The organism is Streptomyces marokkonensis (assembly GCF_039539045.1).
Classification (GTDB): Bacteria; Actinomycetota; Actinomycetes; order Streptomycetales; family Streptomycetaceae; genus Streptomyces; species Streptomyces marokkonensis.
Window position 1 is genome coordinate 1 of sequence record NZ_BAABCQ010000025.1, and the last position, 40,590, is coordinate 40,590.

37 protein-coding genes and 1 pseudogene are annotated in these 40,590 nt (G+C 72.2%); 20 read left to right on the plus strand and 18 right to left on the minus strand.

Features of this window, described 5'->3' with window-relative positions:
- Nucleotides 1-166: 166 nt before the first annotated feature.
- The 3 genes from ABEA26_RS08950 to ABEA26_RS08960 all read left to right on the plus strand — a co-directional run bounded on the left by ABEA26_RS08950 (nucleotide 167) and on the right by ABEA26_RS08960 (nucleotide 2,275).
- Nucleotides 167-547 carry an STAS domain-containing protein gene (locus ABEA26_RS08950; protein ID WP_345590818.1) on the plus strand — a complete coding sequence of 127 codons (381 nt, stop codon included), beginning with the start codon at nucleotides 167-169 and terminating at the stop codon, nucleotides 545-547.
- Between the two features lie 192 nt (nucleotides 548-739).
- The gene (locus ABEA26_RS08955; RefSeq protein ID WP_345590819.1) at nucleotides 740-1,252 is read left to right on the plus strand and encodes an EF-hand domain-containing protein; all 513 of its coding nucleotides are present in this window, start codon (nucleotides 740-742) and stop codon (nucleotides 1,250-1,252) included.
- A gap of 546 nt (nucleotides 1,253-1,798) precedes the next feature.
- Complete coding sequence (locus ABEA26_RS08960) at nucleotides 1,799-2,275, plus strand: ATP-binding protein (RefSeq protein ID WP_345590909.1); 477 nt, start codon at nucleotides 1,799-1,801, stop codon at nucleotides 2,273-2,275.
- A 392-nt stretch (nucleotides 2,276-2,667) separates the two neighbouring features.
- Here ABEA26_RS08960 and ABEA26_RS08965 read toward each other — a convergent pair whose 3' ends face one another.
- Entirely contained in the window at nucleotides 2,668-3,720 is a 1,053-nt protein-coding gene (locus tag ABEA26_RS08965; RefSeq protein ID WP_345590821.1) for a GlxA family transcriptional regulator, read from the minus strand.
- Nucleotides 3,721-3,791: 71 nt separating this feature from the next.
- Between ABEA26_RS08965 and ABEA26_RS08970 the strand changes: the two genes are divergently transcribed.
- Nucleotides 3,792-5,144, plus strand: coding sequence for an MFS transporter (locus tag ABEA26_RS08970; protein ID WP_345590823.1), 1,353 nt, complete (start codon nucleotides 3,792-3,794; stop codon nucleotides 5,142-5,144).
- A 34-nt stretch (nucleotides 5,145-5,178) separates the two neighbouring features.
- Here ABEA26_RS08970 and ABEA26_RS08975 read toward each other — a convergent pair whose 3' ends face one another.
- A complete protein-coding gene (locus tag ABEA26_RS08975) occupies nucleotides 5,179-6,381 on the minus strand; it encodes a flavin-containing monooxygenase (protein ID WP_345590826.1) in 1,203 nt (400 codons plus the stop codon).
- Nucleotides 6,382-6,494: 113 nt separating this feature from the next.
- Between ABEA26_RS08975 and ABEA26_RS08980 the strand changes: the two genes are divergently transcribed.
- A complete protein-coding gene (locus tag ABEA26_RS08980) occupies nucleotides 6,495-7,106 on the plus strand; it encodes a GNAT family N-acetyltransferase (protein ID WP_345590828.1) in 612 nt (203 codons plus the stop codon).
- Nucleotides 7,107-7,223: 117 nt separating this feature from the next.
- On the opposite strand, the gene ABEA26_RS08985 is transcribed toward ABEA26_RS08980, so the two are convergent.
- A complete protein-coding gene (locus ABEA26_RS08985; RefSeq protein ID WP_345590830.1) occupies nucleotides 7,224-7,892 on the minus strand; it encodes a pyridoxine/pyridoxamine 5'-phosphate oxidase in 669 nt (222 codons plus the stop codon).
- A 27-nt stretch (nucleotides 7,893-7,919) separates the two neighbouring features.
- Nucleotides 7,920-8,345: a pyridoxamine 5'-phosphate oxidase family protein gene (locus ABEA26_RS08990; protein ID WP_345590832.1), complete on the minus strand. Its 426-nt coding sequence runs from the start codon at nucleotides 8,343-8,345 to the stop codon at nucleotides 7,920-7,922.
- A 133-nt stretch (nucleotides 8,346-8,478) separates the two neighbouring features.
- On the opposite strand from ABEA26_RS08990, the gene ABEA26_RS08995 reads away from it, so the two are divergent.
- Nucleotides 8,479-8,676: a hypothetical protein gene (locus tag ABEA26_RS08995; protein ID WP_345590834.1), complete on the plus strand. Its 198-nt coding sequence runs from the start codon at nucleotides 8,479-8,481 to the stop codon at nucleotides 8,674-8,676.
- A 51-nt stretch (nucleotides 8,677-8,727) separates the two neighbouring features.
- On the opposite strand, the gene ABEA26_RS09000 is transcribed toward ABEA26_RS08995, so the two are convergent.
- Nucleotides 8,728-9,363 carry a TetR family transcriptional regulator gene (locus ABEA26_RS09000; protein WP_345590910.1) on the minus strand — a complete coding sequence of 212 codons (636 nt, stop codon included), beginning with the start codon at nucleotides 9,361-9,363 and terminating at the stop codon, nucleotides 8,728-8,730.
- Nucleotides 9,364-9,497: 134 nt separating this feature from the next.
- On the opposite strand from ABEA26_RS09000, the pseudogene ABEA26_RS36285 reads away from it, so the two are divergent.
- Nucleotides 9,498-9,775, plus strand: a pseudogene (locus ABEA26_RS36285) (VOC family protein); the annotation flags it as partial.
- A gap of 208 nt (nucleotides 9,776-9,983) precedes the next feature.
- Nucleotides 9,984-12,431 carry a protein serine/threonine kinase AfsK gene (afsK, locus tag ABEA26_RS09010; protein WP_345590836.1) on the plus strand — a complete coding sequence of 816 codons (2,448 nt, stop codon included), beginning with the start codon at nucleotides 9,984-9,986 and terminating at the stop codon, nucleotides 12,429-12,431.
- A 135-nt stretch (nucleotides 12,432-12,566) separates the two neighbouring features.
- On the opposite strand, the gene afsS is transcribed toward afsK, so the two are convergent.
- The 3 genes from afsS to ABEA26_RS09025 form a co-directional block, all read right to left on the minus strand.
- Complete coding sequence (gene afsS / locus ABEA26_RS09015; RefSeq protein WP_345590839.1) at nucleotides 12,567-12,752, minus strand: regulatory protein AfsS; 186 nt, start codon at nucleotides 12,750-12,752, stop codon at nucleotides 12,567-12,569.
- A 219-nt stretch (nucleotides 12,753-12,971) separates the two neighbouring features.
- Nucleotides 12,972-16,001, minus strand: coding sequence for an SARP-family global regulator AfsR (gene afsR / locus ABEA26_RS09020; RefSeq protein WP_345590840.1), 3,030 nt, complete (start codon nucleotides 15,999-16,001; stop codon nucleotides 12,972-12,974).
- Nucleotides 16,002-16,091: 90 nt separating this feature from the next.
- Complete coding sequence (locus tag ABEA26_RS09025) at nucleotides 16,092-16,517, minus strand: nitroreductase family deazaflavin-dependent oxidoreductase (protein WP_425587802.1); 426 nt, start codon at nucleotides 16,515-16,517, stop codon at nucleotides 16,092-16,094.
- A gap of 94 nt (nucleotides 16,518-16,611) precedes the next feature.
- On the opposite strand from ABEA26_RS09025, the gene ABEA26_RS09030 reads away from it, so the two are divergent.
- A complete protein-coding gene (locus ABEA26_RS09030; RefSeq protein WP_345590842.1) occupies nucleotides 16,612-17,442 on the plus strand; it encodes an endonuclease/exonuclease/phosphatase family protein in 831 nt (276 codons plus the stop codon).
- Here the strand turns inward: ABEA26_RS09030 and ABEA26_RS09035 are convergent.
- The gene (locus ABEA26_RS09035) at nucleotides 17,414-18,946 is read right to left on the minus strand and encodes a CehA/McbA family metallohydrolase (protein WP_345590844.1); all 1,533 of its coding nucleotides are present in this window, start codon (nucleotides 18,944-18,946) and stop codon (nucleotides 17,414-17,416) included. The two genes, ABEA26_RS09030 and ABEA26_RS09035, sit on opposite strands and share 29 nt — an antisense overlap.
- Before the next feature lie 332 nt (nucleotides 18,947-19,278).
- Between ABEA26_RS09035 and ABEA26_RS09040 the strand changes: the two genes are divergently transcribed.
- Both ABEA26_RS09040 and ABEA26_RS09045 read left to right on the plus strand, forming a co-directional pair.
- Nucleotides 19,279-21,888, plus strand: coding sequence for a bifunctional FO biosynthesis protein CofGH (locus ABEA26_RS09040; protein ID WP_345590846.1), 2,610 nt, complete (start codon nucleotides 19,279-19,281; stop codon nucleotides 21,886-21,888).
- Nucleotides 21,889-21,981: 93 nt separating this feature from the next.
- A complete protein-coding gene (locus ABEA26_RS09045) occupies nucleotides 21,982-22,545 on the plus strand; it encodes a hypothetical protein (RefSeq protein ID WP_345590847.1) in 564 nt (187 codons plus the stop codon).
- Here ABEA26_RS09045 and ABEA26_RS09050 read toward each other — a convergent pair.
- From ABEA26_RS09050 to ABEA26_RS09060, 3 genes are read right to left on the minus strand one after another with little or no spacing between them, the layout of a single operon-like run.
- On the minus strand, nucleotides 22,529-23,035 hold the full coding sequence (locus tag ABEA26_RS09050; RefSeq protein WP_345590849.1) for a DUF2165 domain-containing protein: 507 nt from the start codon (nucleotides 23,033-23,035) through the stop codon (nucleotides 22,529-22,531). The two genes, ABEA26_RS09045 and ABEA26_RS09050, sit on opposite strands and share 17 nt — an antisense overlap.
- Before the next feature lie 45 nt (nucleotides 23,036-23,080).
- Nucleotides 23,081-23,275: a DUF397 domain-containing protein gene (locus ABEA26_RS09055; RefSeq protein WP_345590851.1), complete on the minus strand. Its 195-nt coding sequence runs from the start codon at nucleotides 23,273-23,275 to the stop codon at nucleotides 23,081-23,083.
- Nucleotides 23,272-24,084 (minus strand): helix-turn-helix domain-containing protein, encoded by an 813-nt coding sequence (locus tag ABEA26_RS09060; protein ID WP_345590853.1) that lies wholly within the window; start codon nucleotides 24,082-24,084, stop codon nucleotides 23,272-23,274. Before ABEA26_RS09060 ends, ABEA26_RS09055 begins: the two co-directional genes overlap by 4 nt.
- Nucleotides 24,085-24,248: 164 nt before the next feature.
- Between ABEA26_RS09060 and ABEA26_RS09065 the strand changes: the two genes are divergently transcribed.
- The 3 genes from ABEA26_RS09065 (at nucleotide 24,249) to ABEA26_RS09075 (ending at nucleotide 25,955) form a co-directional block, all read left to right on the plus strand.
- Nucleotides 24,249-24,632 carry an ATP-binding protein gene (locus ABEA26_RS09065; RefSeq protein ID WP_345590913.1) on the plus strand — a complete coding sequence of 128 codons (384 nt, stop codon included), beginning with the start codon at nucleotides 24,249-24,251 and terminating at the stop codon, nucleotides 24,630-24,632.
- Between the two features lie 227 nt (nucleotides 24,633-24,859).
- The gene (locus tag ABEA26_RS09070) at nucleotides 24,860-25,642 is read left to right on the plus strand and encodes a helix-turn-helix domain-containing protein (protein ID WP_345590855.1); all 783 of its coding nucleotides are present in this window, start codon (nucleotides 24,860-24,862) and stop codon (nucleotides 25,640-25,642) included.
- 19 nt (nucleotides 25,643-25,661) lie between these two features.
- The gene (locus tag ABEA26_RS09075) at nucleotides 25,662-25,955 is read left to right on the plus strand and encodes a hypothetical protein (protein WP_345590857.1); all 294 of its coding nucleotides are present in this window, start codon (nucleotides 25,662-25,664) and stop codon (nucleotides 25,953-25,955) included.
- 92 nt (nucleotides 25,956-26,047) lie between these two features.
- Here ABEA26_RS09075 and ABEA26_RS09080 read toward each other — a convergent pair whose 3' ends face one another.
- Nucleotides 26,048-26,419 carry a DoxX family protein gene (locus ABEA26_RS09080; RefSeq protein ID WP_345590858.1) on the minus strand — a complete coding sequence of 124 codons (372 nt, stop codon included), beginning with the start codon at nucleotides 26,417-26,419 and terminating at the stop codon, nucleotides 26,048-26,050.
- 117 nt (nucleotides 26,420-26,536) lie between these two features.
- Between ABEA26_RS09080 and ABEA26_RS09085 the strand changes: the two genes are divergently transcribed.
- The 3 genes from ABEA26_RS09085 to ABEA26_RS09095 all read left to right on the plus strand — a co-directional run bounded on the left by ABEA26_RS09085 (nucleotide 26,537) and on the right by ABEA26_RS09095 (nucleotide 29,480).
- Nucleotides 26,537-27,433 (plus strand): LysR family transcriptional regulator, encoded by an 897-nt coding sequence (locus tag ABEA26_RS09085; RefSeq protein WP_345590860.1) that lies wholly within the window; start codon nucleotides 26,537-26,539, stop codon nucleotides 27,431-27,433.
- Between the two features lie 104 nt (nucleotides 27,434-27,537).
- On the plus strand, nucleotides 27,538-28,653 hold the full coding sequence (locus ABEA26_RS09090) for an ADP-ribosylglycohydrolase family protein (protein WP_345590862.1): 1,116 nt from the start codon (nucleotides 27,538-27,540) through the stop codon (nucleotides 28,651-28,653).
- A 101-nt stretch (nucleotides 28,654-28,754) separates the two neighbouring features.
- Entirely contained in the window at nucleotides 28,755-29,480 is a 726-nt protein-coding gene (locus ABEA26_RS09095; protein ID WP_345590864.1) for a protein kinase family protein, read from the plus strand.
- A gap of 40 nt (nucleotides 29,481-29,520) precedes the next feature.
- Here the strand turns inward: ABEA26_RS09095 and ABEA26_RS09100 are convergent, their stop codons facing one another.
- The 3 genes from ABEA26_RS09100 to ABEA26_RS09110 form a co-directional block, all read right to left on the minus strand.
- Nucleotides 29,521-31,104, minus strand: a complete 1,584-nt coding sequence (locus ABEA26_RS09100) for a sodium:solute symporter family protein (RefSeq protein ID WP_345590866.1) — start codon at nucleotides 31,102-31,104, stop codon at nucleotides 29,521-29,523.
- 258 nt (nucleotides 31,105-31,362) lie between these two features.
- Nucleotides 31,363-33,321: an MFS transporter gene (locus ABEA26_RS09105; RefSeq protein WP_345590868.1), complete on the minus strand. Its 1,959-nt coding sequence runs from the start codon at nucleotides 33,319-33,321 to the stop codon at nucleotides 31,363-31,365.
- A 221-nt stretch (nucleotides 33,322-33,542) separates the two neighbouring features.
- Nucleotides 33,543-36,128, minus strand: coding sequence for a D-alanyl-D-alanine carboxypeptidase (locus ABEA26_RS09110; protein WP_425587803.1), 2,586 nt, complete (start codon nucleotides 36,126-36,128; stop codon nucleotides 33,543-33,545).
- Nucleotides 36,129-36,307: 179 nt separating this feature from the next.
- Between ABEA26_RS09110 and ABEA26_RS09115 the strand changes: the two genes are divergently transcribed.
- The 3 genes from ABEA26_RS09115 (at nucleotide 36,308) to ABEA26_RS09125 (ending at nucleotide 38,638) form a co-directional block, all read left to right on the plus strand.
- Nucleotides 36,308-37,063 (plus strand): GOLPH3/VPS74 family protein, encoded by a 756-nt coding sequence (locus ABEA26_RS09115; RefSeq protein ID WP_345590872.1) that lies wholly within the window; start codon nucleotides 36,308-36,310, stop codon nucleotides 37,061-37,063.
- Between the two features lie 316 nt (nucleotides 37,064-37,379).
- Entirely contained in the window at nucleotides 37,380-38,237 is an 858-nt protein-coding gene (locus tag ABEA26_RS09120) for a helix-turn-helix domain-containing protein (RefSeq protein ID WP_345590874.1), read from the plus strand.
- Between the two features lie 209 nt (nucleotides 38,238-38,446).
- The gene (locus ABEA26_RS09125; RefSeq protein WP_210963792.1) at nucleotides 38,447-38,638 is read left to right on the plus strand and encodes a DUF397 domain-containing protein; all 192 of its coding nucleotides are present in this window, start codon (nucleotides 38,447-38,449) and stop codon (nucleotides 38,636-38,638) included.
- A 104-nt stretch (nucleotides 38,639-38,742) separates the two neighbouring features.
- Here ABEA26_RS09125 and ABEA26_RS09130 read toward each other — a convergent pair whose 3' ends face one another.
- Both ABEA26_RS09130 and ABEA26_RS09135 read right to left on the minus strand, forming a co-directional pair.
- A complete protein-coding gene (locus ABEA26_RS09130; RefSeq protein ID WP_425587804.1) occupies nucleotides 38,743-39,621 on the minus strand; it encodes a MerR family transcriptional regulator in 879 nt (292 codons plus the stop codon).
- 84 nt (nucleotides 39,622-39,705) lie between these two features.
- Nucleotides 39,706-40,227: a glutathione peroxidase gene (locus tag ABEA26_RS09135; protein WP_345590880.1), complete on the minus strand. Its 522-nt coding sequence runs from the start codon at nucleotides 40,225-40,227 to the stop codon at nucleotides 39,706-39,708.
- Between the last annotated feature and the right edge of the window lie 363 nt (nucleotides 40,228-40,590).

Genomic DNA, 40,590 nt, shown 5'->3' on the forward strand with positions numbered 1-40,590 from the left:
GTTTTTGATCGAACAGGATCGAAACCGTCTGAAACAAGCCTCTTCTGGCCGAACCCCGTTTCCGGCCGGGCGTTTGCGGGAACGGCCGGTGGGCAGGCGCGCGCCCAAGAAGCGTAAGCGTGGCTTCCGTTTCGGGTGATTCCGGACGTACCGACGAATGAAAGGCGTGGTGGTGGCGTTCAACGTGACCGGCGGCGAGCAGGGTCAGTGGGCCGTGCTCCAGGTGTCGGGCGAACTGGACCTGGTGACGTCACCGGTGCTGCGGCAGCGCGTGCACGACGAGGTGGCCGAGGGGCGGCACAGTCTTGTCCTGGATCTCTCCGAGGTCCTCTTCTGTGACTCCAGCGGGGTCGGTGTGCTCATCGCCTCCCGGCGGCTCATCCGCTCCTGCCAGGGCCGGCTGCGGCTGATACTGCCGGCCCAGGGAGCCGTCGACGGCTCCCACGTCAACCGCGTCCTCGGCGCGCTCGGCGTGCGCCGGCTCTTCGACGTCCACCCCGATCTGGCCTCGGCGACCGGCGACGAGCCGCGCCCCCTCTCCGCGTAGGCCCCTCTCCGCGTAGGCCCGCCTCCGCGCAGGCCTCTCCCCGGGAGGCGCCTCTCCATGAGACATCTCTCCGTGAGGCCTCTCTCCGAGCAGACCTCTCCGCGTGGATCCCGCCCGAGGCCGCGTCCCACGTCGTACGCTCCGAGCGAGACGCAGAGCACCGACACCGACGTGAGGCGGCCGGAGAAAACAATGGTCAACAGCGAGTACGAGCGCAGGATCGCCGCGCGGTTCGCCACCTTCGACCAGGACGGCAACGGCTACATCGACCGCGCGGACTTCAACGGAGCGGCCAAGGCGCTGCTCGCCGAGTTCGGCACCACCGCCCGCTCCGAAAAGGGACAGGCCCTGTACGGCGGCGCGGAGGCGCTCTGGCAGGGCATGGCGGGTATCGCCGACCGGGACGGCGATCAGCGCATCACCCGTGAGGAGTTCGTCACCGCGGCGGTCAAGCGACTGCGCGACAACCCGGACCGGTTCGCCGAGATCGCCCGCCCCTTCCTGCACGCGATCCTGGACGTCGCCGACACCGACGGTGACGGCGACGCCACCGTGGAGGACGCCGCGCGCGTGCTCACCGTGCTCGGTGTGCCCGGCGACACCGCCCGGGCGGTCGCCGCCGCGCTCGACGCGGACGGCGACGGCAAGGTGGGGGAGGCGGAGATCGTCCCCGCCTTCGCCCGCTACTTCACCGTGCCCGAGTAGCGGATCCCGATCGCGGGGGACGGGACGGCAGCCACCGGCTTCCCGACCGGTTGCGGCCGCCACCGGTTTCCCGCACGAATGACGCGGATCGTGGCAGAGCGATGTCACGGAGCGTTGATATCGGGTTGTGTCCGCCGCGTGACTCGTCACAGCCCGGAGTCGGTGCCACACTCCGGTACCTTGTGTGGGATGCGAGTGGTCCTGAGCGCCGACCGGGCCGGAGTTGCCCCTGGGGCGGTTCCGGGACCGGCGGTGTGCGCCTTGCCCCGCAGGGCGGAACGGCCGCCGGCCGCCGCCTGTTCGACGGCCCGGATCGGGCGTCGCACAGTATGCCGCACGGGTACTCCTTCGCGCTGGAATATGCCCGAAGCGCTTGTTGGCGTGACTGTAGGTCAACCATGCTGTGCCACGAGGGATTCACGTTCCGTGATCCCCGACCCGGCCGTTGTTCTGGCCATGCAGAGAATGGCTACGATCGTGGCCCTCATGAGGCGCGAGCCTTTGTGTCCGCCGGTTCGGATGGTGTGAGCGGTGCAGGTGCTTCAAGTGCAACTGGAGGTCCGGCCCGACCCCTCGGAAGTGGGGCGTGCGAGGCGGTGGGCGCGCTCGCGGCTCGCCGGGGCGGGTATACGGGCCGACGAACCACTCGCCGAGACGCTGGTCCTGCTCGTCTCGGAACTCGTCACCAACGCCGTGGTGCACACGGGCCGTTCGGCCGTGCTACGGCTGATGCTGCCGGGGACGGTGGCCGAGGAGGCCGAGGAGGCCACCGTCCGTCTCGAGGTGGACGACGCCAGCGACCGGTCCCCGGAGCCCCGCTGTGTGAACGGCGAGGCCACGGGTGGCCGGGGTCTCGCCCTCGTCGACGGCCTCGCCGACCGCTGGGGCTGGAGCCGGGAAGGTACCGGCAAGCGCATCTGGTGCGAACTGGACCGCTGCAGCGAGCGCGAGGGCGCCGGGCCGGCCTGTGGGAGCGGTGGTGGCACGGTGGCGTACGAGGGGTTCGCGTACGAAGTGGTGTAGCGGTGTGGCGGGGTAGCGGTGTGGCGGCAGGCGCGGGATGCGCCGGGTGCATGCGGCCCCGCTGTCTCCCGGGCTGACGCGGCAGTGCGCCGGGGTGTGCTTCCGTGCGCGTCCCGCGCAAATGGGATGTAAGTGATGAACTCCCCTTCTCCGGTTGACGGGTCGTGACCGCTTCCTCACGCTTGTAGGCAACGATTCGCCGCGAGGGGACGACGAGGGTTCGGTGACGGAGCCCTCGGCGAGCGTGGGTCGTGATTCGGCGGCGGTTCCTCGGGGGCGACGGGAGCCGGGCGGGAGCGCCGGAGTCGGGTGGCGGCGCGCGGTGCCATGTTCGGGGCGGACGGCGCCGCGCGCCGTTCCGACGAGTCGGGGAAGCGTGCCAAGGCTTCCCCTCATTGTCCACAGGCTGTGGACAACTCCGTCCGGAAGGTCCGCCGGTACGCGGTCGGAGTGACCCCGAGCGTCGCCATCAGGTGCTGCCGCATCGACTGGGCCGTGCCGAAGCCGGCCTCGCGTGCCACCTGGTCGACGGACAGGGCGGTGGACTCCAGCAGGTGCCGCGCCCGCTCGACGCGCTGACCGGTGAGCCACTGGCCCGGACTGACGCCGGCCTCCTCGCGGAAGCGGCGGGTGAAGGTGCGGACGGACATCGACTCCTGGGCGGCCATGTCCCGCAACTGGATCGGCTCCTGGAGGCGGCCGAGCGCCCAGGCGCGGGCGTTGGTGGTGGACGACTGCTGTGGATCCGGCACCGGCCGCTCGATGTACTGCGCCTGACCGCCGTCGCGGTGCGGCGGCACGACGGTGCGGCGGGCCACGTCGTTGGCGACGGCGGTGCCGTGGTCCCGGCGCACGATGTGCACGCACAGGTCGATCCCGGCCGCCACCCCGGCCGAGGTGAGCACGTCGCCGTCGTCGACGAACAGCACGTCCGGGTCGACCCGCACCTTCGGGAACAGCCGCTGGAAGTGCTCGGCGGAGGCCCAGTGTGTGGTCGCCGGCCGGCCGTCGAGGCACCCGGCGGCGGCCAGGACGTATCCGCCGGTGCAGATCGCGACGAGCCGGGCGCCGGGCCGGACGAGCGCGAGCGCGGTGGCCAACTCCTCGGTCAGCACACCCTCCTCGTACACCGGGCCCAACTCGTAGGAACTCGGCACGACGACTGTGTCGGCGGTCGCCAGTGCCTCGGGGCCGTTCTCGACCAGGACCGCGAAGTCCGCGTCGGTGTCGACCGGGCCGGGCGGGCGGACCGAGCAGGTGACGACCTCGTACAGCGGGCGCAACTGTTCGTCCCGGGCGCGTCCGAAGATCCGTTGCGGGATGCCCAGTTCGAAGGGGAGCAGGCCGTCGAGCGCGAGAACGACGACGCGGTGCGGCTGGTGCGGCTGGTGCGACGGGTGCGACCGGGGTGGCCGGGGTGCGCGATGCGTGCGGTCGGGCGTCATGGCCCGATCCTAGCGAACCATGTCTTTCGGGCCACTCGATCGGACGGCGCCCGCATCGGAAGCTCAGTGACATGACCCAGCCCACCGACGCCGCCGATGCCGACGCAGCAGAACCAGCGACTCCGCCACTCCGGCCGGATCCCGTCCGCCCGCGCCGCCGCGCCCGGGTGCCCCGCGCCCGGTTGCACCGCGCCTGGTGGGTCGTCGCCGTCACCTTCGTGACGATCATCGGCGCCGCCGCCTTCCGCTCCCTGCCCGGCATCCTCGTCGACCCTCTCCATGAGGACTTCGGCTGGTCGCGCGGCACGATCGGCGCCGCCGTCTCCGTCAACCTCGCGCTCTACGGTCTGACCGCCCCCTTCGCTGCGGCGCTGATGGACCGCTTCGGCATCCGGCGCGTGGTGGCCACGGCCCTGGTCGTGATCGCGCTCGGCTCGGGCCTGACGGTGTGGATGGAGTCCGCCTGGCAACTGATCCTCTGCTGGGGCCTGTTGGTCGGTATCGGCTCCGGCTCGATGGCGCTGGCCTTCGCCGCCACCGTCACCAACCGCTGGTTCACCGAGCGGCGCGGCCTGGTCACCGGCGTCCTCACCGCCGCCGCGGCCTCCGGACAGCTGATCTTCCTGCCGCTGCTGTCCTGGATCGTGGAGACGTACGACTGGCGCCCCGCGGCCGTCACCGTCGCCCTGGCCGCCCTCGCCGTCGTCCCCTTCGTCTGGCTCCTCCTCCGCGACCACCCGGCGGACGTGGGTCAGAAGCCCTACGGCGCCAAGGAGTTCGTGCCCAAGCCGGCTCCCGTGCCCGGTGCCGCCCGCCGCGCGCTCACGATGCTTCGCTCCGCCGTCCGCAGCGGCCCGTTCTGGCTGCTGGCCGGCACCTTCGCCATCTGCGGCGCCTCCACCAACGGCCTGATCCAGACCCACTTCATCCCCGCCGCCCACGACCACGGCATGCCGCTGACGACAGCCGCCTCGATGCTCGCCGTCATCGGTGTGTTCGACGTGGTCGGCACGATCGCCTCCGGCTGGTTCACCGACCGCTTCGAACCGCGCCGCCTGCTCGCCGTCTACTACGCCCTGCGCGGCGTCTCCCTCCTCTTCCTCCCCATGCTGCTCGCCCCCAGCATCCACCCGCCGATGATCTTCTTCATCGTCTTCTACGGCCTCGACTGGGTCGCCACCGTCCCGCCCACCCTCGCCCTGTGCCGCGAGCACTACGGCGACGACAGCGCGATCGTCTTCGGCTGGGTCCTCGCCTCCCACCAGGTCGGCGCCGCCCTCGTCGCCTTCCTCGGCGGCGCCGCCCGCGACACCTTCGGTTCCTACGAGGTGGTCTGGTACGCCTCCGGGGCGCTCTGCGCGGCGGCGGCCCTGATGGCCCTGGTGATCCGCCGCCGCCCGACTACGGCACTCGGCGCGTCCTGAGCCTCGCCTCGGCCTCGGTGTCGCCCACCCGCCCTCACCCCGCAAGCCGCGAGACCCGGCCCCCGTCCCTTTTCGCAACGGCTCCGGCGATGCGTACAGCGTCCCGCGCCAGCTCGCGGAGCATGCCGCTGACGGGGTTGGTGAAGCCGGTGAAGTACAGGCCGGGGGCGTTCTTCGGGGTGCGGGCGCCCCGCACGACCGGTCTGCCGCGGGCGTCGAGCACGCCGAGGTGGCCGACCAGCCCCTCCAGACCGCGGAGATAGCCGGTGGCGGCGAGCACTGTGTCCGGTGCGACGCGGGTGCCGTCGGTGAGCCGTACCTTGCCGTCCTCGAAGCCTTCCACGGCGGCGACGACCTCCACCCGGCCGCCGCGCACCGCGTCGGTCAGACCGACGTCCTGCACCGGGATGGCGCCCTCGGTGACCCGGGTGAGGAGCCCGGTGTCCGGGCGGGGCAGCCCGTGCGCCGACAGGTCGGGCGTGCTGATCCTGGCCAGCGGCCGGGCAAGCCGGTCGACGAGGCCGGCCGGCAGCCGCCGTACGAGGACGCCGTTGTACTGGGCGGGCCAGCCGGCCGTCGAGCGGCGCACGATGTGCGGCGCGGTGCGCACGGACAGCCACACCCTCGCGGCCCCGCCCTCCACCAGGTCCACGGCGATCTCCGCGCCGGTGTTGCCGACGCCGACGACCAGGACGTCCCGGCCGGCGTACGGAGCCGCGTTCCGGTACTCGGCGGCATGCCGCAACTCGCCGGTGTACGAGTCCCGGCCGGGCCAGTCCGGCACGCGCGGGGTGTGACTGTGACCGGTGGCGACCACGACCGCGGCGCCGGTCAGCTCGCGCCCCCCGGAGGCGTGCAGCAGCCAGCCGTCCCCGTCGGGGGCGCGCTCGACGCGGAAGACCTCGACGCCGGTGACGATCTCCAGCCTGTGGTGCTCGGCATACTTCTCCAGATACCGCACCACGTCGTCCCTGGCCACCCACCGCCCGAAGCGGCGCGGCATGGGCAGTCCCGGCAGGGACGACAGACGGCGCGTGGTGTGCAGGCGAAGGCGGTCGTAGTGACGCCGCCAGGAGGAACCGACGTGGTCGGCCCGCTCCAGGACGACGGCCCGTATGCCGCGTTTCCTGAGTGCGTGGGCGGCGGCGAGGCCGCCGGGACCGGCGCCGATGACGTACACGGGGCGGTCCGCGGGGTGGGCGGGCTGCGGTTCAGCGGACGCTGTGGAGTCGGCCATGCCGCGAGCGTAATCACGACCTTGCTTGATGGGTCTCGGTCAAGACGGAAATCGGTTGCGGATCGGTCACGACCGCCTGCAGGCAACGTCTCCCGGTCGGATTGAATGGCCCGATGGCCCACACACGCACGCACACCTTCGCCCCCTCCCACACCGAACCGCAGGGACACGGCCTCCGTCTCCGGTCCTGGGACGCCGGTTGTGACGCCGATGCGCAGACGTGGCTCCGCGGCCACCTCGACCCCGAGTTCCAGCGCTGGAACACGCCGCTGAAGCTGTGGACGGACCTCGGCGGGGCGCGTAAGGCGCTGCGCGCACGGGCGCTGGACGCCGAGGAGGGCAGGTCCGCGTCGTTCCGGATCACGGACGCGGAGAGCGGTACGGCGCTGGGTCACATCGGCGTCAACGAGATCAACCGGCCGCTGAAGCTGGCACGAGTCGGCTACTGGGTGCTTCCCGAGGCCCGCGGCCGGGGGGTCGCCACCCGCGCCCTGCTCCTCGCGTCGCGCTGGGCCTTCGCGGACCTCGGCCTGTACCGCCTGGAACTGGGCCACGCGGTGGAGCACGAGGCCTCCTGCCGGATCGCCGAACGCTGCGGCTACGTCCACGAGGGCACGTTGCGCGGGGCGATGTTCGAGGCCGGCCGGCACGACGCGTTCCGGGACGCGCACCTGCACGCGCGGCTGGCGACGGACGAGGAGCCGGCGGTGACCGGCGGGCGGTGACCGGCGGGGCGGCGACCGGCGGGGCGGCGACCGCCGCTCGTGACTGCCGTCAGGGGTCCGCCGCTCATGACTGCCGTCAAGGGCCCACCGCTCAGGTCCGCCGCTCAGGTCCGCCGCTCACGGCCACAGCGACCGCGTGCCCCAGCCGCCGTCCGCCGCCCGCCGGTAGGCCAGCCGTACGTGGCGGCGGCGGGCGTCCCCCTGGAAGAACTCCACCTCGTCGGGGGCCAGCCGGTACAGCGTCCATGAGGGGACGGGGGTCTCCGGCTCCCTCCCGGCCCGTTCCCAGGCCTCTTCGGACGCCCGGGCCAGCTCGTCCGGCGAGTCCAGATCCGCGCTCTGCCGGCCGGTGAGGGCGGCGGCCAGGGCACCGGTCGACCGCGCGTGCAGGTCGGCCTGCGCCTCCTCGGCCGGGGCGACGGCGACCGGGCCGCGCAGGCGCACCTGGCGGCCCAGCACCGGCCAGTAGAAGACGAGCGCGGCGTACGGGCGGGCGGCGAGGTGGCGGCCCTTGCGGCTGTCGGCGTGCGTGGCGAAGGACCAGCCGTCGGTGTCCGCACCGTGCAGCATCACGATGCGGACGTCCGGCAGGCCCTGGGCGTCCGACGTCGCCAGTGACACCGTGTGCGGCTCGCTCTGGCCGGCCGCCACCGCGTCGGCGAACCACCGCGTGAACAGGGCCAGGGGGCCGCCGGGCGCGGTGGCCGGGTCGAAGGGCGGCAGTTCGGTGACCGCGGGATCCCACACCCGCAGTGACCTCAGCAGTTCGTGGAGATCGGTTCCCATGCCCCGATTGTCACGGGTGCCGGGGGGTCACACCGAGCCGAGGTCCGAGGAGACCCAGCGTTCGGGACGCATGCGGACGACGACCTGGTCTCCGTGGTCGGCGGAGGCGAAGGCGACGTAGCCCTCGACCTTCTCGGCCGGCAGGTAGCGGGTGGCCATCTCCCGCAGGTGCTCCTCGGTGGCGGTGGCCGTCTCGACGACCGGCCCCTCCACCGATACGTACCGGATGGTGGGCTCGAGACGGTCGACCATCAGGGAGAACCGGCCCGCCGCCTTGATCAGCTCGTTCTTGCGGCTGTCGAGCCCGGTCATGATCCAGGCGTCGCCGCCGGGCTCGTACTGGTACCAGATCGGCACGGTCAGCGGGGCACGCCCCGCTCCCGCGTCGACCGCGAGCGCGGCGATGCGGGGCTCGGCCAGGAACTTCTCACGCTCTTCGCGGGTCAGGGCCATTCCGGTCTCCTCCAGCGGGTACGGGCGTCGGTGCTGAGCACAACACCGTGCGGACGGGCGGCTGTTCCCCGTTCCGGGGACGTCCGCCGGGACATCGGCCGGTGCGTGCGTCGGCGCATCCGCCGGGGGGACGGTGGACCTGACCGCCGTGGGCCCGAACTTCGAGGCGCTGGTCTTCATGTCGGCGTGGCGGGAGGGCCGGGACACGGACGCCGAGTTCGAGCGGGCGGTCGACGAGGTGGCGGAAGCGGCGGAGGCGGCGGAGGCGCGGCGGCCGGCCTCGACGCCGGTGATGAAGAACGTGGTAGGGGGCCGGCCGCCACCGGCGTAGCGCGGTGCGCGGCACGCGACGCGAGGCGGAAATGACAGGCTGCCGGGCCTGCTATTTGGCGGGCTTCTTGCCGGTGACACCCAGGTGCATCAACAGGGCCAGGTTTGGCTTGAGTTCGGACTGCTTGACGCCCCAGGAGGAGAACCCCTTCTGTTGCGAGGCCGCACCGGCGAGCATCACGACCAGTGAACCGGCGATCGCCGAGGGGTTCACGTCCTTGTCGACCTTGCCCTTGGCCTGCAGTTCGGCGACCGAGTCCGCGAGGGAGGAGTGCACCGAGTTCAGGATCTTCATACGGATCTTGGCGAACCGTTTGTCGCCCTCCGCCGCGCCCAGGTCGATGACCCGGAGGATCGCGTCGTTCTTCCGCCAGAACTCCATGAATCCGTCGACGAGTTCCTGTGCCGTCTGCCAGCCGGCCTTGCCGACCCACGAGCGGCCCGCCGTCAGTTCGGCCAGCCCGGAGCTCTCGGCGGCCATGTGCTCGGCGATCTCCAGGACGGCGCCCTCGACGTCCGGGAAGTACTGGTAGAAGGTCGCGGGCGAGGTGCCGGCCTTGCGGGCGACATCGATGACTTTGACATCGCGATAGGGAGAGGAGCTGAGCATGTCGCTGAGGCAGTCGAGCAGTTTCTGCCGGGTCGCCTGCCCACGTCGACCGGCCACGCGGCCGTCGACGGTACGCACTTGTCCTGTCATGACGTCAGCTTACCGACGGGTGATCCGAGCGCGATTCGGCCGACTGCAAATGGGGTGCGAGGGCGGAGAGGGGCTGGTGTGCCTGGTCTGCGCGGTGCGGGCGTCGTGGCTACTTTGACGGCATGGCCGAAAACGGACCATCCGCGAAGTGGACATCCAGCGACCCGGGCTACGTGTTCGCGCCCCCGGAAGGCGCCCCCTGCCGGGTGGACGCGCGGCTCTCCGGCGTGGAGGCGGGCAAGTGCTTTTACGGCGAGCTCTTCGGCTGGACCTTCCGGGAGGCTGAGGAGGGGACGGCCGAGGGGCGGAAGGAGGGACCGTGTGGGCGTGGCCGGACGGCGCTCCCGTCGCCGCGCCGACCCGCGAGACGGACGGCCGGATGCCGTGGCCAGGGAGCGTCGTTCGCGCCGCTGCAACGCTGAACGGGCCCGGCGAGCGCGACCCGGTGCCCGGGATGGGATGAGACACCCTGATTGTCCCCAGGTTCGCCACCAGCGCCTCGGACAGGAACAATCGGGGTGCGTGGCGCCACGGAGGTGCGGTGGTGAGACGCTGCACTTCGGTCGCGTACATATGTGGGTGGCGCGGCCCGTACGGGGAGGTGGCAGGTGGTGGATCAGCTGATGCAGCACGATCCGCGGCGGATCGGGCCGTTCGAGGTGCTGGGGCGGCTCGGCGCCGGCGGCATGGGGCTGGTCTATCTCGCGCGCTCGGCGTCCGGCCGACGGGTGGCGATCAAGACGGTCCGGACGGAGCTGGCCGAGGACCAGCTGTTCCGCGTCCGCTTCACACGCGAGGTGGAGGCGGCCCGCGCGGTCTCCGGCTTCTACACGGCGGCGGTGGTCGACGCCGACCCGCGCGCGGCGGTCCCGTGGCTGGCCACGGCCTACGTCCCCGCTCCCTCCCTCGAGGAGATAGTGAACGAGTGCGGGCCGCTCCCGGCCCAGGCGGTGCGCTGGCTGGCGGCGGGCGTCGCGGAGGCGCTCCAGTCGATCCACGGCGCCGGACTCGTCCACCGCGACCTCAAGCCGTCCAACGTCCTCGTCGTCGAGGACGGCCCCCGGGTGATCGACTTCGGCATCGCGTCCGGCGTTTCGAACACCCGTCTGACGATGACGAACGTCGCCGTCGGCACCCCCGCCTACATGTCCCCGGAACAGGCGAAGGACTCACGCAGCGTCACCGGCGCCAGCGACGTGTTCTCGCTCGGCTCCATGCTGGTCTTCGCCGCCACCGGGCACCCGCCCTTCCACGGCGCCAACCCGGTCGAGACGGTCTTCATGCTGCTGCGCGAGGGCCCCGACCTCGAGGGCCTCCCGGACGAGCTGCGTCCGCTGATCGAGTCCTGCATGCAGATGGAGGCGACCGGCCGCCCCAACCCGGCCGACCTCCAGTCACAGCTCGCCCCGCACCTGTTCGGCTCCGGCTCCGACGACAGCGGTACGGCGTCGGCGTGGCTGCCCGAGCGGGCGGTGAGCCTGATCGAGAGCCGCCGGGGCAGCCGCACCGCGGTCAAGCTCGCCACGACGGCCGGCGGCCGGGGCGGTGGCGGTGTCGGTGGCGCGGGTGGTGCCGGTGGCGGTGCCGTTGCCCCGGTCGGCGCCCGGCCCGCGGTCCCCGCGCCCCCACTTCCGCCCCCGCCCTCGCACGACCCCGTCGTACCGGCGCCGCCCGTGCACGCACCGCCGGTGCCGGCGCCCGTGGGTGCCCCCGACGCCGGACCGGTGCGGCTGGCCGGCGTCTCCGTACCCATCGGCCCCGGCCCGCGCGTCGCCGACATGCGCTCCGCGGCCGTCGCGGCCCCCCCGCCGGAGTCCGCCCTCGCCGCGTCCTGGTCCCGCCCCCGCCCCGGCGTCAACGGCGCCGACCCCGCCCTGCCGGCGGCGGCTCCGTCCGCCCCCACCGCACCCCCCGAGGCGTCACCGGCCGGCTGGCGCCCCTGGCGCTTCCGCATGTCCAACGACGTCTGGGGCACGCCGTCCGTCGCCGGTGACCTGGTCTACGTCACCTCCTTCGAGGTGCACGCCCTGGACGTGGCCACCGGGCGTCGCCGCTTCAAGACCCGGGACGTCGCCTGGTCGATGGCGGTCGCGGACGGCCGTATCCACGCCTCCGACGGCCCGACCCTCTTCGCCCTGGACGCCCGCGAGGGCGCCGACCTGTGGCGCGTCCAGACCGACGCCTGGGTGTACTCCCTCCAGGCCGACCGGGGCACGGTCGTCACCGCCACCCGCGGTGGCGGCGTCCAGGCCTACGAGTCCTCGGGCGGCCAGAAGCTGTGGGAGATCACCGGCGCCCAGACCGACTTCGAGTCCCAGGAGGCGGGCGCGGCGCTCCACGACGGCACGGTGTACGTCTGGCAGGACGCCCGGCTGCGCGCCCTGGACGCCCGTACCGGCGACGAGCGCTGGTCGTACCCGATCGGCGACGCCGCCTCCTGCGGCGGGGTCCCGGTCCGTGTCGCCCACGCCCCCGACGGCTACGTCTACGTCTGTGCCGGCACCCGGGTCCTCGCCCTGGAGGTCACGTCCGGCCACGTCCGCTGGCACTTCGAGGCCCCGGCGGTCTTCCTGGCCCCGCCCACCTTCGTGCCCGGTCCCGCGGTGACCGGCGGCGGTGTCTACCTCGCCGACTACCTCGGCACGGTCTACGCCCTCGACGCCACCGACGGCCGCGACCGCTGGCGCATCGCGACCGAGGCCCGTTCCTCCCCCGACCCGGTCCTGGTGGCGGCCGGCCACGTCCACGTGGGCAGCGGCAAGGGCCTCTACACGCTCGACGCGGTCACCGGCACACCCAAGTGGCGCTTCCAGGCGGGCGGCGACATCGTCGGCGCCCCCGCGGTGGCCGAGGGCCGCATCCACTTCGGCTCCACGGACCACCTCCTCTACACCCTCAAGGCCGACGACGGGCGTCTCCGCTGGAAGCTGGCCACCGGTGGCGAGATCACCGGTTCCCCGGTCGTCCGCGACGGAATCGTGTACGCGTGCAGCAAGGACCGCTGCGTGTACGCACTCGACGCGGAGAAGGGCACGGGAACGGCCCGCACGACCTGACCGGCGCCCGGAGGGACCCCGACGGGCCGGTGCGCGTACCAGGGCCGGTGCGCGCACCAGGGCGGGTGCGGACACACGTCGGCCGCGGCGGCTCCCCTCCGCGCCGCCGCGGCCGATCCCCGTGCGGGAAAAGGTCTACTTGCCGTCGCGGTCCAGGGCGGGCGGCGCGGGCATCTGGTTGTCCAGCGTGACGACGGGCTCGTCCTTCGCCGGCGGCGTGGGCATCTGGTTGTCCAGCGCGACGACGGGTCCGCCGTCCGCCGGCGGCGTGGGCATCTGGTTGTCCAGCGGCTTGGCCGGCGTGGCCTTCTGCTCGCTCATCGGTTCGTACTCCTCTGCAACGACGAGGTCGGGTGCCAAACGCCCGCCCGGTGGCTCCCCCCGGGGCCGCCGGGCGGGCGTTCGGAGCCGAACACTGGTCCGTCGGCTCCCCGGTGACCGTCTGCCCCCCGACGCGACGGTCTGGCGTTCACAAGCATGCCGGAGGGAGATAAACGAACGCTGAACGCCGCCGTTTCGGCCTCCCCGACGCCGCGTCGCTCAGGCCGCGTCGGCGGGTGCCAGCAGGGTGCGCACCTCGTCGGCCTCCGAGGCGCTGTTCTCCTCGTAGAGCCTGAGGGCCTCACGCCAGCAGGCCCGGGCCCGGTCGGCCTGTCCCAGTGCGAAGAGCGACCGGCCGAGGAGCGTCAGGACGTTGCCGCGCATCCGGTCGCCTCCGATGCATCCGATGGCGAGGGCCTGTTCGGCGTGCTGAGCCGCCTGGGCGGGACGGTGCGCGGCGATGTGCGCCTCGGCGACCCGGAAGTGCGTGGTCCCTTCCCACAGACGCTGACGGTGGTCCACGAAGATGGTCAGTGCCTCGTTGAACTGGCTCAGGGCCTCCGTGAGCCGCCCGGCCTGGGTGAGGGCCACACCGAGGGCGTAGTGGCCGTTGGCCAGGCGCATCGTCCTGCCCAGCTCCGCGAGCAGGGTGAGCCCGTCCCTGGCGATGGAGACCGCCTTGCCGACGTTGCCCATGGCCAGGTGGGCGCGGGACAGGTTGAACGACGTCGTCGCCTCGCCGGCCCGGTTGCCGGCCTGGCTGAAACCCCGGATGGCCTGGTCGAAGAAGGTCTTGCCGTCGGAGTACCGGTGCTGGTGCAGTGAGATGAGACCCCGGTCGTTGGCGGCCCAGCTGCCCGCGGCGACATCCTGTGCGGAGGCCGCCCGCTCCATGGCGAGGCGCGCCTCCTCCGCCGCCTGGTGGATACGGCCGGACACGAGCAGCACGTTGGTGAGGGTCGTCCGCGCCCGTCCTTCCGTACGGTGGTCTCCGGTGGCACGGGCGGCCTCGGACACGGCGATGGCCGTGGCCTCGTACTGACGTGAGTTGGCGCCGGACTCGGCCAGGTCCTTGGCAGCCCACAGGAGGTCCACTCCGCGCCGCAGCCGGTCCGTGTCCGCGGACTGCCGTACGCAGGCCAGCAGGGACTCCCCTTCGGTGTAGAGCCAGTCCAGGGCGGCCGTGCCCTCGGCGAAGCACAGCCCTTCGTGCCGTGTCGGCTCCAGGTGGTCCACCAGGCGGTCCCCCGGACGTTCCATCGCGTAGATGCCCGCCGCCGTGGCCAGGTAGAAGTCCAGCAGCCGCGACAGTGCCGCCCCCCGCTCGCTCGGCGGATGCTCGTCCCGTTCCGCGCACGCACGCGCGTAGAGCCGTACGAGGTCGTGGAAGCGGTAGCGGCCCGGCGCCGCCGATTCGAGCAGGGACGTGTCCACCAGGGACTCCAGCAGGTCCTCGGTTTCCTGTGCCGGGAGGTCGAGTACCGCCGCTGCCGCCGCGAGGGAGATGTCCGGGCCGTCGGCCAGCCCGAGCAGCCTGAACGCCCGCGCCTGGGCCGGTTCCAGCTGCCCGTAGCCCAGCTCGAAGGTGGCCTTGACGGCCAGGTCGCCGGCTTGGAGTTCGTCCAGGCGGCGGCGTTCGTCCGCCAGTTTCGCGGCGAGGACCGACACCGTCCACGTGCGGCGGGCCGCCAGCCGTGACGCCGCGACACGGATCGCCAGGGGCAGGAAGCCGCAGGCCCCGACCACGTCCAGCGCCGCCTGCCGTTCCGAGGCGACCCGCTCCCGGCCCACGATCTTCGTGAAGAGCGCCAGCGCCTCGTCGGGCGACATCACGTCCAGGTCGACCAGATGGGCCCCGGCGAGGTCCACCATCCGCACCCGCGCCGTCACCAGCGCCGCGCAGCCCTCCGTGCCGGGCAGCAGCGGGCGTACCTGGGAGGCGTCCCGGGCGTTGTCGAGCAGGACGAGGACGCGGCGGCCGTCCAGGAGGGAGCGGTAGAGCGCCGCGCGTTCCTCCAGGGAGTCCGGGACGGCCGAGTCGGCCGTGCCCAGGGCGCGCAGGAAGGAACCCAGTACCGTCTCCGGTTCCGCCGCCCGCGCGCCCGCGCCCTGGAGGTCGACGTAGAGCTGCCCGTCCGGGAAAGCGGCCCGCGCCTGGTGGGCGACGTGCACCGCGAGGGTCGTCTTGCCGACGCCGCCTATGCCGGCCAGCGCCGAGACCGCCATCACGCGGCCGTCACCGTTCCCGTCCCCGGAGGCCGACGACAGCGCGCCGCTCAGCTCGCGGACGAGGGAGGCGCGCCCCGTGAAGTCCGGGACGGTGGCGGGGAGCTGGGCCGGGCGGACCGGCGTCGCCGTCTTCCGCACGGCCGGGGCCGGCGGTTCGGCGAGACCCGGGTCGGCCTGGAGGATGCGCTGCTGGAGTTCCTGGAGGCCGAAGCGCGGGTCGACGCCGAGTTCGTCGGCCAGCAGGCGTCGCGTGTCCGCGTAGACGGCGAGGGCCTCCGCCTGGCGTCCGCTGCGGTACAGGGCCAGCATCAGCAGCTCGCGCAGGCGTTCCCGCAGCGGGTGCGCCGCCGTGAGCGCCGTCAACTCCGAGACGGACTCCGCGTGGCACCCCTGCTCCAGATCCATGTCGAGGCAAGTCTCGAGGAGTTGGAGCCGCCACTCCTCCAGGCGGACGCGTTGCGTCTCGGCGTACGGGCCCGGGACGCCGGCCAGTACCTCGCCGTCCCACAGTGCCAGCGCGCGGCGCAGTACGTCACGCGCGTGGCACAGGTCCCCGGCGCCGCGCGCCTTCTCGGCCTCGGACGACAGGTCCTGGGCGGTGGTCAGGTCCAACGCGCCCTCGTCCAGCCCCCGTACGGCGTACCCGCCGGATTCGCTCACCAGGACACCGGGTTCCAGGACCTTCCGCAGCCGTGAGGCGTACGTCCGTACCGCCGCCAGTGCCTGCGGCGGCGGTTCCCCGCCCCACAGGGCGTCGATCAGCTCGGACGCCGTCGCCGTACGGCCCTCGCGGAGCAGCAGGGCGGCCAGCAGGGCGCGCTGCTGGGGGGAGCCGGTGGCCAGCGGTTCGCCGCCGCGCCAGGCGCGCACCGGTCCGAGCACGCCGAAGCGCAGCACCGCCGGCCTCTCCGGCTCGGTCGGCATCTCCGGCTCGGTCGGCATCTCCGGTTCGGTCGGCATCTCCGGTTCCGCCGGGGAACCGGGACGCCGCTGCTCCGGTACGCGCGGTACACCGTCCATGCAGTCCCCCTAGACATCCTGAGCAACTACGCCAGTTTGCCTTGCTCATGCCGACCTCGTCAGCCGTGGGAGACGCCGATCACAGGTCCCTCACGTGGCTTCCCGACTCTCCAGGTCCACCCGCACCGTCAGCAGCCCCGTCCCCACCCCCATGGCCCGCACCGCCAGGCCGTTGAGCCGGGGGAGGCGTCGCAGCCGCGCGATGGGGTCGTCGTCGGCCAGGGGATGGGCGGTTCCCGTGTACCAGCGGCCCCGGATCCGCACCCGTACCCGCGGATCGGCCCGGATGTTGCGGACGTACTGGGACCGCTCACCGAATTCCGACACCAGCCAGAAGGAGTCCCCGACCCGCCGCCCGCCCACCGGCGTGCGGCGGGGCAGGCAGGAGACGCGGCCGGTGGTCTCCAGCAGGGTCTGGCCCGGCAGGCGGCGTACGACGGCGTTGAGGCGGCGCTGGAAGGCCGTGACGGCCCGGTACTTCTTCTCGGCGTTTTCGGCGGAGGACGACATCGACATCGTTCGTTCACGCTCCCGTCTGGTATGCCTCCATGTTCCCCGGAGACGCTCGGGGGAAGGGAGAGGGCAGGGCCGAGGGACGGGTGGTGCCGGTGTGCGGGTCGTGACCTGGAATCTGTGGTGGCGGTTCGGTCCGTGGGCCGACCGGCAGAAGGCGATCCTCGACGTACTGCGGGTGCTGCGGCCCGACGTCGTCGGCCTCCAGGAGGTCTGGGCCGCCGACGACACGAACCTCGCCGAGTGGCTGGCCGGGGAACTCGGCCTGTACTGCGCCTGGGCCGCCTCCGAGGCACCCGAGCGGTGGCAGCGGCGGATCGGGGACGACACGGTCGGTATCGGCACCGCGGTGCTCAGCCGCTGGCCGGTCGTGGAGCGGGCGGTGCTGCGGCTGCCCGTCCCCGAGGAACTGGACGACGGCCGCCTCGCGCTCCACGCCCGTCTGGACGCGCCGGGCCACCCGGTCCCCTTCTTCACCGCCCACCTGACCTCGGGCGGCCACGCCTCCGCCGTCCGCCGCGAACAGGTCGCCGCGCTCTCGGACTTCGCCGCCGCTCACCGCCACGGCACCGGCTTCCCGCCCGTCGTCACCGGGGACCTCAACGCCCGCCCCGAGTCGGCGGAGGTCCGTCTCCTGCGTGCGGGGCGGCTCCAGGACGCCTGGGAGCACGCCGACCCGTCGGCCCCGTCCGCCACCTGGGACGGGGCCAACCCGTACATCCCCGACGGGCCGGTGCCGGGCGCGCGGATCGACTACGTCCACGTGGGGCCGCCCGGCCCGGACGGACTCGGCCGCGTGCGTGCCGTGCGACGGGCGGGCCACGGCCCCGTGGGCGGCGTGTGGCCCTCCGACCACGCGGCGGTCGTCGCGGACCTGGCGGGGCCCGACGGCCCGGAGGCTACCGCCCCAGGAAGACCGGGTTCGTGAACGCCGCCAGTGCCCCCGGCAGCGGCCCCGCCGCCGCCTCGTGGCGCAGTTCCGCCCGTACGTACGCCGCGTAGGACGCGGTCGTGCGCCACTCGACGACGTCCGAGCCGGACACCGGCAGCGGCGCACTGGTGAACAGGACGCCCTGGTCCGTGACGAAGCGCACCGTGCAACGCGGGGCGCCCGTCACCTCCAGGCGGACGGTGACCGGGGTGTCGTCGTCCACGCGCAGCCGTTCGCCGATCCCGGCGTGCTCGCCCCGGCCGCCGGACGCGGTGAAGGCCAGCGACACCTTCGCCGACTCGGCGACGTACGACCGTCCGGCCCGGATGCCCTCCTGGATCGCCTCCCGGGTCAGGTCGTCGGCGAGGACGACGGTCTGCGGGCGGCCGATCACGTCCGGGGCGCGGTGGGAGTCGCTGCTGCCCATCGCCGGGAGCCAGCCCCGCCCGTCACGCCCGCCCGGTCCGTCCCGTCCGTCCCGCACGGCGGCGATCAGCATGGCGTCCCAGTCGGCCAGCGCCACCTCGTCGTCGGGCGTGTAGGCCCCGTTCCACACCTCGACCGCGTCCGCCTCCCCGAACCCGAACTTCCAGTTGCAGCCGATGCAGGTGGCGTGCGGATGGGCCGGGACGACCAGACCGCCGGCGCGGCGGATCTGCCGGGCGAAACGGCCGAAGCGGTTGTCACGGGCCCGGTAGCGCCAGTCGACGAAGGTGCCGGGATCGGTGCCGAGGGCGACGACGTGGCCGTTTCGGGTCGTCACCTCCTCGCCGAGCAGGATCAGCAGGTCGTCCCCGGCCTCCTTCGCCCAGTGGGCGTGCGCCGAGTGCGTGTTGTGCTCGGAGGAGTTGATGAAATCCAGTCCGGCCGCGCGCGCGAGCGAGGCGATCTCGGCGAGGGTGAAGCGGCCGTCGGAGTACTCGGAGTGCAGGTGGCAGTCGCCCCGGTACCAGGCACGCCCCCGCCCCCTGGCGCGCTCGGGCGGATACACCGGCCGTACGGCCGCGCTCTCCTGCCCGTACGTCAGTGTGATCGTGATCTCGTACGACAGCCCCTGCGGAGCCACCGTGTAGGGGCCGAGGGCGATGTGCCACACCCCCGCCCTCACCGGTCCGGGGAGGTAGCCGGGGGTCGCGTCGTCCGCGCGCACGAAGAACTCCGTGCGCGCGCCGCCCGACCAGCCCCGGAAGCCCCGACCGCCGAGGTCGGTGCCGCGCTCGTCGAAGAGGCCGATGTCGAGGGCGTTGCCCTGGGTGCCGACCGGGACGGCCGGGCGGTCGTAGGTGTACGCGACGTGGATCTCGCGGACGCCGTCCGGGACCTCGACGGGTACGTACACGAAGTCGGGCGAGCCGGTGGGCAGCGTGCCGCGCACCGTTCTCTTCCGCCGCTCCCGCGGTGCCGCCGAGGCGAAGCTCACGCTTCCCGACGTAAGCGCCGCGGCGGCTCCCGTCACGAACACCGCGCGTCTGCCGATTCCGGCGTGGTCGTCCTCGCACATGCTGCTGCTCCCAGGTGTCGTCAGTGACATGACATCGGTGGTGCGGGCGTGGTGCAGGGGTGGTGCGTGGGATGGTTCCGGGGGGCGGGGGGGGTGGTACGTGCAACCCTCGTATTGAGCCGTGAACTCCCGTGCAAGGAAAGGGGTTCGGCGCATTGAGAGCGGGCGACCGCACGGTGGGGGAGCGGGGCGCCGGGCGTGGGAAGCGCGACCGCCGGGGCGTGGAGACCGAAGTCGCCGGGGCGTGGAGACGGGGAAGAACGGGACCGGCGAGGTGGGCCGGGCGGGACGGCTCCCCCGCGTCCTGATCACGCCGCTCGTATGCTCGACGGATGACGACTTCCGCGACCCCCGGAACCGGACCCGCCGACCCCGGCCCCTCGGGCCCCACCGAGAGCTCCCTGCGCCGCGCCCTCAAACGCGCACGGGACGGTGTCGCCCTCGACGTGTCCGAGGCCGCGGTGCTGCTCCAGGCACGCGGCGAGTACCTCGGCGCCCTCACCGCGTCCGCCGCCCGCGTCCGGGACGCGGGTCTGGAGGCCGCCGGGCGCCCCGGCGTCATCACCTACTCGAAGAGCGTCTTCATCCCGTTGACCCGGCTGTGCCGGGACAAGTGCCACTACTGCACCTTCGTCACCGTCCCCGGCAAGCTGCGCCGCGAGGGACACGGGATGTTCATGTCCCCCGACGAGGTCCTCGACATCGCACGGCGCGGCGCCGCCCTCGGCTGCAAGGAAGCGCTGATCACCCTCGGCGACAAGCCCGAGGACCGCTGGCCCGAGGCGCGCGAGTGGCTCGACGCGCACGGCTACGACGACACGATCGCCTACGTCCGCGCCATCTCGATCCGCGTCCTGGAGGAGACGGGCCTTCTCCCGCACCTCAACCCCGGCGTCATGACCTGGACGGACTTCCAGCGCCTCAAGCCGGTCGCCCCCTCCATGGGCATGATGCTGGAGACCACCGCGACCCGCCTGTGGTCCGAACCCGGCGGCCCCCACCACGGCTCCCCGGACAAGGAACCGGCCGTACGCCTGCGCGTCCTGGAGGACGCCGGCCGTTCCTCGGTCCCCTTCACCTCCGGGATCCTGATCGGCATCGGCGAGACCTACGAGGAGCGTGCCGAGTCGCTGTTCGCCCTGCGCAAGGTCTCCCGCGCCTACCACGGCGTCCAGGAACTGATCATCCAGAACTTCCGCGCCAAGCCGGACACGGCGATGCGCGGCATGCCCGACGCGGAACTGGACGAACTGGTCGCCACGGTGGCCGTCGCCCGCCTCCTCATGGGTCCGTCCGCCTGCCTGCAGGCCCCGCCCAACCTGGTGGACTCGGAGTACGAGCGCCTGATCGGCGCCGGCATCGACGACTGGGGCGGTGTCTCCCCGCTCACCATCGACCACGTCAACCCCGAGCGCCCCTGGCCGCAGATCGACGAACTCGCCGAGAAGTCCCGCACGGCCGGCTTCGAGCTCCGCGAACGCCTCTGCGTCTACCCGGAGTTCGTCCAGCGCGGTGAGCCCTGGCTGGACCCGCGCCTGCGCCCGCACGTGGCGGCCCTCGCCGACCCGGCCACCGGCCTGGCCCGCGCGGACGCGACGGTCGAGGGCCACCCGTGGCAGGAACCGGACGAGGCGTTCACCGCGACCGGCCGCACCGACCTGCACACGGCCATCGACACCGAGGGCCGTACGTCGGACCGCCGCGACGACTTCGACGAGGTGTACGGCGACTGGGGCGCCCTGCGCGAGGCCGCCGTCCCCGGCATGGCACCGGAGCGCATCGACACCGACGTACGCCAGGCCCTGGCGACGGCGGCCGACGACCCGACAAGGCTCACGGACGACGAGGCCCTCGCCCTGCTGCACGCCGACGGCCCGGCGCTGGACGCCCTGTGCAGGGTGGCCGACGACGTGCGCAAGTCCGTCTCGGGCGACGACGTCACGTACATCGTCACCCGGAACATCAACTTCACCAACGTCTGCTACACCGGCTGCCGCTTCTGCGCCTTCGCCCAGCGCCGCACGGACGCCGACGCGTACACGCTCTCCCTGGAGCAGGTCGCCGACCGGGCGCAGCAGGCCTGGGACGTGGGCGCGGTCGAGGTCTGCATGCAGGGCGGCATCCACCCGGACCTGCCGGGCACCGCCTACTTCGACATCGCGAGGGCCGTCAAGGAACGCGTCCCCGGCATGCACGTGCACGCCTTCTCCCCGATGGAGGTCGTCAACGGCGCGACCCGCACCGGCATGTCCATCCGCGAGTGGCTGAGCGCGGCGAGGGAAGCGGGCCTGGACTCGATCCCGGGCACGGCGGCGGAGATCCTGGACGACGAGGTCCGCTGGATCCTGACCAAGGGCAAGCTGCCCACGGCGACGTGGATCGAGGTCGTCGAGACGGCCCACGAACTCGGCATCCGGTCCTCGTCCACGATGATGTACGGCCACGTCGACCAGCCCCGCCACTGGCTGGGTCACCTGCGCACCCTCGCCGGTGTCCAGCAGCGCACGGGCGGCTTCACGGAGTTCGTGACGCTCCCCTTCATCCACACCAACGCGCCGGTGTACCTGGCGGGCATCGCGAGGCCGGGCCCCTCCATGCGGGACAACCGCGCCGTCACGGCGATGGCCCGCCTCCTCCTGCACCCGCACATCCCCAACATCCAGACAAGCTGGGTGAAACTGGGCACGGAGGGTGCGGCGGAGATGCTCCGCTCCGGCGCGAACGACCTGGGCGGCACCTTGATGGAGGAGACGATCTCCCGCATGGCGGGCTCGTCGTACGGCTCGTACAAATCGGTCAAGGACCTGATCGCGGTCGCGGACGCGGCGGGCCGCCCGGCGAAGCCCCGCACGACGTTGTACGGCCCGGTGACCGAGGAGCGGCAGCGGGCGGCGACGGCGTCGGACGGTCACCTGCCGGAGCTGCTGCCGGTACTGGACTGACTCCCGGGCAGGAGCAGGGGCACGGGCCGCCCGCAGTACGATGATCGGGCCCCCGGTGTGTCGGGGTTCTCGTAGCTGAGGAGATGCGTGCCCGTGCCAGCCCGACTTCCCTCCTGGGCCTGGGTCTCCGGTCTGACCGTGGGGGCGATCGCGGCGGTGACCGTCCTGGCCGTACAGGCGGACCAGGGCCCCCGCCCCACCGCCGCCGTTGCCAAGCCGAGCCCTTCGGTGTCGGCGGACGCACAGCCGACCCCGAAGGAGACCACGCCGGCTCCGGTGCCGGACGGGTCCGGCACCGGGCGGCGCATCGTCTACTCGCTCGACCAGAAGCGGGTCTGGCTGGTCGACGCGAGCGACGCCGCCCGGCGGACGTTCGCGGTGTGGCCGGGCACGGTCAGCCCCGACCCGGGCACCTACACGGTCGGCACCCGCGCCGAGGGGGCCACGACCGGCTCCGACGGCGTGCAGATCGAGCAGATCGTCTACTTCGCCCAGGAGGACGGCGTCTCGGTCGCCTTCTCCAACGCCGTGGACGGCTCCTCGCCCCCGCCGCCCGCCTCCGGTGCGAAGACGGGCGGCATACGGCTGCACAAGGCCGACGGCACGGCGGTCTGGGCGTTCGCGACGAGTGGCACGAAGGTCACGGTCGTCGGCTAGCGTCCGCCTCTCCGGACGGCAGGTGCGCGACGATCAGCACGACGCCGCTCAGCAGGAACACCCGCGTCGCCGCCTCCAGGCCGTTCCAGTCCGCCGACTGCCACATCGCGAACCACTCCCCGCCGATCCCGATGAACCCGGCCCCGAAGAGCAGCATCAGCATGAGCGTGCCGTACGTGGTCATGCGCCGTGCGGGGGCGTGGTCACGGCGTATCCACAGCCAGGTCGCGTAGATCAGCACCAGTGCGGCCGCCGTCTCCCACACGATGATGGCGACGTAGGCGGCGTCCTGGAGGCCCTTGCTGGTGATCGCCCGCCACATCAGGTCGTCGTCCTTGAACGTCGTGTCCATCGCGAGGACATGGCGTACGAAGTCCTGGTTGGTGCCGAAGTCGGTGATGTTCCCGAAGGCGACCAGGGCGATGTAGAGGGCGAGGATCGCGGTCAGGACGGTCGCCGCGAGAGGAAGGGTACGTGGGGTGTTGGACATGGCAGCACTATCCCGCACCGCGTGAGCCCCAATGGCGTTGAACCGCTATGCCGGCCGCCTGCCGGTGAAGGCGACGAAGCGGGCCCACGAGTCGTCCGTGAACGCCAGCCGGTCACCCGACCTGTTCTTGGAGTCGCGGACGTGGATGGTGGCGTCGGCGGGGGCTATGGCGATCTCGACGCAGTCGGGACCGTCGTTGCTGCTGTAGCTGCTCTTGAACCACTCCAGGGCGGAGGTCATGTCTCTTCTCCCATGACTTTCTCGATGAAGGCCAGTGACTCACGGGGGGCGAGAGCCTGCGCCCGGATCATTCCATAGCGCATTTCCAGGATTTGCACGTCCCGGGGGTCGCTGATGAGGTGACTGTGCAGCTGGGCCTCCAGGTGCCCGAGTGTCTGTCCGTCCCGGAGTTTCAGCAGTCGGAGCGATCCGGCCATCCCCGCGTGATCCTCCCGGTCTGTCGGCGTCACTTGGATTTCGACGTGCCTCAACCTGCCGATTTCCAGGAGGTGTTCGAGCTGTTGCCGCAGCGCCATTCTGCCCCCGAGCGGGCGTCGCAGCGTCACCTCTTCCTGCACAAAGGTGAGCTGTGGGTGGGGGACACGCTCGAAGACGGCCTTCCGCGCCATGCGGGCCGAGACGTAGCGGTCGACTTCCTCCTCGGTGTATGCCGGGCGGCGCATCGCGTACAGGGCGCGCGTGTACTCGGGCGTCTGCAACAGCCCGTGGATGTGATGGCCCGCGCAGGCTCCCAATTCGACCGCCTCGTCCTCCAGCAAGGCCAGGTCCCGCACCTTCTTCGGGTAGCGGGCCTTCTCCACGTCCTCCTTCATGGTCGCCAGTTTTCCGCCCGCGCCCAGTACCTCGTCGGCCTTGTCCAGGAAGTCCGGCTTCGGTACCCGGCGTCCGCGCTCGACCGACGACACCATGTCCTCGCCGTACCCGATGGCGGACCCCAGCTCCGCCTGCCGCATCCCGGCGGCCTCACGCCACATCTTGATCTGCCGTCCGACCGCCTTGAGCACGGCCGTGGCCTCCTCGTCCTCCACGTCTTCCCCTCCCGACGTACGACACGTACGACCACGGTGGGCACCGGGACAGTCACCCTCGGTACCGGGGTCGCTGCTGTTCAGATTAGGGACCGGCGGCCACGCTGGGTGACGTGAATCCGAAATTGGACCAGCGAGTCACCCCCGCTACGCCTCAGTTCGTGATCCAGTTGTCCGCGACGCGCCGGGGTGCCCGGCTCGCCCGGCTGCTCGCCGAGCGCCAACTCGACGACTGGGGCGTGCCGTCGGAGGAGGCGGTGCAGGTCGTGGCCGAGCTGGCGTCGAACGCCGTGCTGCACGGGCGGGTGCCCGGACGTGACTTCCGGCTGGCGCTGCGACTGCGCCCCGGCGGCACTCTCCGTATCGAGGTGACCGACGCGCGGGGCGACCGGGTCCCGCGTCTCCCCGACGCGGTCACCGAGAGGGAGGAAGGCGGGCGCGGACTGCTCATCGTGGGCGCGTACGCGGACCGTTGGGGTGTCGACGGAGGCCCGGGGCCCGCCAAGACCGTCTGGGCCGAGATGTCACCGGGTCGCGGCCGGGCGTGACCCGGTCGCTCGCGACGCCAAAGACCAAAGAACCGGGGAAAGAACCAAACCCGTCCCCGCCACCCCCGTCGATCACCCTCCGGGGTGAATGTCGCCAACTCGGCTGGCGCGGAGGTGGCTTCGTGGTGCAGCGTCAGCCGCAGCAACCAACTGACATGATTCGGCCCCCGCCGGGACTGCCATCCCACTGCGAGGGCCTGATCACCGAAGGAAGCAGACTCTTCCCGATGACTGAGCAGAACCCTAGCGCGCGCTCGCGCGCCGCGTCCGGCCGTTCCACCGGCGGTGTCGAGCACGACAACCGCCCCCACCACGAGAACTTCACCGTGGTCGGGAACCACCTCCTCCAGCACCCCGAGCTGTCCCTGACGGCGATCGGCCTGGCGGTGCATGTCCAGTCGCTGCCCGCCGGGACGCCGGTCGGGATCAAGACGCTGGCGGGCAAGTTCCCCGAGGGGGAGGTCCGCATCGCCGCCGCGCTGCGGGAACTGGAGGAGCACGGGTACCTCGCACGCACCAAGGAGCGTCTTCAATCGGGGCGAGTCGTGACCCGGACGGTCTCCCGCAACAGGCCCGGCGTGGCCCGGGCAGCCGTACTGCCGCCCGCCCCGCCTGCTGCACGCGCCCCGTCCCTCAAGCCTGTCCCGCCCGCTTCGTCGGTGTCGGCCGCGTTGCCTGTCCCGCCCGTGTCGCCGGTGTCGGTCCCGTCGCCTGCCCCGTGCGCTTCGTTCCCGCCGTCGGTCCCGTCGGTCCCGTCGGTCCCGTCGGTCCCGTCGGCAGAGCTCGCCCCGTCGGCAGCGCTCGCCCCATCGGCTTCGCTGGTGTCGGCCGGCTTGCTCGCATCGCTTGCTGGGCCTGTCCTGTCCGGATCGGACGTCCCGCTTGCCCAGTCCGCCCCGCCCGCTCCGGGCCGGGACGCCGCCGCCCCGGTGGCGGAGGCCGACCGGGGGCCGGCGGCCGGTCTGCTCGCGCGCCTTCGCGTCCTCGAACTCACGCCTGCTCCTCACTGAACGGGACGTTCGCCGGCTCGTGCCGTTGGTCACCGTCTGGCTGGAGCGCGGTGTCCCCGCGACCGCCGTGGAGCGGGTCCTGACGACCGGCCTGCCCCAGGAACCGATCCGTCACCCGGCGGCCTTCCTGGAGCGCCGGCTCACGGCCGACCTTCCCCCGGTACTACCCGCGCCCAGGCCCGTCACCCCATCGGCCGCCCGCCCCGACCCCCTCCAGACCTGTGACGACTGCGACCGCGCCTTCCGTGCCCCACAACCGGGCCACTGCCGTGACTGCCGCGAGGGCCGGGCGGCGGAGTGGACGGCCGCGTAGGGGGACCCTCCCTCCCGTTTGCGTGAACTATCAGCAAGGAATGTCCTTCAGGCGCTCAAATGAGCGCTCGAAGGACAACAGGGCCGTTTCGTTCACGCATTTCGGCAGCACGGTGTTCCCGCGGCGGCCAGGAAGAGCGCGGCCGCGTGCAGGGCCAGGTAGCCGGCGGGGAACGCGATGTTGTGGAGGACCCGCGTACGGATATGCGCGGCGACCGCGCCGACGTAGAAGAGGACGAGACCGGCCGCCGCGACGATGCCGAGCGGCCGGACGCCCAGAAGGCCGATGAGGAGCCCGGCGGCTCCGGCGGCCTTGAGCGCGGCGAGCCGGGGGAGCCACGACGCGGGGACCTCCACTTCGGCCGAGTTGGCCAGGACGAACCGAGCCCGCGTCAGGTCCGCGACAGCGATCCCGGCGTTCGCCACGATCGCGGTGACGGTGACGATCACATAGGCCGTGAACACACGCCTCTCCTTCCGGCCGGCCCTCTCACAAGCCCGGTCGTCGCGGCCCGCTTCCCTGGGTCAAGCGTCACCGTGGCGTGCCGTGACGTCCAATACCTGCGTCTATAACCTGGCGGCATGGATGTCGACACACGGTTGCTGCGGTACTTCGCCGCTGTGGCCGAGGAGGGGACCCTGACCCGGGCCGCCGAACGGCTGTTCGTCTCCCAGCCGGCGCTGACCAAGCGGATCCGGCAGTTGGAGGCCGGACTCGGAGTGGAGCTGTTCACACGGTCGAGGACCGGCATGGCCCTCACCGAACCGGGGCGGGCACTGGCGGAACGGGTCCCCGCCCTGCTGGCCGGGTGGGAGACGGCACGGCGGGAGACGAGGTCGGCGGCGAGCCGGGCGGCCCGCGTCCTGCGGGTCGGGTTCATCGCCAGCGCCGCCAACGAGGCGACACAGCCGATCGTCGCGGAGTTCGCCCGGCGCCGGCCGGGCTGGAGGGCCGAGATGCGCCAGGCCGCCTGGTCGGACCCCTCCGCCGGACTCGGGGACTCGGACGTCGATGTCGCCCTGGTACGACTGCCGTTCCCCGCCCAGGACACGCTGCGGGTGACGGTCCTGTTCACCGAACCGCGCTGTGTCGCGCTGCCCAGTGCCCATGCCCTGGCCGCTCGCGAGGTGATCCCCTTCCGCGAGCTGTGGGACGAGCCCTTCGTCGCCGCCCCGGCCGAGACGGGCCCGTGGCGGGAGTACTGGCTGGCCGCCGGCGAGCGCGACGGCCGCCCGGTGCGCGTCGGCGCGGTCACCGAGCAGCCGGACGACTGGCTCAGCGCGATCGCCAACGGATACGGCATCGCCCTCGCCCCCGCGTCCGCCGCCCGCTTCTACACCCGTCCCGGCGTCGTCTACCGTCCCGTCACCGGGGTGAGCCCCAGCAGGGTCGGTGTCGCCTGGGCGCCCGCCGACGACGCCAACCCCGTCGTCCAGGACTTCGTCCGCTGCTGCCGCGAGACACACATCGCCACCTGAACGTATCCACACCGTTCCGGCCCGTTCCAGCCCTGAATCGGCCACCCCCGTTCGATTACAGTGCTGGGCGTCGTACGTACGCGCGGTGCCGAGGGGAGGTCCAGGTGGGCGCGACAGCCGGTGCCGTCTGGGGGCGTGCCGAGCAGCAGGACTTCCGCAGCCGGGTACGCGGGACGCTGCTCGGGGTGGCCGTCGGGGACGCCCTCGGCACGCCCGTCGAAGGGCTGGACCCCGACGGCATCCGCGAGGCGCACGGCGCGGAAGGGCTCACCGACCTGGCCCCCGCCCACGGACGGCGCGGTGCCGTCACCCACCTCACGCAGCTCACCCTGTTCTCCGTGGACGGACTGATCCGCGCGCAGGTACGGCGGGACACCGGCGCCTGGCACCCGCCGACCGACCTGCACCGGGCGTACCGGCGCTGGGCCGCCACCCAGCGCGACTGGGGACCCGACCTGCGGCGCAAGGACGACGGCTGGCTGGCGCGGGAGGAGTGGCTGTACGCCCGCCGGGACGCCACGCGCGCGCTGCTGCTCGGGCTGGGTGACGAGACGATGGGCACGCCGGAGGCGCCGAAGAATCCCGGTGAGCGCGGGCCCGAGGCCGCCGCCCGGTCGGCGCCGTTCGGGCTCCTGGTCGGCTGGGAGCCGCAACTGGTCGCCCAACTCGCCGTGGAGTGCGCGGCGCAGACCCACGGCCACCCCACCGGCTACCTGTCGGCGGGCGCGTACGCCGTGATCGTGCACGGGCTGGCGCGGGGAGAGAGCCTGGACGGTGCCGTGCAGCACGCACTCGCCCTGCTCGCCGCCCGGCCAGGGCACCAACCTGTGGCGGACGCCCTGCAGCACGCGCTGGGCGCGGTACGGCAGGGGCTGCCGGGCCCGGCACGGGTGACCGAGCTGATCGGCGCCGGAGCGGCGGACGGACTCGTCGCCGCCGCCGTGTACTGCGCCCTCGTCGCCGAGGACGTACGGCACGGGCTGCGGCTCGCCGTCAACCACGGCGGTCCCTCCGCCGCGACCGGGGCGCTGACCGGCGGCCTGCTCGGCGCCCTGCACGGCGAGACCGCCCTCCCCCCGGCCTGGCTGGCCGAGCTGGAGGGCCGCCCGACGCTCCTGGAACTGGCCGACGACTTCGCCATGGAGATGACCCAGGGCCCCGCACTGCACGGCCCGGCGGGGTCCTCCCCGGGGTGGCTGGCGCGATACCCGCGAGGCTAGGGGGCGTCGGCTTCGCGCAGGCAGCCCGGGCACCGGCACCCCGCGAGCGAGTGAACGTCACACGGCCGTCGTGAGGCCGTCCCGGTTGTGTGGGGGTCTACGTGGCGGGTCCGACCCTGGACCGCGCGGTGCGGGAGACCGGCCTGCCTCCCGTCGAGACGGTGCTCCACCTGGGCCTGGGGCTGGCACGCGCGCTGCGCGGCATCCACCACGCCCGCGTCCGGCACCGCGACCTGAAACCGGCGAACGTGCTGCTCGGCGCGGACGGACCCGGCTCCCTGGAGGTCGTTGGCGACTCCCTCCACCTCCACGGCCGGGGCGAGACCCTCGCTCTCGACACCGAGGGAGGCAGGCCGCTCGCCGAAGCGGCCGAGCGCTGCGAGCCGGTGGCGCGCGGCGCCGCCCACCTGTCCTGCCCGTCCGGAGTCCGCGACGGCACAACGCTGGAGAAGGCGGAGGGCGACTACCGGGGCGAGCGGCTCCTGGCGCTGAGCCGCACCGGCGTACTCCTGTCCAGCAGGGAGGGCGCCTCGGACGCCGAGCAGGCGGAGCTCGTCGCCCGCGACGTCACCACGGGCCGGGTGCGGTGGACGGAGCCCTGGCCGGGGAGGGGAACCCTGCGGATCGCCGGGGACCAGCTGCTCGTGGCCGACCAGGAGGGCGTCGGCACGGCGCTCCTCGCCGACGGGCAGGGCGTCGGCACGTACCGCGACACCTTCAGTGGCTGGTCCTCGGCCGGTGAGGGGCCGACCAGCACGCTGGTCCACGGCGGTGCCGTCTTCGTCACCTTCGAGGACGGCACCGTACTCTCCGCGTTCGCCCCCTAGGGCGCCGGGGGAGCGGGGCAGCGTGCTGGTCGTGGGTGGTTCAGTCCTTCGTCTGCGCCGTTCCCAGCGCGCCCTCCACACCGCCCGCCGGGGCCGGGACCGCGGCTGCCGCGCCGGAGGCGTCGTCGTCATCGTCGGTGTTGAGCCGCTCGATGATCGCGAGCCGTTCCGGGGTGTCCTCCGGCTTCAGGAAGCCGATCACGACGTAGAGGACCAGCGACACGGCCAGCGGGATCGACACCTGGTACTCCAGCGGCACCCCGCCCTCCACGCTCCAGTTGATCGGGTAGTTGACCAGCCAGAAGGCGAGCAGGCCCAGCGCCCAGCTGGTGAGCGCCGCCGTCGGGCCCGAGCGGCGGAAGGGCCGGAGCAGACCGAGCATCATCGGGATCGCGATCGGACCCATCAGGCCGGCGACCCACTTGATGACGACGGTGATGATGTCCTTGAACGTCGGCGAGTCGACCTGCGTCGCCACCGCCATCGACAGGGCGAGGAAGATCACCGTCGTCAGTCGCGCCGCCAGCAGCCCGGACCGCCGGCCCCAGGAGCGTGCCCGCACCGAGAGCACCGGCGCCACGTCACGGGTGAACACGGCCGCGATCGCGTTGGCGTCCGAGGAGCACATGGCCATGGTGTGCGAGAAGAAACCGACGATGACGAGACCCAGCAGGCCGTGCGGCAGCAGCTGCTCGGTCATCAGGGCGTAGGAGTCGGAACCGTCCGGCTTCTGCGACTCGACCAGCAGCGGCGACATCCACATCGGGAAGAACAGCACCAGCGGCCAGACCAGCCACAGGATCGCCGACAGCCGCGCCGAGCGTTCGGCCTCGCGGGCGTTGGGCGTGGCCATGTAGCGCTGGGCCTGGTTGAGCATGCCGCCGTTGTACTCGAAGAGCTTGATGAAGAGGTAGGCGAGCAGGAACACCGTGCCGTACGGGCCGACCAGGGGATCGCCGTGGCCCTGCAGCTCGGGCTCGTCCCAGACGCCGAAGAACCCGCCGTGGTCGCCGAGCTTGACGACCACGGCGACGAACATGGCGATACCGGCCAGCAGCTGGATGATGAACTGCCCCAGCTCGGTCAGCGCGTCCGCCCACAGGCCGCCGATCGTGCAGTAGATGCCCGTGACGACGCCGGTGATCAGGATGCCCTCGTTGATCGAGATGCCGGTGAAGACCGACAGGAGCGTGGCGATGGCCGCCCACTTCGCGGCCACGTCCACGATCTTCAGCAGCATGCCGGACCAGGCCAGGGCCTGCTGCGTGGGCAGGTTGTACCGGTTCTTCAGGTACTCCAGCGGCGAGGCCACGTGCAGCCGTGAGCGCAGCCGGTTGATACGCGGCGCGAACAGCTTGGAGCCGATGCCGATGCCGAGCGCGATGGGGAACGACCAGGTCACGAAGGACGTGACGCCGTAGGTGTAGGCGATGCCCGCGTACCCGGTGAACATCACCGCGCTGTAGCCCGACATGTGGTGCGAGATGCCGGACAGCCACCAGGGCATCTTGCCGCCGGCCGTGAAGAAGTCGCTGACGTCGTCGATGCGTTTGTGCGACCAGACACCGATCGCCACCATGACGGCGAAGTAGCCGATGAGCACGGACCAGTCGAGACCGTTCATGTGCCCCCTTCCGGGGTCCGCCTTGTGAACTCCGCTCAGCTGGTTGGCACTTCGCACGAGCGGGGTCGGGGCGAGGCAGGCCGCGAAGTGCCCGCTCATCGTGGTTGCGCCGACGCGGGCACGACAAGGAAGAGGAAGGTAAAGGGCCAGTAAAATTGTTCGACTAACTGACCTCGGTTCACCTACGTGAACGCTCACAAGGTGTTTCGAGTCGGGTCCGGACCTGAACCCGGACCCGGACCCGGACGGACCCGGGGTCTACTTCAGCTCGTCGGGGCACTGCGTGCCCCGCGGCAGCCCGTACGGCGACGCCAGCCGGTACGTGCCCGCCTCGGGCGCGATGAGCACCGTCCACTTGTCGCCCTCGGCGGTCTCCTCCGTCTCCATCAGGCAGCCGTTGACGTTGTCGTACGTCTTCGGCGTGTCCTCCGGACCGTTCTTGGAGGCCTCGGTCTCCTGGGGAGCCTGGAGCTTGTTGCCCTCGGCGTCGACGATGCTCAGCCACGGCGAGTACGGCATCCGTACCAGGACGCGGCCGGGTCGCTGGACGTCGATGATCCACTCACCCTGATCGGCCCGCTGGACGACCGCGTCGGGCTCCGCCAGCGGCGTCGGGTTGGTCACCTCGAACAGCTGCCAGTTGGCGTCCCCCCAGACCTGCTTCAGATACGGCAGACCCCGCTGCACAAGTTCCCGCTCGCGTTTGCCGCCGTCGCCGTCCGGCTCGCCCTTGGGCAGCACCACGTAGTGCACGGCCCAGCGCTTCAGCCACTCGTGGTAGTTCGCCGAGTTGAGCGTGTCGTCGTAGAAGAGGGGGTTGCGCTCCATGTCGGCCTGGCGGAGCCAGCCGCGGGCCAGGTTCACGTACGGCGCGAGCGCCGAGGCCTCCCGGTGTGAACGGGCGGGCACGACCTCCACTCGGCCCTTCTCCGCGCCGACCTCCTGCAACTCGTTGAGGAGCGGTGCCAGCTCGCGCGTCCATGAGGCGGTCGGCTGGGTGTGGATGACGTCGTCGGCCGACTTGAAGCCGATCCAGCCGACGAAGCCGACGATCGAGAAGACGAGCGCGTACCACCTGCGCGTCCGCTCCACCGTGAACGGCAGCGCGGCCACCAGCGCCACCCCGGCGAAGAGCATCGCGAGACGGGTGATGTTGGAGCCGATCTGCGAGCTGATCAGCCAGACCAGCAGCACGGACAGGCCGTAGACCGCCGACGTGATCCGTACGGTCGTCCAGGTACGCGGCACGAAGTAGTACACCAGGCCCGCGTACAGCATCGGCAGCACCGCCGAGCCGAAGGCCATCGGCTGGGTGCCGGAGAAGGGGAACATCCAGGTCGACAACCCGACGACGGCGCTCGGGGCCAGGCCCAGCGACCAGGCGCCCGGGCGGCGCTTCTGCAGGAACAGGGCAGCCGCGACCAGGCCCACGAACAGGCCCGCGACCGGCGAGGACATGGTGGCCAGCGCGGCCAGCGGCGCCGCGCACAGCCCCTTGGCCCAGCGTTCGTAGCGCCAGCGGTACGGCCAGCAGAACACCGCGGCGACCGCGCCCAGCCCGAACATCATGCCCAGTCCGAACGTCACCCGCCCCGACGCCGCGTTGCCCAGCAGCCCGAACAGGCCCGCCAGCGACGCCCACAACGGGTTGCGGACCACCCGGCTGCGGATCAGGATCATCGTCAGCAGCCCGGCCGACAGCGTCCCCGCGATCATCATCGTCGTACGCACGCCGAGCACCGACATCAGATACGGCGAGACCACGCTGTACGACACCGGGTGCGTGCCGCCGTACCAGGCGAGGTTGTACGCCGAGTCGGGGTGCCGGCCGACGAACTCCGCCCACGCGTCCTGCGCCGCGAGGTCGCCGCCGCTGTTCGCGAACGTGAAGAACCAGACGATGTGGAGGGCCCCGGCCAGGGCGGTCACGGACAGCACGGGGTGGCGCAGCATGCGCTCGCGCAGGGCCAGGAAGGCGGCCCTCACCGCGGACGGTGCTTCCGGCGCGGCACGGTCGGGTCCGGCGCGGTCGGGTTCGGTGCGGTCGTGCTCACCGTCGTCGTCCGCCGGGCCGTGACCGGTCCTGCCGCTCTCGCCGCTCTCGCCGTTCTTCCCGCTTGCCCCGCCGTCCTTGCGGGGCGCGGGTACGTGTGGTCGTGGGCCGGCTCCCCGGCCCGGGTCGGCGTCGTCGGCGCGTGTCGGCTCCGCAGTGGCCACCTGAAGGCACTCCCCGTGTCCCGTCTTCTGCTTACGACCGTGTCCCGTTCCCGCGACCGGCGACCTGCCCCGTTTCGTGACGCTAGCACGCACCCCCGCACCCTGGCTTCCTGCCCTCCGGGCCCTCCATGGCCCTCCGTGGCCTTCCATGACCTCCGGCATGTGAACGCCCCCGCGACCGGACGGCCGCGGGGGCGTTCACATGCCGGGTGCCAGTGGTGTCAGCCCAGGCGGGTGAGCTTGTCCAGGAAGGCGGGCTCCACGAGCTCCTCCTGGAGGGCGACCGGCACCTGCACCGCGCCGGCGGCGCCACCGTCACCCACTGTGAGCGTGCCGACCTTCGTACCGGCCGCGGCCGTGTGCGGCACCTCGTCCGCCTTGAACGTCAGCTTCACGGTCAGGCCGGGCCATCCGACGGCCTTGACGTCCTGCGTGGCGACGACCGGCGTCCGGCCGCCGAGGCCGTCGTCGACGTGCCCGACGACGGTTCCCTTCTTCAGGATCGTCGACGACTCCAGGATGTCCTGCGCGGCCCGGATCAGCTTGTCGCTGGAGTCCAGCGCGGCGCCGAGGATGGTGTTGTCCTTGCCGCCCGCCGGCTGGCGCACCACGGCACCGACGATGGTCCGCGTCTCACCGCCGACCTCCTTCTTCGCCGCGAAGACGAGGTTGCCGAGCGCGGAGGTGGTGGTGCCGGTCTTGATGCCGACCACGCCGTTGCTGCCGACCAGGTGGTTCCAGTTGGAGTGGTTCACGCCCTTGTAGTCGTCGTACGACATCATCGCGGCGACCTCACGGAAGGCCGGCTCCTGCATCGCCGCCTTGGCCAGCTTCACCTGGTCCACGGCCGTGCTGACCGTCGTGTCGTTCAGGCCCGACGGGTCGGTGTACGTCGTGTTGGTCATGCCGAGGTCCTTCGCGGCGGCGTTCATCTTCTCCACGAACGTCTTCTCGGACCCCGCGTCCCAGCGGGCGAGCAGCCGCGCCACGTTGTTCGCGGACGCGATGAGAATGCTCTCCAGGGCCTCGCGCTGGGAGATCGAGTCGCCCGCGTAGACGTTGACCGTCGACTCCTGGCCCGCCTGCGACTGGTCCTCGGCGGCCTGGTCGATCGGGATCTTCGGTCCCTCGGCGCCGCTCTTGAGCGGGTGGTCGCGCAGGATGACGTACGCGGTCATGACCTTGGCGACACTCGCGATCGGCACGGGCTTCTGATCGCCGGACGAGCCGAACGTACCGATGCCCTGCACCTCCAGGGCCGCCTGTCCGCTGGCCGGCCACGGGATCTCGGGCTTGCCGCCCTCGAAGGTGAAGCTGTCCTGCGCCGTGAGGTCGAGGGTCGGTGTGGGCAGGGCGCGCATGGACTGCGCGACGCCGAGGGCGATCACCAACAGGATGACCAGCGGGGTCCAGATCTTGACCCGGCGCACCGTCGTCCGCAGCGGGGTTTCCGGGGGCGGCGGGGTGTTCGTCAGTTCCGCCAGCAGGTCCAGCGGCGGCTTCGGCGGCAGCGGCTGCTGCCGGGTCCGCTCGGGCCCGACCTGCGGTACGGCGGCGGTGGCCCCGGTCGGGAGTGCCTGCGGCGCCTTGGGGGTGCCCCCGGGAGCCTCGGACGGGCGCTGTGAGGACTCGGGGGACTGCCGCGGGGGCTGAGGAGGGGGCTTGCGCGTCGCAGGGTCGTCCGGCTGCCGGAGCGCGACGAACTTGCTGGTCCGCTCGGCGTCGGTCTCGGAGATGTTCGCCTCGGGGCTTTTGCCGGCCTTCTTGGGGCCGGTTGCGGCGTCGCCCAGCTTCAGCATGGTCGTCGGCTGGTCGACGGCGGGCGCGGAGGGCCGCGGGGCCTTGAAGACGGCGGTGGGCTGATCGACGGGACGTCCACCGGCGTCGCTGTCGCTGCCGGTTTCGGCCTTGCTCTGGGTGTCGGCCTTGCTCTTGGTTTCGGCCTTGCTCTTGGTTTCGGCCTCGGCCTCGTTCTCGGGAACGCCCGGCTCGTCCTCGGCCGGGGCGCCGCCCTTCGCGTTCCCGCCCGTGCCCGCGTCGCCGTCGGCGTCGCTGTCGGCAACCGAAGCGGCGCGGTCGTCCCCGCGTCCCTCGGCGTCCTGCCGTGCTTCGGAGTCCGTGTCCGTCGTGTCGAGGTTGTCCCCGGTGGTATCGGAGGCGTCGGGGCCCGTGGTCGGGGCGGCGCGGTCTTCCTCGCGCTCCTCCGCGTCCTCGGGCGTGTCGGAGTCGGAGCCGGAGTCCCGCCGGCTCTCCTGGGCGGATCCCGGGCCCGGAGTGTCCTCGCCGCTCCCCTCCGCGTCTCCCGGACCTTCCGCGTCCCCGAGCCGCGAGCTCGCGGCGGCACGCTCGTCCGCGGTCGCCACCCAGGCGGCGACGGCGTCCCGCAACCGACCGTTGCTCGGGGCGGCGGGCTCGGCGGGCTCGTCGTCGGAGGACTCGGAGGCGTCGGACGAACCGGGCCCCTCGGCTGTGCCGGACGCGCCGGATGCCTCGGAGGAGCCGTCCCCGGCGGTGCTCTCCGGGCCGGCGTCCTCGGACGTGCCCTCGGCGTCGCCCCCGGGCGGGGCATCGGCTTCCGTCTCGCGGACCGACAGCACCCGGGTCGCCGTATCGACGCCCCCGCGGGAGCCGACGGACGCCGCGGGCTGCGCGTCCTCCCGTGCCACCGCCAGCCGCGGATCAGGCGCCTCGCTCACCTCGGTCCTGGCTTCGGGAACCGGACCCGCGCTCCCCGACGTCGGGTCTTCCGACGACTCGCGCTGCTTCGACCTGTCGGGGGACTCGCCCGCCACCGATGCCTCCTCCATGCGCCGCGCACGTCGTGTGTGCGCTACCGAACCATGTACCAGTGTCCTGTGTACGGGTAGAACCCATGCGGTAGACGAGAACGACATACCTACTGGTTCCACTACGAAGCGGTCACGCACCCTCGACAGACCAATGTGAGAGGGGTCACCCTGTCTGTCATCCACGCGGGGAGGCATGGATGGGCAGGAGCCGCAGAACACTTCCGGAGGAGCTTCTGCTGCTGGCGTTGGACCCGACCACGGGTACCACCGCACAGCCGCAGTCGCTCGACCTGGGTCTGGCCGGAGCACAGCTGGTGGAGCTGGCGCTGGCCGGACGGATAGCCCCAGACGGGGATCGTATCGCCGTGGTGGCACCACGGCCGACAGGAGATCCAACACTGGACTGCGCGTTGGAGTTGCTGCGAAGGCGTGGCGCTCCCGTACGGGCGGTCAACTGGATTGGCGGGCCCCGCCTGGGGCTGCGCCAGACCTACCTCTCGCATCTGGAGCGATGCGGCATGGTGCATGCCGTGGAGGGACAGATGTGCGGGGTACTGCCGACGACTCGCTATCAGGCGACGGAAACGGCGATCAGCAGGGAGATCAAGGCCCGGCTGGACTCGGCGATCCGCACCGGCGTACCGCCGGATCCGCGGACCGCGGCGCTCGCCGCGCTGGCCCACGCGGTCGGTCTCGGCAAGCACCTCTACCCGGGCAACGAAGGACGCTCGTCACGGTCCCGTCTGCGGGACCTCATCAGGCACGACCCCATGGGCGGACTGGTGGCGCACGCGGTGATGGACGTCCAGAACGGTGCGGCGGCCCAGCCACGCCGTGCCCCGGCCCCGGCCGGCCGCCAGGCCGCGGGACCGGCCAGGCCCGCTCCGGAACCCGCCCGCGGTGTTCCGGCGCAACCGCGCCACGGATCCATGGCGCGTGCGGTGGCCCATTGAGCCGCACCCCACCGCAGTAGCGCACCGCAGCACCCGCTCAGCAGTACCGCACCGCCGCACCACCAGTCCCCGAGACCCGGTTACGGGAGCCGCGGGTTCGCGCGGGGCGGTGGGACCGCCCGTACTCCGGCACACCCGGACGACGGCACGGCCCGCCGCCCCGCGCGGCCATGTGTACGGGTGGCACTCCGAACTGGCGTGTACGCGGCGCATATCGACTGTTTCCCAGCGGTAGAAAGCACCTTGGTGGCAGTCTGCTCAGCAGCAGATACGCAAAGTGGCAAGCATGAGTCACGCAGCCGGAGGTGCACGTCCCGTGGCGTCCAATGTCAATCCCACCGTCAGGCGGCGCCGGCTGGGCCAGGAGCTGCGCCGGCTCCGTGAGCTCAAGGGCATGACGGCCGAGGAGGTGGCGGAGCGGCTGCTGGTCTCGCAGTCGAAGATCAGCCGCCTGGAGAACGGCCGGCGCAGTATCAGCCAGCGTGACGTCCGCGATCTGTGCGGGGTGTACGAGGTCGAGGACCAGCGGATCGTCGACTCCCTCATGCAGATGGCGAAGGACTCGCGCCAGCAGGGCTGGTGGCACGCGTTCGGGGACATCCCGTACAGCGTCTACATCGGTCTGGAGACCGACGCGGAGTCGCTGCGGACGTACGAACCCCAGATCATCACCGGCCTGTTGCAGACCCGGCCGTACGCGGAGGCGCTCATCCAGGGCGCCCTGCCCGAGACGTCGGTCGCCGACATCGAGAAGCGGGTCCAGGTCCGCATACGCCGTCAGGAGCGCATCTCCGCCGACAACAACCCGCTGCGCCTGTGGGTGGTCCTCGACGAGGCCTGCCTGCGCCGGACGGTGGGCAACAAGCAGGTGATGCGGGAGCAGTTGGAGCACGTCGCCGAGATGTCGCAGCTGCCGCACATCACCGTGCAGGTGCTGCCGTTCGACGTCGGGGCGCATCCCGGCATCAACGGTCAGTACTCGATCCTGGAGTTCGCCGACGCGTCCGACTCCAGCGTCGTGTACATCGAGGGCGTGACCAGCGACCTGTACCTGGAGAAGGCGCAGGACGTGCAGAAGTACACGGTGATGTACGAGCATCTGCGGGCCCAGGCACTGAACGTGGAGCAGTCCCGGCAGTGCATCGAGGACGTCGCGAAGGAGTACGCGCGCTGACGGCGGCGGGATGCTACACGTCTGATGGGAGTACTGGAAGAGCCATCTCGAATATGCCACCTGGTCGGGTGAATGGCCACTCCGATCGGTGAGGCCAGCGAGTAGCGTCGATCACGCCAACGATCACACGACATTGGCGTAAACCGTGCCGCGGCCCAACTGGCCCGCGGCACGGCGTCAGTACTCAGCAACTCGCCATCGGAGCAGACATGGCAATTCTTCAGGGTGCCCAGGAATCGTGGACCAAGTCCTCCTACTCCGGAGGAAACGGTGCGTGCGTCGAGGTCAAGTCACCGGTCGTGGCGGCACTCGCCGTCCGCGACTCCAAGGTCACCGAGGGCCCGGTCCTGGCGTTCCCCGCCGACGCGTGGAACGCCTTCGTGACCTCGGTCAAGGAGTAACGGCTCCACGCGGCGCCGACCCGGTACCGCCGACGGAGCCCTCTCGACCAGCTCGCCGACCTTGCCGAGAGGGCTCTGTTCAGTCCGGGCTCGTCATCCCCGCCTCAGCTCACGGGGAAGGCGATGTCGCACACCGGGTCCTCGGGGCCCGACGCCTCCCAGTCGGCGAAGTACACCTCACGGCACGGCCCCGCCACCGTCAGACCCTGAGCGGCGACCCACTCCTCCACCGCCTCGAAGGCGGCCAGGATCTGCGGATGGGCCACCTGCGCCTTGGTGATCCGGGTGTAGGCCAGCCGACGGGCCGGCTCCACCCGCACCCGCGACTGCCAGGCCCGCCCCCGCTCCTCGCTCCACGTCCGGGCCGCCGCCTCGTCGGCGACCGGCACGCACGACTCCGCCGGACCGTCGCTCTCCATCGACACCTCGGCGTGGTACACGACGAACGGCGCCGCCGCCACACCCCCGCACTCGCCGGCCGCCTCCTCCAACCGTCCCAGCGAGGCACCGATCCACGCCGGCAGCTCGTCCGCCAGCGTGTGCCGGGTCTCGCTGATCACCACCTGCCCGGGCACGTCCACCGTCTCGACCACGAACTTTCCGTACACCTCGGAGTTCCTTCCCGAAAGACGTCCACGGAGGTAGTCGGCGAGCGTCCGCTGCCCGGCAACCCGGGCCTCCACTCCCGCCCAGTAGGCATCGAGCAGACCGGCGGCCCCGGGCCCGTCCGCGTGGACCACCTCCGCGACCTTCGCGAGCGGCATGTCCAGCTGGCGCAGCAGGGCCACCAGCCGGGCGCGTTCGGTCCGGCCGGTGCGGTAGTAGCGGTAGCCGGTCGCCTCGTCCACGTGGTCGGGCACCAGCAGGCCCATACGGTCGTACAGCCTGAGGGCCTTGGCCGACAGCCGGGCCCGAGCGGCGAACGCACCGATGGTCAGCAACTCCTCGTCGCGCGCATCGTCCACGTCGTCATCCTCTGTCACCGGGCGGCCTGTTCCGCCCGGCGACGACGACGCTCGGGCCTGCCCCAGGGGCAAGGTCAACCAAGCAGGCCACGACCGGCGCGATCAATCCGCCAGTCGCTCCTCCACGGCCGCCACGACCTCGGCCGACTCCGGCTCGGTCTGCGGCGAGAACCGGGCGGTGACCTTGCCGTCCCGCCCGATCAGGAACTTCTCGAAGTTCCAGCGGATGTCGCCGCTGTGCCCCTCGGCGTCGGCGAAGCCGGTCAGCCGCTCGTACAGCGGGTGCCGGCCCTCCCCGTTGACCTCCGCCTTCTCGGTCATCGGGAAGGTGACACCGTACGTCGCCGAGCAGAACTCGGCGATCTCGTCGGCGTTGCCCGGCTCCTGGCCCATGAACTGGTTGCAGGGCACGCCGAGCACGGTGAAGCCCTGTTCCGCGTACCGCTCGTGCAGCCGCTCCAGGCCGGCGTACTGCGGGGTGAGCCCGCACTTGGAGGCCACGTTGACCACCAGTACGACCCGGCCCGCGTACTGGGCCAGGTCGGCGGTCCCGCCCTGGAGGGCGCCGATCCCGACGTCGAGGGGGAGGCTGTCGTCGCGCTGTGCGTTGTCTGAGGTCGTCATGCCCGGATGCTAGCCCCGCGCCCCGCCCAACCCACGACACCCACCCACGACACCCGCCCACGCCGCCGCCCACGACACCCGCGCCCGCCGCCGCCCGCGACACCCGCGACACCCGCGCCCGCCGCCCGCGACACCCGCCCACGCCGCCGCCCGCGACACCCGCGCCCGCCCCGCCCGCGATGCCCTGCCACCCACCGCGCCCGCCCCGCGCCCCCAATGTCCCGCATTTGCACCCACCCCGGCCTGTCCCGCCGCGTTGCGCCCCGCTCGTCGGTCACCTCGTGTCCCGCCCGCGCTGCCCGTCCACGGCGCTGCCCGTCCACGGCGCTGCCCGTCCACGGCGCTGCCCGTCCACGGCGCTGC

Bases quoted from the DNA above. Each gene is read 5' to 3' on its own strand.
- ABEA26_RS08955 (WP_345590819.1), top strand. From the start codon at position 740: ATGGTCAACAGCGAGTACGAGCGCAGGATCGCCGCGCGGTTCGCCACC.
- ABEA26_RS08965 (WP_345590821.1), bottom strand. From the start codon at position 3,720: ATGACGCCCGACCGCACGCATCGCGCACCCCGGCCACCCCGGTCGCAC.
- ABEA26_RS08970 (WP_345590823.1), top strand. From the start codon at position 3,792: ATGACCCAGCCCACCGACGCCGCCGATGCCGACGCAGCAGAACCAGCG.
- ABEA26_RS08975 (WP_345590826.1), bottom strand. From the start codon at position 6,381: ATGGCCGACTCCACAGCGTCCGCTGAACCGCAGCCCGCCCACCCCGCG.
- ABEA26_RS08980 (WP_345590828.1), top strand. From the start codon at position 6,495: ATGGCCCACACACGCACGCACACCTTCGCCCCCTCCCACACCGAACCG.
- ABEA26_RS08985 (WP_345590830.1), bottom strand. From the start codon at position 7,892: ATGGGAACCGATCTCCACGAACTGCTGAGGTCACTGCGGGTGTGGGAT.
- ABEA26_RS08990 (WP_345590832.1), bottom strand. From the start codon at position 8,345: ATGGCCCTGACCCGCGAAGAGCGTGAGAAGTTCCTGGCCGAGCCCCGC.
- afsS (WP_345590839.1), bottom strand. From the start codon at position 12,752: ATGAGCGAGCAGAAGGCCACGCCGGCCAAGCCGCTGGACAACCAGATG.
- afsR (WP_345590840.1), bottom strand. From the start codon at position 16,001: ATGGACGGTGTACCGCGCGTACCGGAGCAGCGGCGTCCCGGTTCCCCG.
- ABEA26_RS09025 (WP_425587802.1), bottom strand. From the start codon at position 16,517: ATGTCGATGTCGTCCTCCGCCGAAAACGCCGAGAAGAAGTACCGGGCC.
- ABEA26_RS09035 (WP_345590844.1), bottom strand. From the start codon at position 18,946: ATGTGCGAGGACGACCACGCCGGAATCGGCAGACGCGCGGTGTTCGTG.
- ABEA26_RS09040 (WP_345590846.1), top strand. From the start codon at position 19,279: ATGACGACTTCCGCGACCCCCGGAACCGGACCCGCCGACCCCGGCCCC.
- ABEA26_RS09050 (WP_345590849.1), bottom strand. From the start codon at position 23,035: ATGTCCAACACCCCACGTACCCTTCCTCTCGCGGCGACCGTCCTGACC.
- ABEA26_RS09055 (WP_345590851.1), bottom strand. From the start codon at position 23,275: ATGACCTCCGCCCTGGAGTGGTTCAAGAGCAGCTACAGCAGCAACGAC.
- ABEA26_RS09070 (WP_345590855.1), top strand. From the start codon at position 24,860: ATGACTGAGCAGAACCCTAGCGCGCGCTCGCGCGCCGCGTCCGGCCGT.
- ABEA26_RS09085 (WP_345590860.1), top strand. From the start codon at position 26,537: ATGGATGTCGACACACGGTTGCTGCGGTACTTCGCCGCTGTGGCCGAG.
- ABEA26_RS09100 (WP_345590866.1), bottom strand. From the start codon at position 31,104: ATGAACGGTCTCGACTGGTCCGTGCTCATCGGCTACTTCGCCGTCATG.
- ABEA26_RS09110 (WP_425587803.1), bottom strand. From the start codon at position 36,128: ATGGAGGAGGCATCGGTGGCGGGCGAGTCCCCCGACAGGTCGAAGCAG.
- ABEA26_RS09115 (WP_345590872.1), top strand. From the start codon at position 36,308: ATGGGCAGGAGCCGCAGAACACTTCCGGAGGAGCTTCTGCTGCTGGCG.
- ABEA26_RS09125 (WP_210963792.1), top strand. From the start codon at position 38,447: ATGGCAATTCTTCAGGGTGCCCAGGAATCGTGGACCAAGTCCTCCTAC.
- ABEA26_RS09135 (WP_345590880.1), bottom strand. From the start codon at position 40,227: ATGACGACCTCAGACAACGCACAGCGCGACGACAGCCTCCCCCTCGAC.